Origin of the sequence: Streptomyces sp. NRRL S-87 (assembly GCF_000719335.1) — a bacterium.
GTDB lineage: Bacteria > Actinomycetota > Actinomycetes > Streptomycetales > Streptomycetaceae > Streptomyces.
The window spans coordinates 57,432-113,213 of sequence record NZ_JOGB01000017.1; the positions used below are offsets into that span (position 1 = coordinate 57,432).

The following is a 55,782-nucleotide window of genomic DNA, read 5'->3' on the forward strand; positions in this document are numbered from 1 at the left end:
TGAAATGAGCCCCCGGGCTGAAACGAACCCCCGGGCCACCCCCTAGGGAAGCTCCCAGACGAGCAGCTCCCCCGCGGACTCCGCCACGATCTCCAGGCCCTTCCCGCCGGTGATCCGCGCGGAGTCCCCGGGGCCGAGCGGCTCACCGCCCAGCCGGTGCTCCCCGCGCACCACGTGCACGTAGGCGCGCGGGGCGTCCGGCACCGCCGTGCGCTCGCCCGCCGCGGGCCGCCGCACGTGCAGCACCGCCCCCGCCGCCGGCACGGGGTACGGCGTCCCCTCCGCGAGGCCGCGCTCGACCGCGTACGAGGGCTCGCCGCCCGGTACCTCGGGGGCGAGCCACATCTGCACGAAGACCAGCGGAGATTCACCGTCGTTGCGCTCGACGTGCCGCACACCCGCGGCCGAGCCCAGCCGCTGCACGTCGCCCGGGCGCACCTCGGTGGCGTGCCCGGCACTGTCACGGTGCGTGAGCACGCCCTCGACCACCCACGTCACGATCTCGGTGTGGCTGTGCGGGTGCTCGTCGAACCCGGCGCCCGGCGCCAGCCGCTCCTCGTTGCAGGCCATCAGGGGGCCGAAGCGGAGGTTGTCCGGGTCGTAGAAGCCTCCGAAGGAGAAGGCGTGCCGGGTGTCGATCCCGGCCTCCCGGTCCCCGCCCGGATACCGTTCCGCACCACGTCGCACATCAATCATGGGAGCACCGTAGACCCCGGGGCTCCGCCCAGGCGTCCGGATAAGGCAGTCTTGTCCCGTGCCAGAACCCGAGCGTGAGCATCTCCCCGCGCACCCCGCCCATCCCCACGCCGCGACGCTGCGACGGCTCGAGAAGTCGTCCGGCCGCCTCGCCGCGAACGCGATCGCCCGCATGGACGAGACGCTGCCGTGGTACAGGGCCATGCCGCCGGAGAACCGCTCGTGGATCGGTCTGGTCGCCCAGGCCGGCATCGCGGCCTTCACCGAGTGGTTCCGGCACCCCGAGACCCCGCAGGCCATCTCCACCGACGTCTTCGGCACGGCTCCGCGCGAGCTGACCCGGGCCATCACGCTGCGCCAGACCGTGGAGATGGTCCGTACGACGATCGAGGTCATGGAGGCCGCGATCGAGGAGGTCGCCGCCCCCGGGGACGAGTCGGTCCTGCGCGAGGCCCTGCTGGTGTACGCCCGCGAGATCGCCTTCGCCACCGCCCAGGTGTACGCGCAGGCCGCCGAGGCACGCGGCGCCTGGGACGCGCGGCTGGAGTCGCTGGTGGTCAACGCGGTGCTGTCCGGCGAGGCCGACGAGGGCGCGCTGTCCCGGGCCGCCGCACTGGGCTGGAACTCGCCCGAACACGTCTGCGTGGTGCTGGGCACGGCGCCCGACGGGGACAGCGAGCTGACCGTCGAGGCGATCCGGCGGGCCTCCCGGCACGCCAAGCTCCAGGTGCTCACGGGCGTGCTGGGCGACCGGCTGGTGGTCATCGCGGGCGGCAGCGACAACCCGCTGCAGGTGGCGAAGTCCCTGATCGGCCCGTTCGCGGCCGGTCCCGTGGTGGCCGGCATGGTGGTGCCGGACCTGCTGACGGCCACCCGCTCCGCGCAGGCCGCGGCCGCGGGCCTCAAGGCCTGCTCGGCGTGGCAGGACGCGCCCCGGCCGGTGTTGGCGGACGATCTGCTGCCGGAGCGCGCGATCGCCGGAGACCCCTCCGCGCGGGAGCAGCTGGTGGAGGAGATCTACAGACCGCTGGAGGAGGCCGGGTCCGCGCTGCTGGAGACCCTGAGCGTGTACCTGGAGCAGGCGAGCAGTCTGGAGGGAGCCGCGCGGATGCTGTTCGTGCATCCGAACACCGTGCGCTACCGGCTCCGACGTGTGACGGACGTCACCGGGTGGTCGCCGTCCGATGTACGTTCGGCGTTCACGCTGCGGATCGCCCTGATCCTCGGGCGTCTGGCCGAGGGCGACGCCCAACCCTAGACTTTTGTTGAACATCAACAATTAGCCCATCGGTTCTTCGTCCCTGTCCCCACGGGCGGCGGGGACCGTCGACAAGAGAGAGTGTGAGAGTGCTCGTACTCGTCGCTCCCGGCCAAGGCGCTCAGACGCCCGGCTTCCTGACCCCCTGGCTCGAACTGCCCGGCGCCGCCGACCGGCTCGCCGCGTGGTCCGAGGCCATCGGGCTGGACCTCGCCCACTTCGGCACGAAGGCCGACGCGGACGAGATCCGCGACACCGCCGTGGCCCAGCCGCTGCTCGTGGCGGCCGGCCTGCTCTCGGCCTCCGCCCTGGGCACCCTCCAGCCGGGCGCGGTCGCCGGCCACAGCGTCGGCGAGATCACCGCGGCCGCTTACGCGGGCGTCCTCGACGACACCACCGCCCTGCGCCTGGTCCGCACCCGCGGTCTGGCCATGGCCGAGGCGGCCGCCGTCACCGAGACGGGCATGGCCGCGCTGCTCGGCGGCGAGCCCGAGGTCGTGCTCCCGCACCTGGAGAAGCTGGGTCTGACCCCGGCGAACGTCAACGGCGCGGGCCAGATCGTGGCCGCCGGCACGGCGGAGCAGCTCGCCGCGCTCGCCGAGGACAAGCCGGAGGGCACCCGCAAGGTCGTCGCCCTCAAGGTCGCGGGCGCCTTCCACACGCACCACATGGAGCCCGCGGTGGCCGCGCTCGACGCCGCCGCCAAGGAGTTGGCCCCGGCCGACCCGCGGTTCACGTACGTGTCGAACAAGGACGGCCAGGTCGTGGCCACGGGCGCCGAGGTCGTCGCCCGGCTGGTCGGCCAGGTCGCCAACCCCGTCCGCTGGGACCTGTGCATGGACACGTTCAAGGAGCTCGGTGTCACCGGTCTCCTGGAGGTCTGCCCCGGTGGCACCCTGACGGGTCTGGCCAAGCGCGCCCTGCCGGGCGTCGCGACGCTGGCGCTGAAGACCCCCGACGACCTCGAGAAGGCCGCCGCGTTCGTCGCCGAGCACACGGCCTGAGACAAGGAGCCCTCACCGCATGTCGAAGATCAAGCCTGCCAAGGGCTCCCCGTACGCCCGCATCCTCGGTGTCGGCGGCTACCGACCGACCCGTGTGGTGTCCAACGACGTCATCCTCGAGAAGATCGACTCGTCCGACGAGTGGATCCGCTCGCGCTCCGGCATCGCGACCCGGCACTGGGCCTCCCCGGAGGAGACCGTCGCGGCGATGTCGGTGGAGGCCTCCGGCAAGGCCCTGGCGGACGCCGGCGTCTCGGCGGACCAGATCGGCGCCGTCATCGTCTCGACCGTCTCGCACTTCCGGCAGACCCCGGCCGTCGCCACGGAGATCGCCGACCGGATCGGCGCCCACAAGCCGGCCGCCTTCGACATCTCCGCCGGCTGCGCCGGCTTCGGCTACGGCCTGACGCTGGCCAAGGGCATGGTCGTCGAGGGCTCGGCGGAGTACGTACTCGTCATCGGCGTGGAGCGGCTCTCCGACCTGACCGACCTCGAGGACCGCGCGACGGCCTTCCTGTTCGGTGACGGCGCGGGCGCCGTGGTCGTCGGCCCCTCGAACGAGCCTGCCATAGGCCCGACCGTCTGGGGTTCCGAGGGCGACAAGTCCGAGACCATCAAGCAGACCGTCCCGTGGGACCAGTACAAGACGGGCGACCGCTTCCCGGCCATCACGCAGGAGGGCCAGGCGGTGTTCCGCTGGGCCGTCTTCGAGATGGCCAAGGTGGCCCAGCAGGCACTGGACGCGGCCGGTCTCACCCCGGACGACCTGGACGTCTTCATCCCGCACCAGGCAAACATGCGGATCATCGACTCGATGGTGAAGACTCTGAAGCTGCCGGAGCACGTCACGGTCGCCCGTGACGTGGAGACCACCGGCAACACCTCGGCCGCCTCGATCCCGCTCGCGATGGAGCGGCTCCTGGCGACCGGAAAGGCGAAGAGCGGGGACACTGCTCTCGTCATCGGCTTCGGGGCGGGTCTCGTGTACGCCGCCACGGTCGTTACTCTCCCCTAGGCACTCCGGATCTTCCGGACTCACGCCACCGCACCACCCTTTTCACACCAGCTAATTCGAAGGAGCGCCAAATGGCCTTCACCCAGGACGAGATCGTCGAGGGTCTCGCCGAGATCGTGAACGAGATCGCCGGCATCCCGACCGAGGACGTCGCCCTCGAGAAGTCCTTCACGGACGACCTGGACGTCGACTCGCTGTCCATGGTCGAGGTCGTCGTGGCCGCCGAGGAGCGCTTCGACGTCAAGATCCCCGACGAGGACGTCAAGAACCTGCGCACCGTCGGCGACGCCGCGGACTACATCCTCAAGCACCAGGCCTGATCGAGCGCGCTCGTCGCCACCCGGCGGTGACGCCGGGACAATTCAGCACCCCAATACACGTGGAGAAAGAATTCCTGTGAGTCCGACCAATCGCACCGTGGTCGTCACCGGTATCGGCGCAACCACTCCGCTGGGTGGCGACAGCGCGTCGACCTGGGAAGGCCTGCTCGCCGGCCGTTCCGGGGTCAAGCCCCTGGAGGGCGAGCGCTTCGCCGACCTGCCGGTCCGCATCGCGGCGCCGGTGGCCGTCGACCCGGGCGAGGTTCTGCCCCGCCCCGTGGCCCGCAAGCTGGACCGCTCGGCGCAGTTCGCGCTGATCGCGGCCAAGGAAGCCTGGGCCGACGCCGGTTTCACCGCCCCCGCGGGCGAGGACCCGGCCGTGGTCCCCGAGCGTCTGGGCACCGTCATCGCCTCCGGCATCGGCGGCGTGACCACCCTGCTCGACCAGTACGACGTACTGAAGGAAAAGGGTGTGCGCCGGGTCTCCCCGCACACCGTCCCCATGCTCATGCCGAACGGCCCGTCCGCGAACGTCGGCCTGGAGGTGAACGCCCAGGCGGGCGTGCACACCCCGGTCAGCGCCTGCGCGTCCGGCGCCGAGGCCATCGGCTACGCCGTCGAGATGATCCGCACCGGCCGGGCCGACGTGGTCGTCGCCGGCGGCACCGAGGCGGCCATCCACCCGCTGCCCATCGCCGCGTTCGCCAACATGATGGCGATGTCCAAGAGCAACGACGAGCCGGAGAAGGCCTCGCGCCCGTACGACAAGGGCCGTGACGGCTTCGTCCTCGGCGAGGGCGCCGGTGTCGTGGTCCTGGAGTCCGCGGAGCACGCGGCCCGCCGCGGTGCCCGCGTCTACTGCGAGGTGCTCGGCCAGGGCCTGTCGGCCGACAGCCACCACATCGCGCAGCCCGAGCCCACCGGCCGCGGTGTCGCCGCCGCCGTGCAGAACCTGCTCGACAACACCGGTCTGAAGCCGTCCGAGGTGGTCCACCTCAACGCGCACGCGACCTCCACCCCGCAGGGCGACATCGCCGAGATCAAGGCCCTGCGCAAGGTCTTCGGCGACGACCTCGACCACGTCGCGATCTCGGCGACGAAGTCGATGACCGGCCACCTGCTGGGCGGCGCCGGCGGCATCGAGACCGTCGCGACCGTGCTCGCGCTGCACCACCGCCTCGCCCCGCCGACCATCAACGTCGACGACATCGACGAGGACATCGACGCCGACGTCGTCACGGGTGAGCCGCGCAAGCTCCCCGAGGGCCAGATCGCCGCGATCAACAACTCGTTCGGCTTCGGCGGCCACAACGTGGTCCTCGCCTTCCGCACGGTCTGATCCGCGTCCACACGCGCAGAAGGGGCCCCGTCCGGCACTCGCCGGGCGGGGCCCCTTCGCACGTCGTGGGGCCCGGGCGGGTCAGACCACCTGGTGCAGCCAGCGCACCGGGGCCCCCTCGCCCGCGTACCGGAAGGGCTCCAGCTCGTCGTCCCACGGCTTGCCCAGCAGCCGGGAGATCTCCGCCTCCAGGACGGTCTCGCCGCCGGCCGCCCGGACGAGGGCGGCGCGCAGCCGGTCCTCGGGGATCAGGATGTCCCCGTGGATGCCCGTGACGGCGTGGAAGATGCCGAGGTCGGGCGTGGAGCTGTAGCGCTCGCCCTCCGCGGTGGCGCAGGGCTCCGCCGTCACCTCGAAGCGCAGCATGTGCCAGCCGCGCAGGGCGGAGGCCAGCTTGGCCGCCGTACCCGGTTCGGCCTCCCAGGAGAACTCGGCCCGCCAGGTGCCCGGCGAGGCGGGCTGTCTGATCCAGTCGAGGTTCACCCGCACCCCGAGCACGCCCGCAACCGCCCATTCCACGTGCGGGCAGAGCGCGCGCGGAGCGGAGTGCACGTACAGAACTCCACGTGTCGTCACCGGGACCTCCAGTGTGGGACGAGGTTCGCCTTCCCCAGCGGCCTCGTGCCGGTGCCGCTCCCGAGGTCACCCATAGTAAACAGCATCGGGAGTGAATCTCCTGAAAACGGACAGTATGTGACGTGATGTAATTTACGGAACCGCTCGGGCGTCGCGCCACTGGAAGCTGCGGCGGACTCGCCACTGGGGAAAAGCTACCGTGCGCCGGGCACCCAGGTGTGACGTACGGTCGGTCCAGGAGCCCGGAAACACCGAGCTTTCACTCAGCAGGACGCCCGCGGAACGCCGTACGCCGGCGGGGGAGGGGAGCACCGCATGCGCAGTCCCGAACGGACCCGGAACGCCCGGAGCGCTCTCGGCAGAGCCGCCGCGGGGGCGCTCGTGCTGGTCGCGGCGGTGTCGGGCTGCTCCGTGCCGGGGGACGGGGACGGTTCGGGGGCCGGTGGCAGGAGCGCCGCGCGGCCCAGGCCGAAGGCCACCCCTGAGTGGAAGGCGAATCCTTCCTCCATCGCCGCTGTGGGTGACTCCATCACCCGGGGGTTCGATGCGTGTTCGGTGCTGGCGGACTGCCCCGAGGCCTCGTGGGCCACCGGGAACGACCCGTTGGTGCACAGTCTCGCCAGCCGGCTGCTGGGGGACGCCCGTGCGGCGGGCCGCAGCTGGAACTTCGCCCGGACCGGCGCCCGGATGGCTGACCTGCCGGGCCAGATGGAGGAGGCCGCCCAGCAGCGCCCGGAGCTGGTGACGGTGATGGCCGGCTCCAACGACGCCTGCCGGGCGACCGCGGGGGCGATGACGCCGGTGTCCGATTTCCGGACCGGGTTCGAGCGGGCGCTCAAGGAGCTGCGCGCCCGGTCGCCCAGGACCCAGGTGTACGTCTCCAGCGTGCCCGACCTGCTGCGGCTGTGGGAGCAGGGGCGGGGCAGCGCGCTGGGGCGGCGGATCTGGAGCCTCGGGGTGTGCCCGTCGATGCTGGCCGATCCCCAGGCGCTGGACGCGCCGGCGGTGACGCGGCGCCAGAGGGTGCGCGAGCGGGTGGTGGCGTACAACGACGTGCTGCGGGACGTGTGCGGGAAGGACCCGCTGTGCCGGTACGACGGCGGAGCGGTCTTCCGGTACCCGTTCACGGCGGAGCAGCTCAGCCGCTGGGACTGGTTCCATCCGGGCAAGGACGGGCAGGCGCGGCTGGCGGAGCTGGCGCACCGGCAGGTGACGGCGGCCGCGCCGCCGAAGCCGTAGCGGGGAAGCCGGGGCGGGTGTCAGGGCCCGCCCCGGCTTCCGGTCTCGGGGGTCGGCTACGCGATGTCGATGCGGGCGGTCAGGCGGGCGTCCGCGAGGGAGTGGGCGGCCTGGATCTCGTACGCCCCGGGGATGCGGGTCCAGGCGTACGCCTCCTCGTCCCAGATCTCGAACGTCCGGGCCGGCAGCGGGATCTCCACCTCGGCGCTCTCGCCTGGCCCGGCCTCGACCCCGGCGAAGGCGGCCAGCCAGCGCGCCGGGCGCTCGACCGGGTCTCCGACGGGCGCGGCGTACAACTGGACCACCTCGCGGCCGGGGCGGCTGCCGGTGTTGCGGATGCGGACCCGGACCGCCGTGGCGGTGACCTCCAGGGACTCGTACGCCCAGGCCGTGTAGCCCAGTCCGTGCCCGAAGGGGTACGCGGGCGCGGTGCCGGTGCGGTCCCAGGCGCGGTAGCCGATGAAGAGGCCCTCGGCGTAGTCGAGCCGGCCGCCGGTGGGGACGGCCCCGGTGACGGGCGCGTCGGCGAGCGCCACCGGCCAGGTGGTGGGCAGCCGGCCGCCGGGCTCGGCGTCCCCGAGGAGCACGTCGGCCAGCGCGGCCCCGCCCTCCTGCCCGGGGAACCAGCTCAGCAGCACCGCCGCGACGTCCTCGCGCCAGGGCAGTTCGACCGGGGAGCCGGCGTTGACGACCACGACGGTGTTCGGGTTCGCGGCGGCCACGGCACGCACCAGGTCGTCCTGGCGGCCCGGCAGGCGCAGGTCGGTCCGGTCGAAGCCCTCGGACTCGACGCGCTCGGTGGTGGCGACGACCACGACGGCGGTGTCGGCGGCCCGGGCGGCGGCCACGGCCTCGGCGATCAGGGTGTCGGGGTCCTGGCGCGGGCCGAGGTGCAGCAGGGAGAACATGAGGGCCTTGAGCGGGGCTCCGGACAGGTCGGGGGCCTGGTAGCGCAGCGAGACCTCGACGGGCTCGCCGGCGGTGAGGTGCAGCCGGGCACGCTCGCTGGGGGCGCCGAAGAAGGCCTCGAAGGGGTCGGCCTCGTCGCCCATGAGCTGGACGCCGTCCCACAGTTCGGTGCCGTCGACGGTCAGGGTGAAGGCGCCGAGCCCGCGGGTGCCGAAGGCGTGCTCGCCGCTCTCGCGGGGCACGAAGGTGCCGGTGACCTCGATCTCGGCGAGGGTGGCGTACGAGACGCCGGCCGGCAGGTCGTCGCCGATCCACTGGACCTGGCCGCTGGGCAGGGAGTCCTCGCCGAGCACGTTCCCGGCGGCGTCGCGGCAGACCGCGCGCAGTTCGAAGCCCTGGTCGGCGGGGGCGAGCTCGTCGCTGGGGTCGGCGCCGACGGCGAAGGTCAGGGCCCCGTCGGGCAGGGCGGCGGTGAGTCCGTCGAGCGGGGAGACCACGCGCGCGGGGAAGACCGTGGCGGAGCCGCCGCCGAGGACGCGGGCGTCGCGGGCGGCGGCGCCGAGCAGCGCGACCGTACCGCCGGGGGCCAGCGGGAGGGCCTCGCCCTCGTTCCGTACCAGGACGAAGGAGCGGGCGGCCAGTTCGCGGGCCAGGGCCTCGCCGTCGAGGGCGGCGGGCGGCTCGGCGACCACCGGTGGGGCGCCTTCCAGGGCCCCGACGCGGGCGGCCAGCCGCAGGACGTTGCGGACGGCGGCGTCGACCTCGGCCTCGTCGGCCTCGCCGGCGCGGACGGCGGCGGCGAGCGCGGGACCGTAGACCGTCTGCGGGCCGGGCATGGCCACGTCGAGGCCGCCGGCGAGGCCGCCGGTGGTGGAGCGGGCGGCCATCCAGTCGGAGACGTTGAAGCCGTCGAAGCCCCACTCGCCGCGCAGGACCTCGTTCACGAGGTGGCGGTGCTCGGTCATCGTGGTGCCGTTGACCTTGTTGTAGGCCGTCATGATGCCCCAGGGGTGGGCGTTCTCGACGATGGCCTCGAACGGGGCGAGGTAGAGCTCGCGCAGCGGGCGCGGGGCGATGGCGTTGTCGACGGTGAAGCGGTCGGTCTCGGCGTCGTTGCCGACGAAGTGCTTGACCGTGGTGCCGACCCCGCCCTCCTGGACGCCGCGGACGTAGCCGGTGCCGATCAGGCCGGTGAGGTACGGGTCCTCGGAGTAGCACTCGAAGTGGCGGCCGCCGAGCGGGGTGCGGTGCAGGTTGACGGTGGGGGCGAGCAGGACGTGCACGCCCTTGCGGCGGGCCTCCTGGGCGAGCAGCCGGCCGGCGCGGCGGGCGAGCTCGGGGTCCCAGGTGGCGGCCAGGGCGGTCGGGGAGGGCAGGGCGACGGAGGGGTCGTCGGCGGTCCAGCGCACGCCGCGGACGCCGATGGGGCCGTCGGACATGACGACGGAGGCGAGCCCGATCTCGGGGAGGGCGGGCAGGCTCCACATGTCCTGGCCGGCGAGCAGCCGGGCCTTGGAGTCGAGGTCGAGCTCGGCGAGGGCCGCTTCGACGGCGTCGGTGCGGGCCTGATCGGCCGCGGCCTGCGCGGCTGCAGGGGTCGTGGGGTGTGCGGTGCCGGCCACGGGTCGTACCTCCTCGTTGGCGTCCTGGTGGTGGCCCCCATGGTGCAGCGATTACCTGTAGACCGGTAGGTGACGTCATCATTCCGTGATCTTCGGGATGCCGTACGGTCCTCCGTGACGGACGGACGGACGACGGGAGCGGGGACGATGGCCAGGGCCAGGAGCGAGGAGCGGCGCGGGGAGATCCTGCACGCCGCCGTCGAGGTGATCGCCGAGCGCGGGTACCGGGGCGCGTCGCTCGGTGCCGTGGCCGAGCGGGTAGGGCTGACGCAGCAGGGCGTGCTGCACTACTTCCCGACCAAGGAGGCGCTGCTGGTGGCGGTCCTGGAGGAGCGCGACCGCTGGGACACCGGCGGCGGTACCCGGTCCGCGGGCGCGTGGCGACTGGACCTGCTGGCCTCGCTGGTGGACTACAACGCGATGCGGCCGGGGATCGTGCAGACCTTCTCGGCGCTCCTCGGCGAGAGCGTGACGGAGGACCACCCGGCCCGGGAGTTCTTCACCGAGCGGTACGGGCAGGTGCGGGCCGAGATGGCGACGGTGCTGCGCGCCGAGTTCGGCCCCCGGCTGCCGTCCGGCCTCACCCCCGAGCAGGCCGCCCCGCTGCTGGTGGCGGTGATGGACGGCCTGCAGTACCAGTGGCTGCTGGACCCGGAGTCGGTGGACATGCCGGGGGCGTTCCGCAGCTTCCTGGTACTGCTGCACGGGGGCGGGGCGGGGGCGGGCTGACCGCCGGGGACGGCGGTGCGGGGGGACGGCGGGGGCGGGCGTCGCGGACCCGGCGCGACGTCAACCGGGCAGGCTGAATGAGAGCTCGAACTTCCCCTCGTGGCCCGGGATCTTGCTGCGGAAGACGGCCGTCTGCGGGATCGTCGATTCGTTGTGCAGGACGGCGAGCTTCAAGGCGTCGTGGAACTCGATGTGGAACGGGTCCACGATCTCCTCGTACAGGAAGTTGCGGAACGGGCCGGTGGGGTTTCCCAGGCCGTCGATGTCGCTGGTCCCCAGCTCGACCTTCATGGTCACGATCGGCATCCTCACGTCGACCTCGAGGGTTTCGCCCGGCCCGATGTTCCCGTTGAAGATCACTTCCTCTTCCACGCGGAGGACGATCGGTTCGAACACGGCGGCCATGCCGGGACAGTGCACGCTCCAGAACTTGATGTGAGTCATCTCGGTTCTCCTGCGCCCTAGAACTCCGCCGGATGGAGTGGAGCGTGGATCCTGAAGCATGCGGACTGGAGGTCGGAAATCGTCACCAGCGGCTCGGCGAAGAGCTGGAAGCCCCTGTGCCGGATGAAACGGTCCGGGAACTTGACGGACCGGAACGAGGCCTGGTTCGGGTCGATCTCCGCCGCTTCGAAGGTGAAGGTCGACTCCTCGATGACCTGCGCCTTGACCTGGGGGTCCGTGATCCCGGTGAAGAACTTGGTCTCGATGCGGAAGTCCTCGAACGTCGCGATGCGCAGACAGAACCCCGGCGGGGCCACCGCCCGCACCAGCATCCCGGTTCCGCCGAAGGTCGCCAGACTGGGGCCGGTCCACTGGAACGTGGCGTCACGGCGGTCCTGTTCGGTCTCGATCTTGGCGATGTCGGCGAAGCCGTCGCGGTCGATGATGAAGAAATCGGGGAGGTCGTTCGAGAACAGCGAAAGCTTGAGAACGGCCACGATTCCGCCCTTCCGTGATGCGTCCGCCTGCGTGCCCGAGGGGGTGCACCACTCGATCCAGCATCAACCACCCCATGCGGGGGACGGGCGCGAGAGCCGGGAAGGGCCGTCGCGTTTCAGCGTCCATGGCGGTGGGAGCACTTACGTCCATCATGCGCCGCCGGACGGGTGGCTGCCACTGCTCCCCGGCGGTTACGGCTTCAACCACACGACGGCGTCGGGGTGTTGTGCGGATGCCGGCGCTACGGGCGGACGGCGATCGCGCTCGGAAGGCGCGGACATGCCATGCGACAAGCGGATGTCTAGCATGGCGGCCATGCCCGAACCGCATGCACCGCACGGCCTGTACGAGGTCTTCCTGCGCGTGGCCCAGGACGGCTCCTTCACCGCGGCCGGCCGGTCCCTCGGCTACACCCAGTCCGCCGTCTCCCGGCAGATCCAGACGCTGGAGGACGAGTGGGGCTCGACGCTCTTCGACCGGCTGCCGCGCGGGGTGCGGCTGACGGCCGCGGGCCGGGCCCTGCTGCCGCACGCCGAGGCCGTGCGGGACCGGATGCGGGCCGCCCGGGCGGAGCTGGACGCGCTGCGCTCGCTGGGCGGGGGCGTGCTGCGGGTCGGGGCGTTCGCCGCGGCGGACATGACGCTCGTACCGCGGGCGGTGGCGCAGTTCCGGGAGCGCCATCCGGACGTCTGCGTGCAGCACACCGAGGGGCCGACGGCCCGGCACGTGGCGCTGCTCGCGGAGGGTCGGCTCGACGTCGCCGTGGTCAGCGCCCCGGCCGGCGGGCCGCTGTCGGGGCCCGAGCTGCACCCGCTGCTGGAGGAGCCGATGTACGTGGCCCTGCCGCGCGGGCACCGGTTCGCCGGGCGGCGGGCGCCCCTGCGGCTGGCGGAGTTGGCCGACGAACGGTGGATCGAGGGCGACGTACGGCCCGAGCAGACCCTCCTGGCCCCGGCGCTGGCCGCCGGTTTCCGCCCCGCGGTGGCCTTCCGGGTCAACGACTGGACGGCCAAGCAGGGGTTCGTGGCCGCGGGGCTCGGCATCACGGTGCTGCCCGCGCTGGCCGCCGCGGCCGTGCGGCCGGACCTGGCACTGGTACGGGTCTCGCGCCGCGACCTGCCCTGCCGCCACGTGTATGCCGCCACCCCGCGCGGCCCCTCCCCCACCCCGGCCGCGGAGGCCCTGCTGGGCATGCTCCGGGAGGCAGCTGCCGCGCTGGTGCCGTAGGGCGGCCGTCGCGCAGGACGGGGCCGCGCCGGCGGAGCACGGCGGGGCGCAGCACGGCAGGGCACGGCAGGGCAGGGCAGGGCAGGGCACGGCACGGCACGGATCATGACGCGAAGACGCCTGTCGCCGCGGCCCGGCGCTCGTTACGCTCGGGGCGGGCGGCCCGCCGACCTCGGGGTCCGCCGCACGAGGGGGATGGCATGACGGAGATGATCGTGTTCTGGGGAGTCCTGGCGGCCGTGTCCGGGGCGGCCGCCGCGGTCCTGCTGCGCCGACGGAACGGGCGCACGCGCAACGCGGACGGCCTGCTGGTCGAGCGCGCCGCGCGGGACGCGGCGGTGGACTACCGCTCCGCCGACAACGGCCTCGCGGTGCACCGGGTCACGCCGCCCATGGGCGACGGCTTCCGCGGCTGAGCGGCCGACCGCCCCGGGGAGACCTACTTGCGGCCGGCCGGGTCGAAGGAGGCCGGCGGCGGACCGAAGGCGGACGGGGGCGGGCCGAAGCCGGCGGCCGGGCCCGCGTGCCCGGCCGGGGCGGGGGCCCCGGCATCGCCGGCGGCGGCGTCGCTGTCGGAATCGGCGTCGGAACCGGTGTCCGCGTCCGGATCGGCCGTGAGGTCGCGGACCATCAGCGTCGCGCCGGCGACGGCTCCCGGCATCAGGAACACGGCGACGAGCGGGACCAGGAACGCGAGGACCAGCGGCACGCCGAAGCCCAGCGCGAGCATCCGGTGCCGGCGCATCAGGGCGAGCTGCTCGGTGAGGCCCGTGCGGCGGCGCTGGAGCGCGACCGCGGTCAACTCCTGGGTGAGGAAGTACCCCGACACGCAGAAGCCGATCGCCGGCACCACGGTCTGCCCGATCACCGGTACGAACCCGAGGGCGAAGAGCAGGATCCCGTACAGCGCCACCCGCGCCAGGATCCGCAGGCTGTCCCGGGCCGAGATCCACAGCTCGCGCCACAGCGGCAGGCCGGACTCCGGCACCTCGCCGCCCTCGGCACGGTCGACCTGCTCGGAGAGCGACTCGTAGAAGGGCTGCCCGATGAGCAGGGTGACCGCGGTGAAGGTGATCACGGCCAGGAACAGGCCGAGGGCGATCACCAGGAAGGTCATGAAGCCGCGGAAGAGCCCGATCCAGGGCGAGGACCAGTCGTCGGCGAACGGCGTGGCCCAGGCGACCAGGTCGTCGGCGCCGAAGCCGAGGCCGGTCAGCGCGCCCGCGTACACCGCGAGCGATACCAGTCCGGGCAGCAGCCCGAAGCCCAGCCACCGGCCGTGGCCGACGACCCAGCGCTGTCCGGCCGCCAGGTACCGGAGTCCCCCCACAAGATCTCGCATGGGCCCAGGGTAGCGAGGGGGTGGGACAGGCCGGCGACCGAGGGCGGCGTCCCGGAGGGGCGGACGACCGGGGGCCGCACCCCCTGGACGGGGTGCGGCCCTCGGATGGGACGCGGGGATCAGACCGCGAGCTCGACCGTGATGTTGCCGCGGGTCGCCTTGGAGTACGGGCAGACCTGGTGGGCCTTCTCGATGAGCTCCTTGGCCTTGGCCTCGTCCACGTTCGGGATGGTGGCCGAGATCTTGACGATCAGGCCGAAGCCGTCGTCGTTCTTGCCGATGCCCACCTCGGCGGTGACGGTGGAGCCGGAGATGTCGGCGTTCTCGTTGCGGGCGACCACGCCGAGGGCGCCCTGGAAGCAGGCGCTGTAGCCGGCCGCGAAGAGCTGCTCCGGGTTGGTGCCGGCGCCGTTGCCTCCGAGGGCCTTGGGCGGGTTGACGACGACGTCGAGCTGGCCGTCGTCGGTGGCGACGCGACCGTCGCGGCCGTTCTCGGCGGTGGCGACGGCGGTGTAGAGAACGTCGGACTGCTGGATGGACATGAAGCCGTGATCCTTCTGGTCGGCGCCGCGACTCGCGCCCACGATTCGCGACGGTCTGCGGTGAGCCTACCGGGTGAAGGAAACGATCATCTTTCCGGTGTTCTCGCCGCGCAGCATGCCCAGGAACGCGTCGACGGCGTTGTCCACGCCCTCGACGACCGTCTCGTCGTACGACAGCTCGCCCGAGCGAAGCCAGCCGGAGACGTCCTTCACGAACTGCTGCTGGAGTCCGAAGTACTCGCTGACGCGCATGCCCTGCAGGCGCAGCAGCTTCACGATCGCGAGCGCGAGGTTGCGCGGGCCGGGGGCCGGGGTGGTGTCGTTGTACTGGGAGATCGCGCCGCAGAGGGTGGCGCGGCCGTGCACGTTCAGCGCGCCGATCGCGGCCTCCAGGTGCTCGCCGCCGACGTTGTCGAAGTAGACGTCGATGCCGTCGGGGGCGGCTTCCTTGAGCTGCGGGGCCACCGGGCCGTTCTTGTAGTTGAAGGCGGCGTCGAAGCCGTACTTGCCGGTGAGCGTCTTGACCTTGTCCTCGGAGCCGGCCGAGCCGATCACCCGGGAGGCGCCCTTGATGCGCGCGAACTGGCCGACGAGGCTGCCGACGGCACCGGCGGCGCCCGAGACGAAGACCGCGTCGCCCTCCTTGAAGGAGGCCGTCTCGAAGAGGCCCGCGTACGCCGTCAGGCCCGGCATGCCGAGGACGCCGAGGTAGTACGAGAGCGGAGCGAGGGAGCCGTCGACCTTGGTGGCGCCCTTGGCGTCGAGCTCGGCGTACTCCCGCCAGCCCAGACCGTGCAGGACGTGGTCGCCCACCTCGAAGCCCTCGGCGGTGGAGGCCACGACCTCGCCGACCGCGCCGCCGTCCATCGGGCGGTCGAGCTGGAACGGCGGGATGTAGGACTTCACGTCGTTCATGCGGCCGCGCATGTAGGGGTCCACGGACATGTGGAGGTTGCGGACCAGGATCCGGCCGGGCTCGGTCGGGGCGGCGAGGGGCACCTCGCGCAGGGCGAAGTCCTCGGCGGTCGGCCAGCCCTGCGGGCGGCGGACCAGGTGCCATTCGCGGCTGACGGCGGGGAGGGCGACGGTCTCGGTCATGATTATTTCATCCTCTGAATGGTTTCCGGATGAATGGTTTCCGGTCTGAAACAACCATGCGCCTAGATATTTCAGGTTGTCAAGTAAACCGGTACGCTGGGTGCCATGGCCAGTTCCACAGACCCCCTCACCCTCGAGGTCGTCGAGCTCATCGGCTCCGTCGTGGCCCGCTACCACGACGAGTACGAGCACGCCGCCGCGAACCACCAGCTGACCGGCGCCCAGGCGCGGGTCCTCGGGCTGCTCGCCCGCGATCCGATGCCGATGCGGCACATCGCGCAGAAGCTCAAGTGCGAGCCCTCGAACGTCACCGGGATCATCGACCGCCTCGAGGGCCGCGGCCTCGTCGAGCGGCGCCCGGACCCGGCGGACCGTCGCGTCAAGCTCGCGGCCGCCACGGAGGAGGGCGCCCGGACGGCGACCCTGCTCCGCGAGTCCCTCGACTTCGCGCGCGAGCCGCTGGCGGCCCTCACGACGGAGGAGCGCACGACGCTGCGGGACCTGCTGCAGAGGATGGTGGGCTAGCCGCAGGACGCCGCCGCCCTTCCGGGGCCCCGTGCACCGGAAGAGCCGTGCCCGGGCCGGGGCCTGCGCAGAGCAGGCCCGGACGGTCCGGTCTCGGAGGGGGTGCGCGCGCGGGCGCGCCGGGACAGTCGCGTCCGGACGGCCTACCGGCCGCGGAGGCGACCGCCGCGGGGCGCCGTCAGAAGCACCAGAACAGGAAGCAGTCCTCCGTCGGCGACGGGTCGGGGCTCGGGCTGGGCGAGGGGCCCCCGGTCCCGCCGCCGCTCGACGGTCCGTCGCTCGGCCCGGGGGTGGCCGGGCGGCGGGTCGAGCGGGGCTTCTTGCCGGTGTGCCGGGGCGCGGGGGCCGTGGCGTCCGGGGCCACCGTGTCCGTGGGACCGGGGTCCGGCTCCTCCGTCGTGGGGTCCGCGTCCGCGGGGGTGGGGTCGCCCGTGGCCGCGGGACCGCCGGAAGCCTGCGGCTCGCCCTCGCCCGCACCCTGGGCGGAGCCGCCTCCCGAGCCGGACGCGCGGCTGGGCAGGGCCGACGGGGCGGCAGCGCCCTGCGTGTCGTCGGTGACGGGCTGGTCGGCGCCCAGGTCCTGCTGCTGGACCACCGTGGAGGCGCGGGCGGCGGGGCGGTCGTCGGAGGTCAGGCGGGCCAGGACGAAGGTGCCGGCGATCGCGCAGAGGAGGCCCGCGCCGGCCACCAGGGCGGTACGGCGGCGCCTGCGGTCGACGGACCTGCGGCGCCTGGCGGCGCGCGCCTGGTGGTCGCCGAAGGAGTACGCGCCCAGCTCCGGCGCGTCCGGGTCGGTGGCGGGAGCGGACGCGCCGGGGCCGTACTCGTCAGGGGCGTACCCGTCCCGGCCGTACCCGCCCGGGCCATACCCGGCCCGGCCGTACCCGTCCGGGCCGGATCCGTCCCGACCGGACCCGTCCGCGGAGAGGTCGGCGGCCGGGCTGCCGCCGGGGCGCATGAAGGCGGCGGCGGGCACCTGGGGGGCGTCCGTGTCGGAGGCGGCGGCCGCCCCGGGGCCGGGCCAGGCCGTGGAGGCGTACGGGGTCCCGTGGGCGGGGGCGGTGCCCGGGCGCATGAACGCTTCCGCACCGGGCGGCGCGAACGCTTCCGCGCCCGGCCGCATGAACGTTTCCCCGCCGGGTGGCGCGTAGGCCTCCGACCCGGCGGGCGGGGGTGCGTACCCGGCCGGGGACCCGGTCGCGTACGCGCCGGACGGTCCAGGGCCGTACACCCCGGTGGACGACGGCTGCGCCTGGGCCTGCGGGGGCGGCTGCGCGGCGCGGTCCGCAGGGCTGGGGGTGAGGTGCTCGGCGGGGGTCCCGCAGCCGGCGCACGCCAGTGCGCCGTTGAGGTGTCGTCGGCAGGCGTTGCAGTAGTCCATGGCTGCCGCAGGCTATGCCGCCCGCGGCAACATCGGAGTCCCGGACCTGTAAGGATCCTGTGTGGAATTGCCTGCTCCGGGTCGGCGCGGGCGCTCGGCGGCGTGGCGGCCCGTCCGGTGCGGATGGCAGCCTGTCCGGCATGAGTGGCATGACCCCGTTCGGCCCCGCCGCGTTCCAACTCGTCCTGCTCCGCCGCATGGCGGACTTCCAGCCCGAGCTCGTCGAGGAGGCGCGGCGGGCCCTCGGCGCGTCGCTCGCCGACCAGCGCGAGGCCAACAAGCGCTGGCAGGCCATGGTCCGGTCGCCGCGGGCGCGCGGGGCCCTGGCGCGGTACCGGTCGGTGCTGGGACCGCCGGAGTCGACCGGCCGGCGACGGATCGGGGACCTGGAGTGCGAGGCCCTGCTGTGGCCGGTGCCGCTGTGGCCGACGCTGCGGTTCGAGGTGCTGGCCGCGCCGGACGGGGCGGTGTGGAACGAGTGGCTGGTACGGGCGCCCGGCGAGGCGGGCCCGGAACTCGACGGCCTGGCGGACCTCACCCCCTGGTCGTGCACCGTGGACGAGGTGGCGCGGGCGTTCGCGCCGGTCCGCCCCCTGGAGGGGACGGCGCCGACGCGGTGGCGGCTGGACTTCCGCGGCCGGGACGCGGCGGGGGCGGAGCGGCGCTGCGTGGCGGAGTTCACGTGGGGGCTGCTGCAGCGCCTCTCCTTCCCGGACACCGCCTAGCCAGGCAGCGCCCCGCCTTCCCGGACACCACTTAGCCGGCCAGGCAGCGCCCCGTCTTCCCGGCCACCGCCTAGGACGCCAGGAACTCCTGGACGCCGCGGGCGACCGACGCATCGCCCAGCAGGTCGTTGTGCTTGAGGCAGCCGACCGCGACGTTCGTCGCGCCCGTGAGCGCGACGCTGCCGTCCGGGTTGACGACCTCGTCGCAGTCGGACCAGAAGGTGGCGTACGCGACCGCGCCCGGGGTCTCGTCGCCCTCGGCGAGGTGGCCGACCACCCATGACCCCGGGGTCATGTCACGGCACGCCTGGTCCCACAGGGCGCAGGCCCACGCCGTGGAGGTGCCGTGGTTGGGGCCGGCGAGGGAGACCCAGTGGCCGACCGTGGCCGTGCCGCCGCCGAACTTCGCGTACCAGCGCGCAACCAGGGACCCGAAGGAGTGGGACACCAGGTCGACGCGGGCGGCGCCGGTCTGCCGGCGGACCTGGTCGACGTACGAGGAGAGGCGGCCGGAGAGGACCTCGTTGACCGACTGGTGCGTGTCGTAGCCCCACGAGAAGAGCTCGGCGTCGGTGTAGCCGGCGGTCTTGAGGCGGCCGCGCAGCGTGCCCCAGACGCCGGGGTCGGCGTTGTAGCCGTGCACGAAGACCACCGGATTTCGGGATACGGCCTGGTCAGCGGCGTGCGCCGGGGCGGGCGCGAGGAGCTCGGCCAGCACGGCGACCGGGGCGAGGAGGGCTGCCAGTTTCTGGCGGGCCGTCAGCATGGGGGACCCCCTTACCTTGTTACGCGCGAGTAGTGGGGGCATGGTGCGGCCCGACACGGCAGAAGACCACCCTTGTGCAGCACCCCCCGACGGCTCAGCCAGAGATGGCGGATGTCTTAAATGCCCGAGAAAGTATGAATTGTGACCGACACTCGGCCGGTCACCTTGCGCCAGCGCACTCGGGAGGACCTGCCGTGACCGTCAGTCTTGAGCAGTTGCGTCGCTGCCACGTCGCCGTCGATCTGGGGGCGGCCCGGACGCGCGTCTACGTGAAGGGGCAGGGCCTCGTCGTCGACGAGCCCAGCGTCGCCGCCGTGAACACCCGGACCGGTGCCCTGATCGCCGTCGGCTCGTTCGCCGAGCGGATGACGGGCCGCACGCCCGACTACATCAGGGTCGTCCGCCCCGTCACCGGCGGCACCGTGGTCGACATCGAGATGGCCCAGCGCATGCTGCGCCACCTGCTCGGCGAGAAGCTGCGGCGCGCACTGCGCCGCAAGCCCCGGCTGCGCGCGGCGGCCTGCACCCCGCACGACGCCGACCCGCTGGCCCAGCGGGCGGCGGTGGAGACCATGGTCGGACTCGGCGCCCGGCGGGTGGAGCTCGTCGACACCCTGATCGCCGCGGCCGTCGGCTGCGGACTTCCGGTCGAGCAGCCGACCGCGACGATGATCATGGTGTGCGGGGCCGCGGCCACCCAGGTCGCCGTGCTCTCGCTGGGCTCGATCGTCACCGCCGAACGGGTGGCGGTGGGCGGCGACGCGGTGGACCACGCCATCGTCCAGCACCTGCGCCACCAGCACGAGCTGATGCTGCCGAGCCAGGCCGTGCGCCCGCTCCAGCTGGCGCTGCACGGCAACGGCATCACCGCGAACGGCCCGGCCGTCACCGAGATCCACGGCCGCGACGTCGCCACCGGCCTCGCCCGCTCGGTCCGGGTGGACACGGCCGCGGTGCGCAACGCCATCCACACCCCCCTGACCGCCGTGCTCGACGCGATCGGCAAGGTGCTGCGCGAGTGCCCGCCCGACCTGGTCGCGGACCTGACGGACCGGGGGATCATGATGGTGGGAGGCAGCGCCCTGCTGCCGGGGCTGGACCAGATGCTGCGGGACGCCACCGGGATGCCCGTCGCCATCGCGGAACGGCCCGACGTGTGCGCCGTGATGGGTCTCGGCGCCATGCTGGAAGGGAAGATCGCCCCGATGGTCCTCAACCCGCTGTCCGAGTGAACCCCGCCCCGGGCGGCGCGGAAGCCGGCGGCACCGAGGAGGTGCCCCAGCTCCCCGCGCTGCTCGAAGCGGTCCTCAGCGTCGGCTCCGAGCCCGAGCTGCACGCCACCCTCCAGCACATCGTGGACTCCGCCACCGAACTGTGCGACGCCCGCTACGGCGCCCTCGGCGTCATCGACCCCGACCGCGAACACGGCAGCCGGGTCACCGACCTGTTCACCGCCGGCCTGACCGACGAGGAGCGCGCCCGCATCCCGTACCTGCCCGACGGCCGGTCCGGCGTGCTGGGCGCGCTCCTCAGCGACCCCCGCCCGGTGGTCCTCGACGACCTGGCGCAGGACCCGCGCTCGGCCGGCTTCCCGCCCGGCCACCCGCCGATGAAGAACTTCCTCGGCGTCCCCATCCGGGTCCACACCGAGATCTTCGGCAACCTCTACCTCACCGAGAAGCGCGGCGGCCCGTTCACCGACGAGGACCTCGCGCTGCTGCGGGTGCTGGGCTCGCAGGCCGGGATAGCGATCGGCAACGCCCGGCTGTACGAGACCGCGCGCCGCCGGGAGCGCTGGATCGAGGGCGCGGCCGCGGTGACCACCACCCTGCTGGCCGGCCGCCCGGCCGCCGACGCGCTCATGTGCGTGGCCGAACGCGCCCGGCTGCTCGCCGACGCCGCCGCCGGCGTCGTCCTCCAGCCCACCCCCGAGGGCGGCATGGAGATCGTCGCGGCCTCCACCCGCGACGACCCCGGCGATCTCGTCGGTACGACGATCGCACCGGGCAGTGCCGTTCTGGAGCAGCTGCTCGGCGGCGAGCCGGTGTTCATCGAGGACTCGGCCACCGACCCGCGCATGACCACGCACGTGCGCAAGCGCTTCGGGCCCAGCATGATGCTGCCGCTGCAGAGCGGCGGCCAGCTGATCGGTACCCTCGCGCTGCCGCGGCACCGCGGCGGCCGCCCGTACGACGCCGTGGACCGGCTGCTGGCAGGCCAGTTCGCCTCGCAGGCAGCGCTGGCCCTGGTGCTGGCGGACGCTCAGCACGACCGCGAGCAGCTCGCGGTGTACGAGGACCGCGACCGCATCGCGCGCGACCTGCACGACCTGGTCGTCCAACGGCTGTTCGCCACCGAGATGATGCTGGACGCCACGCGGCGGCGGTCGGCGGCGGCCGCCGTGCCGGACACCGTCGGCGACGAGCTGGGCCGGGCCGTGGACGAACTGGACTCCACCATCCAGGAGGTCCGCACCGCGATCTTCGCCCTCCAGCAGCCGCCGACCGACGCCCCGGCCACCTTCCGCGGCCGGGTGCTGCGCGAGACTGGCGGTGCGGCGGTGCTGCTCGGCTTCCAGCCCTCGGTGCAGTTCGCGGGGGCGGTGGACGCGCTGGTGCCGGAGGACGTGGCGGGCGAGCTGCTGGCGGCGCTGCGCGGCGCGCTGGCCGCGGCGTACCGGCGTACGGAGGTGGGCGCGATCGAGGTGGAGGTGGACGCGCGGGCGGACGAGGGCCTGGTCCGGCTCACCGTCACGGACGACGGCCGGACGGCGGCCGGCGACCGCGGTACGACGGTGACGTGGGAGTCGCCGCTGTAGCCGCGGCCGGGGCGGTCGCCCGGCCGCGGCCCGCGACCGTCAGACCGGCGCCGTGCACGCCTTCGCCGCGGCCCGGTCGCAGCCGGGCGCGGCGACGGAGCGGTACGCGCCCCAGCCGGAGTCCACCGTGCGCTTCCGGGCCGCGAACGGGGTCGCGCCCGCGCCCGGGTGCAGCCACGGGACGCCGGAGGCGTCGCGCCGGCGCTTGACGGCGGGGCGCTCGGGGTCGCCGGTGCCGTCCGGCTCCACGGGCCGGCCCGACCGGTCGCGCGCGTACGGCCGGTGCCGGTCGCGGACCTTGCGGAGGCTGTCCACCCGGAAGGAGGCCACGGCTGTGGGGTTGCCGTCGCCGGTCGTCCATACCTGGTACTCGGCCCGGGCGTCCAGGTGCCAGGCCTGCAGGTCACGGTGGCCGGTCACGGTGTAGGCGAGGGTGTAGTCGCCGGGCCGCTCCACGTCGCACGCCAGGCCCGGTCCCCGGACCGAGTGGAGTTCGCAGGACAGTCCCGGGTCGGTCTCGGTGTCGCCGACCGAGTAGCGGAGTTCGAGGAACTCGGCGCGCCGCTCGGTGGCGGGCAGGGCGGACTGGCCGATGTCGACCAGCAGCCGCCCCGGGTCCCCGGCGTGCAGGGTGACGGTGTGCTTCACCGCGGCCCCGGCCTTCACCCGGGGCGCCGAGAGGGCGACACGGCTGCGCGCGCCGTGCTCGGGCGTGCGCACGGTGACGGTGCGGGCGGCGTGGCGGGTGTCCGCGGGGCGCGACCCGGCGGTCCGCGCCTCCCGCACGGCCTCGTCCACGTCGCCCCCCGGCGGTACGTGGACCACGGCGTAGTGGACGGCGGCGCCGTCGGCGGTGTCCGCGGCCGCCGCCAGCCGCGGCGACGGGACGTAGCCCAGACCCTTGCCCGAGCACACGACGACGTCGGTGCTCCGGGGCGGGCGGGTGCAGTCCATGAAGGTGTCCGGCGACACGGACAGCCCGGCGGGCAGTGCGGTGGTCCCGCCCTGCGGGTCGGTGAGCGGTGCGCCGCTCAGGGCGTAGACGAAGGTGCCGTCGCTCTCGCCGCCGAGCCGCGTCTCGGGCGAGAGCCAGGTGGCGCCGCCGGGCTTGATGGCGAGGTCGGCCACCCGCTCGAACTCGAGCGGCCACCCCGCGGCGCCCGCGGGGCCCGGGGTGGCGGTGGCGATGGCTGCGGTCAGCGTGCCGGTGGCGAGCAGGGCCACGGACGTGCCGAGCGCGGTGAGGATGCGCGTACGCATGGTCGGTTTCAGTTCCCCCAGAATGAACGGCCTGGTCAGGGCCGGAAGTTCAGGACGCCGCCGTCCCCCGTCGGCGCCGTTTCGGAACCTACACGACAGTCCGGGCGATCAGGACTTCAGGGGCGCCGAGGTGGCATCAGGGGCACCGGCCCTACGGCTGGGTGGGCGGCCGGGTCGCGGCGCGCAGGGCGATGCGGGTGTTGGAGTGCGCGACCCCGGCCTCCCTCTTGAGGCGGCGCAACAGGGCGTCCAGGGCGGCCGGGTCCGCCGCCCGCGCCCGCACCAGGTAGTCGTGCTCACCGGTCACGTGCACCACCTCGGTGATGCCGGGGAGCCGGGCGACGGCGGCCTCGAACTCCTCGTTGGTGGTGTCGAGGCGGAGGGTCACGTCGATGAAGACCACCAGCCCGGCGCCGGAGTCCGCGGCCGGGTCGACCAGGACCGTGAAGGCCCGGATCACCCCGTCGCGACGCAGCCGGCGCACCCGGTCGGCGGCCGCGTTGGCGCTCAGCCCGACCCGCACACCCAGGTCGCGGTACGAGATCCGCGCATCCCGCTGCAGGATGCCGAGGATTTCCCTGTCGAGCCGGTCCATGCCGCGATTATCGCGGTCGCGGCCGGTATCCGCTGCCGGTGCGGGGCGCGGGCGGGCGAGAGTCCCGTCCATGAGCGAAATGCTGACGACGGCCGTATCGGGTGCGGCGGCGGGCCTGGGCGTGGCCATGCCGGTCGGGGCCATCGGCGTACTGCTGCTCCAGGAGAGCATGCGGGCCCGACGCCCCGCGATCGCCGCGGCGGCGGCCGTCGCGACGGTCGACCTCGGCTACGCCGCCCTGGCCACGGCCCTCGGCCCCCTGGTCGCCACCGCCCTGACCCCGGTCGAGGCCTGGGTCCGCCTCGTCGCGTCCCTGATCCTCCTCACCCTCGCCGCCCACGGCCTGTGGCGCTCGAGACCTTCGACTTCCCGGGCGGGAGACCACATTCCGGCCCCGCTGGCGCTTGCGGGCCACACTCCAGCCCCGCCGGCGCTTGAGGCGCGGGGCCACACTCCAGCCCCGCCGGCGTTTGAGGCGCGGGGTCCGGGGCGGAGCCCCGGGAAGGCCGGCGCGGAGCGCCCGGCGGGGGTCCGGGGCGCAGCCCAGGGAAACGGTGAAAGGGCGGGGAGGGGACCGGCCCCGCAGGGCAACGGCCCGCACCCGGCGGACGGCGGCCCCACCCGCACAACACCTGCACCCGCACCCGCACCGGCACCGGCATCCGCACCGGCACCCCGCCCGACCAACACCACCCCCACCACCCCCACCCGCACATTCCTCCGCTTCGCCGCCCTCACCGCCGTGAACCCCGCCACCGCCCTGTACTTCGCCGCCCTCACCACCGCCCAGGGCCGCACCCTCGCCCACGGCACGACCGGCGCCGTGTTCGTGGCCGCGGCCGGCCTCGCGAGCCTCGCCTGGCAGCAACTCCTGGTGTTCGCAGGCTCCTTCGCCGGCTCGCGCATCTCGGACACGGCCCGCGCCTGGACGTTCCGAGCCGGCTACGGACTGGTCGCGCTCTACGCCGTGAAGATCGCCCTGCCCCTCCCGTGAGCCCGTAGGGTACGCGCGTGGCCACCCTCTTCCCCGCGCTGGAAGCGCCCTCCGACCGCACCGCCGCGCGCAGCGGCGACCGCACCCTCAGCTACCGCGAACTCGCCGCCGCAGCAGGCGGGCTGGCGGCCCGCGTCAAGGACGCCGGACGGGTCGCCCTGTGGGCCACCCCCACCCTCGAGACCGCTGTCGGGGCGGTCGCCTGCCTCCTGGCGGGCGTACCCGTCGTACCGCTGAACCCGAAGACCGGCCGGCAGGAACTCGCGCACATCCTGACCGACAGCACACCCTCGCTCGTACTCGCGGAGAGCGACGCTCGACTCCCGCTCGAACTGGCCGCGCTGCCCCGCATCGACGTGACGGCCGACGCCCGGCCCCCCGCGGAACCCCACCCGCACCCGCACCCGCACGCCGACCCCGACATCCCCGACGAGGCCCCGGCCCTCGTCATCTACACCTCCGGCACGACGGGCCCCCCGAAGGGCGCCGTCCTCCCCCGCCGCGCCGTCGCCGCCACCCTCGACGCGCTCGCCGACGCCTGGGGCTGGACCGCCGCCGACACCGTCGTGCACGCGCTCCCCCTCTTCCACGTCCACGGCCTGGTCCTGGGCACCCTCGGCCCGCTCCGCCACGGCGGCGCCTTCCACCACCTGGGCCGGTTCTCGGCCGAGGCGGTGGCCCGCGCCCTCGGCGAGCCGGCCGTGCCCGGCGGTACGACGATGCTGTTCGGCGTGCCGACGATGTACCACCGGCTCGCGGAGGCCGTGGCCGCCGACCCGGCCCTGGCCAAGGCCCTGGCCGGCGCCCGGCTGCTGGTCTCCGGATCCGCCGGGCTGCCGCTCCACGACCACGAGCGGCTCGCCGCCGCCACCGGCCGCCGCGTCATCGAGCGCTACGGCATGACCGAGACCCTGATGAACACCAGCGTGCGCGCCGACGACACCACCACCGCGCCCGGCACGGTCGGCGTCCCGGTGCGCGGCGTGGAGCTCCGCCTGGTCGACGAGTCCGGCGCCGAGATCACGGGCCCGGCGGCGTACGACGGCGAGACGATCGGCGAGATCCAGGTGCGCGGGGCGAACCTGTTCACGGAGTACCTGAACCGCCCCGGAGCCACGGCCGACGCTCACACGCCGGACGGCTGGTTCCGCACCGGCGACATGGCCACCCGCGACGCGACCGGCCAGGTGCGGATCGTGGGCCGCAAGGCGACCGACCTGATCAAGAGCGGCGGATTCAAGATCGGCGCGGGCGAGATCGAGAACGCGCTCCTCGACCACCCCGGGGTGCGTGAGGCCGCCGTCACCGGCGAGCCCGATCCCGACCTCGGGGAGCGGATCGTGGCGTGGATCGTGGCCGCCGACGAGCAGGCGCCGCCCGCCGCCGAGGAACTGGCCGACCACGTCGCCCGCCGACTGGCCCCGCACAAGCGGCCGCGCGAGGTCCGCTTCCTGGCCGCCCTCCCGCGCAACGACCTCGGCAAGATCATGAAGCGCGCCCTGACCGGCGCCACCGCCGACCGCACCGAACCCACCGCCGCACCCACGCCCGCGCCCACCCCCACAGCCGCGCCCCGAGCCGAACCCGCCGCAGCCACGGCCGGAGCCGGACCCGATGCGGCACCCGCACACCCCCTCGCCCCCGCACCCCCCACCCGCCTCACCGCCCGCGAGGCCGTCGCCGCCGTCGCCGACCCCGACAGCTTCGCCGAACTCCCCGTTCCCGCCCGGACCGTACGCCCCGACGGCCCCCTCGCCTGGCAGGGCTACGACGACGCGCACGCCCGCGCCGCCCGCCGGACCGGCGAGGCCGAGTCCGTCGTGTGCGGCACCGCGCGCGTGCGTGGCCGCGAAGCCGTCCTGATCTCCTTCGAGTTCGGCTTCCTCGGCGGTTCCCTCGGCGAACGCACCGGCGACCGGCTGGAGGCGGCGTACGCGTACGCGCGCGAGCACCGCCTCCCGCTGGTCTCCCTGATCGCCACCGGCGGCTCGCGCATGCAGGAGGGCATGCTCGCACTGACCCAACTGCAGCGCGTGGCACGCCAGTCGGCGCTCACCCGGGCCGCCGGGCTGCCGCAGCTGGCCGTGCTGCGCGATCCGACCACGGGCGGCGGCTGGGCCACGCTCGGCGCCGGTGCCGACGTGGTGCTGGCCCTCCCGGGCGCCCAGGTCGGCTTCGCCGGCTCCCGGGTCCGCCCCGCCGACGCCGATCCCGCCGCGTACACGGCGGAGGGTCAGTTCGCGGCCGGTCACGTGGACGCGGTGGTGCCGGCGCCGGAGCTCCCGGAGGTCCTCGGCGGCTGGCTGCACCTGCTGTCCGGCGTACCCGCCGCCGCAGGAACCACAGGGACCGCAGGAACCGCAGGAACCGCAGGAACCGCAGGAACCCCAGTAACAGCAGGCACCGCAGAAACCACAGAGACCGCACCCGCCCCATCCGCCCCACACCCCGACACGGCGCCCACCCCCGCCGACGCCCTGCCGGCCGGCCGGGATACGGACGCCCCGGCACCCGTGGCCCCCGCCGAACCCCCGGCCGCCCTGGCCGCCGCCGACCCCGCGCCCACCGGCTGGGACGCGGTACGGCGGGCCCGCGACCCGCGCCGGCCGCGCGCGGCCGCCTACCTGGACGCGTACTTCGACCTCCGCCTGCCGCTCTCCGGCGACCGGGCCGGCGGCACCGACCCCGGCATGCTCTGCGGCTTCGGGCTCCGCGGGGGCCGGACCATCGCGTACGCCGCCCAGTGCGGCACCGCCACCCGCCCCGCCGGCTACCGCACCGCCGCCCGGCTGGTCCGGCTCGCGGACCGGCTCGGCGTCCCGGTGCTGACCCTGGTGGACACGCCGGGGGCCGCGAACGACGCCGCCGCGGAGCGGGCCGGCGCGGGGGCCGCCATCGCGGAGACCTTCGCCGCCGTCGCCGACGCGACCGTACCCGTGACGACGCTCGTGGTGGGCGAGGGCGGCTCGGGCGGCGCGCTGGCCCTGGCGGCGCCGGACAACACGTGGGTGACGCCCGACAGCTACTTCTCCGTCATCGCCCCCGAGCTGGCGGCGGCCATCCTCAAGCGCCCCGCGGACCAGGCCCCCGCCACCGCCGACCAGCTCCGGCTGCGCCCGCAGGACCTGGTGGACCTGGGCGTGGCCCGCGGCATCGTCCGCCCGGCGGCCGACCGGGGCTGATCGCGGAACCGCGATCCCCCGCCGGACACCGTCCCGCCCCGCACGCGCCGAGCGCCCGTACCGCTGATCGCGGTACGGGCGCTCAAGCGCTCAAGCCGTCGGCCGGCCCTCAGGCCCCCAAACCCTCAAGCCTCGGAGCGGATCAGCCCTCCGACCCGCCGAACCGGGTGCGGTAGCCCTCCAGGTCCTCGTCGGCGATCTTCGCGAAGAGCACCGGCGGAACCGTGAACGGCGTGCCCGCCGGCACCGCGTCCAGGGCCTTGGCCTGCTCGGCCGTGACCCAGCTCGCGGTGTCGTCCGCCAGCGTGAAGGCACCGCGCATGGCGGCGGCCGTCGCCGGGATGAACGGCTCGGAGACCACCGCGTACAGGTGGATGAGGTTCATCGCCGTGCGCAGGGTCAGGGCCGCCCCCTCCTGGTCGGTCTTGATCTCCAGCCAGGGGGCCTTCTCCTCCAGGTACGAGTTGCCCGCCGACCACAGCGCGCGCAGCGCGGCCGCGGCCTTGCGGAACTGGAGCGCGTCCATGTGCTCCTCGTACTCGGCGAGCAGGCGGGCGATCTCCTCGCCCAGGCGCGCCTCGGCCTCGCCGGCGGGGTTGCCGGCCGGGACCTCGTCGCCGAACCGCTTGCGGGAGAAGGACAGCACGCGGTTGACGAAGTTGCCCAGCGTGTCGGCGAGGTCCTTGTTGACCGTGGCGGTGAAGTGCTCCCACGTGAAGGACGAGTCGTCGGACTCGGGGGCGTTGGCGATCAGGAAGTAGCGCCAGTAGTCGGCGGGAAGGGTCTCCAGCGCCTGGTCGGTGAAGACGCCGCGCTTCTGGGAGGTGGAGAACTTGCCGCCGTAGTACGTCAGCCAGTTGAAGCCCTTGACGACGTCGACCTTCTTCCACGGCTCGCGCACGCCCAGCTCGGTGGCCGGGAACATGACGGTGTGGAACGGGACGTTGTCCTTGGCCATGAACTGGGTGTAGCGGACCGCGTCGTCGGCCTCGTACCACCAGGACTTCCAGTCGCGGGTCTCGCCGTCGGCGGCGGCGTCGGCCCACTCCTTCGTCGCGCCGATGTACTCGATGGGCGCGTCGAACCAGACGTAGAAGACCTTGCCCTCGGCGGCGAGCTCCGGCCAGGTGTCGGCCGGGACCGGGACGCCCCAGTCGAGGTCGCGGGTGATCGCGCGGTCGTGCAGGCCCTCGGTCAGCCACTTGCGGGCGATGGAGGAGGACAGCTGCGGCCACTGGTCCTCGTGGCGGGAGACCCACTCCTCGACCTCGTGCTGCAGCTTGGACTGCAGGAGGAAGAGGTGCTTGGTCTCCCGGACCTCGAGGTCGGTCGACCCGCTGATGGCGCTGCGCGGGTCGATCAGGTCGGTCGGGTCGAGCACGCGGGTGCAGTTCTCGCACTGGTCGCCGCGGGCCTTGTCGTAGCCGCAGTGGGGGCAGGTGCCCTCGACGTAGCGGTCCGGCAGGAAGCGGCCGTCGACCGGCGAGTAGACCTGGCGGATCGCCCGCTCCTCGATGAACCCGTTGGCGTGCAGCTGGCGGGCGAAGTGCTGGGTGATCTCGCGGTTCTGCTGCGAGGAGCTGCGGCCGAAGTGGTCGAAGGACAGCTCGAAGCCGTCGTAGATCGCCTTCTGGGCGTCGTGCGCCTGCGCGCAGAACTCGGCCACGGACAGGCCGGCCTCCTTGGCGGCGAGCTCGGCCGGGGTGCCGTGCTCGTCCGTCGCGCAGATGTAGAGGACGTCGTGGCCGGTCTGGCGCAGGTACCGGGCGTACACGTCCGCCGGGAGCATGGACCCGACCATGTTGCCCAGGTGCTTGATCCCGTTGATGTAGGGAAGCGCGCTGGTTACCAGGTGTCGAGCCATCCTTGGATGCTCCATTTCGTACGTTCGGCGCCGATGGCGGTGCCACGGCGGGCCAAGTTCGATGAGGCCGCAGCCGGTCTCCCGCCCGTCGCTCACGGTGACGGGCCGGGGACTGCGGACCGCCGTTCATCGTAGCGAACAGCACCCCCTCCCCCGCGATCCGTTTCCCCCCTCGGACACCGACCCCCTGCACTCTCCACCCGAGCCCCCCGGGCCGAGCCCCCGACGAGCCCCCGCCCGCGGCCCACGCAACCCCCCGCCCGGGCGCATCCCGCCCCACCACGAGCGCCCCGTGGTCAACAGCCTCCCCCGGATCACCGGGTCGGGCCGACCTGCCTGCGCACCGATAACCGACCGCGGCACGACCCGGTCGTCAAAGGGACAGGAACTGCTCATCGGAAGGTCGGAACATGACCATGCGACGCGTCTTACGCTTCGGAACGGCCCCCGCCGCGGCCTGCGGCCTGACGCTGGCGGGCGCCACGCAGGCCGCCGCCGGCGCCATCGGCTCGACGCCTGTACAGAGCTTCGAGTACAGCGTGGGCGGGGCGACGGTGAAGATCCCCACCGGCTGCATGTTCACGCACGCCATCCGGGGCGAGGGCAAGCGGATCACGTACCAGAACGCAGGAGTGGACTGCGCCTTCCTGGGGGCGCTGAGCACCGGCTTCTGCAACTGGCGGATCGACTTCACGTACGCCGACACCGAGAACCGGACGTACCGCACCTCGCGCGGCGCCACGCACAACGAGTGCGAGATCCACCCGATGCGGAACAACGCTCCCCAGACTTTGCCCCGTTACGGAAAGGCCTGCGCGCACCTGCATGTGAACGGGGTGCGGCGGGTCAGTCAGTGCCACAGCATCACCAGGTGAGGGGCGGCATGGACGAGCAGGAACCGTCGGTGGCGGCGGCCGCGCGGGTGCGCCGGGAGGAATCGCGGCCTTCGTCGGCGGTGTAGTAGTCACCCTCGCGTTCTTCGGGTACTGGCCCGGGCTGCCGCACGTCATCGACTGGGGGGCCGTCCTCGTGGCGCTGGGGGTGGGGGCGATGGCCCGCTGGTCCTGGCGCGCCTGGGCGTCTCGGCATACGAGCGGCTAGCCGTACGACCGGCCCGGGTCGGCCCGGGTCGGGGCTGCCCCCGCGCCCCCGCTCGGGCGCGCCGCCGTCTGCGACGGCTGACCCCGGCCGGGAGCAGCGCCGACCCGGGCGGCGTCCAAGGATCCGTCCTGGGCCGGGCCGGTCAGGGGCCGCCTCCGACGGGAAGGCGAGCCCGGACCGGCCCGGTCGGGTCGACGGGCCCGGCCCCGGACAGGGGCGAACCGGGGCGGATCAAGGAACCCGGAGCAAGGGATCCGGCCCAAGGAATCCGGCCCCAAGGGATCCGGAGCAGGGGAGCCGGATCCGGGCCCGGTGGGGTCACGGGGTCGGGGTGCGGGAGTCGTAGCGGGCGAAGGCGGGCCAGCGGAGGGCCAGGAGGGCTACGGCGGCGACGCAGGCGAGGCCGCCGCCGGTGATGGCGAGGGCCGGGGAGGTCAGGTCGGCGACGGTACCGGCGAGGAAGTCGCCGGCCCGCGGGCCGCCCGCGACCACCACGATGAAGACGCCCTGGAGCCGCCCCCGCATGTCGTCCGGCGTCGCTGTCTGCAGCATCGTCGTGCGGAAGATCATCGATACCGTGTCCGAGGCTCCGGCCAGGGCGAGGAAGAGCAACCCGAGCCACAGGTTGCGGGTCAGGCCGAAGACGGCGACCGCCGTCCCCCAGGAGGCCACGGACAGGAGTACCGCCAGCCCGTGCCGGCGGATCCGGCCGAGCCAGCCCGAGAAGAGCCCGCCCAGCAGCGCCCCCACGGCCGGGGCCGCCACCAGCAGGCCGACCGTCTTCGCGTCGCCGCCGAACCACAGCCCCGCCACCGCCGGGAACAGCGCCCGCGGATGGGCGAGCACCATCGCGCACATGTCGGTGAAGAACGTCATGCGGACGTTCGGCGTGGTGGCCAGGAACCTGAACCCGTCCACCACCGGGGCCCGCCCCCGCTTGCCCTCGTCCCGCTCGGGACGCATCGCCGGCAGCCGCCACATCGCGTACAGCGCGGCGCCGAAGGTGACCACGTCGATCAGGTACGCCGCCTGGTAGCCCCACAGCCCGACGAAGAACCCGCCCAGCATGGGGCCGACCATCGCGCCGGAGGTGTTGGTCATGGAGGTCAGGGCGTTGGCGGCGGGCAGGTGCTCGGCCGGCAGCAGCTTGGGGATCATGGCCGAGCGGGCCGGCGAGTTCAGCGCGAAGCAGACGGCCTGGAGGGCCACGACGGCGTACAGGAACCAGACCCGGTGGTAGCCGGCGAAGGCCGCCGCCGCCAGCGCCACCGACAGCAGGCACGCGCCGACCGAGCTGTAGAGACCGAGCTTGCGGCGGTCGACGGTGTCCGCGATGGCACCGCCGTACAGGCCGAAGAGGACGAGGGGTACGAGCGAGAACACCCCCACGAGGCCCACCGAGAAGCTGGAGCCGGTGATGTCGTAGACCTGGAGGGAGATCGCGAGGGCGGTCATGGCCTGACCGAGCCAGGAGATGGTGCTGCCGAACCACAGCCGCCGGTAGTCGGCGGAGATCCGCAGCGGGGTCAGGTCCGCGAAGATCCGCCGTTTGGCAGGGGGATCACCGGGGGCCACGCCCTCCCGGTCCGGTTGCTCGTGCTGCGCTTGCGAGGCTGTTCGGGTCACACGGGATGCTAAATCGTTTCTCGTTGTACCGACCACGGATTTCGTCTGGCGGACACGGCCGGATACCACCGCCCGCCCCCGGATCCCCGCGGCGCGCGGGACCGGCGGGCGCACGCGGCGGCACGCCGCGGCACGGGGCCGCGCACGGTGGCACGGGGCGGCACGCGGCGCCCCGCGGCCGCACCTGCCCAGGCACTGCCGGACACCCGTGCCCCGGGCGCCCCACGGGGGCGCCGGGCAGGGGCGAGTACCCGCCACGCCCGGCCCGTTCACCCGCGATTGACCGAAAGGACGTTCGCCACGCCCCCGCGGGTCGGCCCACCATGAAGGCGACTCGTATGTCCGGGGAGGCGTAGTGATCGAACCTGGCAAGAGCACTTCGGGCACATCGCGCACGTGGTCCCCCGCGCCGGACGACGGCGACCGGGGCACCGTTCCGGGACCCCTGCTCACCCTCGGAGTCGAGGAGGAGTTCCTGCTGGTCGACGCTCGTACGTGGCGGGTCGTCCCGGCCGCCCCGCAGGTGCTGTCGGCCGTCGCCACCCGGCCGCAGGTGCACGCGGAGGGCACCCGCTACCAGGTGGAGATCGCGACTCCGGTGGCCGACACGGCCGACCGGCTGCGCGACGAGCTGGCCGCGCTGCGCCGCATGCTGGCCAAGGAGGCGCGGGCCCAGGGCTGCCGGCTGCTGGCCAGCCCCTCACCCGTCCTGCCGGTCCGGACGCCACCGCACCTGAACGACGACGAACCGCGCCAGCGCGAGCAGTTCCGGCGGTTCGGCGCCCTGACCGACAACCTCGTGGGCTGCGGGCGGCACGTGCACGTCGGCACCCTCGACACGGACACCGCGGTGGCCGTGGCCAACCGGGTGCGGCCCTGGCTGCCGACCCTCATCGCCATCGGGGCCAACTCGCCCTTCTGGAACGGCCGGGACACCGGGCACGCCAGCTGGCGCGCGATGGCGTGGGGCACCTGGCCGTCCGCCGGGCTGCCGCCGCACTTCGCGTCGACCGCGCACTACCGGAACGCGGTCGAGCTGCTGCTCACCTCCGGCGCCGCGCTCGACACGAAGATGGTCTATTGGGACATGCGGCCCTCGGGGACGTGGCCGACGCTCGAGATCCGGGCGCCCGACATGTCCCCGGAGCTGGACGTGGCGGTGCTCCAGGCGGCGCTCGGACGCGCCCTGGTCGCCGCCTCGCTGCACGCCCTGGCGGCCGGCGAACCGGCCCCGCAGGTCTCCGACGACGTGCTGCGCCTGGCCCGCTGGCGCGCCGCGCACGACGGCCTGGAGGGCTACGCGATCGACCCGTTCACCGGTACGGAGCTCCCGGCGGCCACCCTCGCCGAGACCCTGCTGGACCTGCTGGCCCCCGAACTCGCGGCGGCCGGCGACCTGGAGCACACGTCGGCCACCCTGACAGCCCTGTTCCGCGACGGCTCGGGCGCGCATCGCCAACGCGCGATCTTCGCCCGCCGCGAGAACCTCTCGGACGTCCTCCACCACCTGGCGGACGCCACCGAGTCCGTCTGACGCCCCGACCCGGCCCGGCCCCAGAGCTGCCCCGCCGAAGCCGCAGGTGCACCACCCCCGCGCCTGCGGCCGCGGCAGCGCCGGTCAGCGCCGTGCCAGGTACGCGCGCAGCCCGGCGTCGTCCGTTCCCTCCAGCTCGGCGAGCCGGCCCAGCCCGGCGAGGAAGCCGACGAACTCCGTCAGGTACCGGCGGTCGTCCAGGACGCAGAGCGCTTCGGCGAACCGCCGTGACCGCCATCACACCACGCCTTCGGGCACGGTGCCCCGGAAACAAAAAGGTGCCCGGCCCGTCAACTCCGGGCGGGGCACCGAGTGGGCTGGTCGCATCGTTTCTGCGTGCCAGCCCTGCGGTGGGGCGGGTGGGACTCGAACCCACGGCCGACGGATTATGAGTCCGCTGCTCTAACCGGCTGAGCTACCGCCCCCAACGGCGCGTCGCGCACATTTGTGCGCGCCGTCTGCCGCAGCATAGCCGCTCATACGATCTCCTGCTCCGGATGCCTCGCGTGATCGGCTTCGCTCGTTCATGGAGACCGCGCCGCACGCTGCCCGGTTCCCGATGACGCCCGCGAACACGCGAAAGAGGACCCACCTGGGGTCCTCTCTCGTCTGGCTCCCCCGGCTGGACTCGAACCAGCAACCCTCCGGTTAACAGCCGAATGCTCTGCCAATTGAGCTACAGGGGATCGCGCTCCCCCGACTGGACTCGAACCAGTAACCTGCCGGTTAACAGCCGGCTGCTCTGCCAATTGAGCTACAGGGGATTGCTGCGTTGCACCGAACAGTCTCACCACCGGCCTTGCCAGGGGGCGACCGCCCGTTGCGAGACATACATTAGCGCAAGCAGGGGGGTGCTCCGCCAATCGGTATCGCCCCGGGTGCTCCCGGCCCCCCAGGCGGCCGGCAAGGCACCGACGCAGCAGGCAGACAGCGACGCGGCACCGCGACGCAGAGCGATGCAGAAGGGTGGCAGGGATGCGCTACAGGATCACGTTCTTCGCCGGACTGGCCATCGGTTACGTCCTGGGCACGGCCGCCGGGCGGGAGCGCTACGAGCAGCTGAAGAAGTCCGCCAACCGGGTCGCCCAGAACCCGGCGGTGCGCAACGCCGCCGAGTCGGCCGCGCAGCACGGGCGGCAGTACGCGGGCAAGGCGTTCGTGGCGGTGGGCGACCACCTGCCCGAGCGCCTGCACCGGGTCATGGGCAACGGGAAGGGCTCCGCCTCCGCGGAGGACGACTGGGGCACCAGCAACACCTGAGGGACGCCCGTACGCCACGCGCCGTTCGCCCGGCGCCCGCCCGTCCCGTGACCTGGCCGCATGTGCGGCAGAATCGTTCCCATGGGGATAGTCGCCGGGCTGGACAGCTCTTCCGCCTTCACTCGCATCGTCGTCTGCGACACCGACACCGGTGCCGTACTGCGCCAGGGGTACGCGGCCCATCCGCAGCCCGCGGGCGAGGCGAAGCCGACCGAGACCGACCCGCAGTCCTGGCTGCTCTCGCTGGGCGAGGCGGCCGGGGGCGGGCTGCTGGAGGGCGTCCAGGCGATCGGCGTCTCCGCCCAGCAGCACGGCCTGCTCCCGCTCGACGCGCAGGGCGCCCTGGTGCGCCCCGCGCTGCTGGGCAGCAAGCGCGCCCAGGTGGCCGCGGCCGAGCTGATCGACGAGCTCGGCGGCCGGCAGGCCTGGGCCGAGGCGGTGGGCTGCGTACCGCAGTCCGCCCAGCCGGTCGCGAAGCTGCGCTGGCTGGCGAAGAACGAGCCCGAGGCCGCCCGCCGCACCGCCGCGCTCATGCAGCCGCACGACTGGCTGGTCTGGCAGCTGCTGGGCCGCCCCGCCCGCCGCACCACCGACCGCGGCGCGGCCTCCGGCACCGGCTACTGGTCGGCGGCAACCGGATCCTGGCGCCCGGACCTCGTCGAGCTGGCGCTGGGCCACGGCGCCGCGCTGCCCGAGGTGCTGGGCCCGGCCGACGCCGCGGGCACCACGCCCGAGGGGCTGCTGATCTCCGCCGGCACGGGCGAGACCCAGGCGGCCGCGCTCGGCCTCGGGCTGGGCCCGGGCGACGCCGTGGTCTCCCTGGGCGCCTCCGGGTCGGTGATGGCGGTCCACCACGAGGCCCTGTCCGAGCCGAACGGCCTGATCACCTCCCTCGCCGACGCCGCCGGCATGCACCTTCCGGTCGTGTACACGTCGAACGCGGTACGGACCCTGCGCGGCACCGCCGAGCTCCTCGGCACCGACCTCGAAGGCCTGAACGACCTGGCCCTGAAGTCCACCCCCGGCGCCCACGGCCTGGTGCTGCTGCCCTACCTGGAGGGCGAGCGGACCCCCGCGCTGCCGAACGCCGCCGGCACCCTCACCGGCCTGCGCCGCGACTCGATGAAGCCCGAGCACCTGGCGCGGGCGGCGTTCGAGGGCATGCTGTGCGGGCTCGCGGACGCGCTGGACGTGCTGCGCGGCCGCGGTGCCGAGATCCGGCGGATCTTCCTGCTGGGTGCGGCCGCCGAGCTGCCCGCCGTGCAGGCGGCGGCCCCGGCGCTGTTCGGCACGCAGGTCGTCGTCCCGCAGCCGGCCGACTACGCGGCGCTGGGCGCGGCCCGGCAGGCCGCCTGGGCCCTGGGGGTCCAGCAGGGCACGCTCGCCCCGCACACCCCGCCGGCCTGGCAGGGCGCCGTGGCGCAGGTCTTCGAGCCGGGCGACGATCTCGCGGCCGGCCGGGCGGTGCGCCAGCAGTACGTCGCCACGCGGGAGCAGGTCCACCCCGGCGCCTTCTGAGGCGCCCGGGAAGGGCGCCTGCGGACGCCGGCGGACGCCGGCGGGTGGCGGTGGAGGTCGGTTGCGGCGGGTCCTAGGACCATCGGCGACCGACCTCCGGCTTTTGAAGCGCTTTTACGAAAACCGGTGGGGATCACCCCATGCGGTGACGCAAGATGATGGGTCGACCCCCCCGATCTTGCGACCCGGAGCCTGCGCGTGCTCATAAGACTTCTACGGACCCACCTCGGCCCGTACCGGAAACCCATCGCCCTGCTGGTGCTGCTCACGCTCCTGCAGACCAGCGCGACCCTGTACCTGCCGACCCTCAACGCCGACATCATCGACAACGGTGTCGTCAACGGGGACACCGGCTACATCCTGACCTTCGGCGCCCTCATGCTGGGGATCAGCCTCGTCCAGCTGGTGTGCAACATCGGCGCGGTGTACTTCGGCGCGCGCACCGCGGCATCCCTGGGCCGGGACGTCCGGGCCGCCGTCTTCGCGCGCGTGCAGAGCTTCTCCGCGCGCGAACTCGGCCAGTTCGGGGCGCCCTCGCTGATCACCCGGACGACGAACGACGTCCAGCAGGTCCAGATGCTGGCGCTGATGGCCTTCACCCTGATGGTGTCCGCGCCGATCATGTGCGTGGGCGGCATCATCATGGCGCTCTCCCTGGACCTGCAGCTCTCGCTGGTCCTCGTCGCGGTGGTCCCGGTGCTGGGCCTGGCCGTGGGGGCGATCGTCTGGAAGACGCGGCCGCTGTTCCGGTCGATGCAGACCCGCCTCGACACCGTGAACCGGGTGCTGCGCGAGCAGATCTCCGGCAACCGCGTGATCCGCGCCTTCACCCGCGACGCGTACGAGCAGAAGCGTTTCGGCCGGTCCAACACGGAGCTGACCGAGGTCTCGCTGTCCGCCGGGCGCCTGATGGCGCTGATGTTCCCGACCGTGCTCGTGGTCATCAACGTCTCGAGCGTGGCGGTCATCTGGTTCGGCGCGATCCGCATCGACAGCGGTGGCATGGAGATCGGTGCGCTGACCGCGTTCCTCGCCTACCTGATGCAGATCGTGATGTCCGTGATGATGGCCACCTTCATGTTCATGATGGTGCCGCGCGCCGAGGTCTGCGCCGAGCGGATCCAGGAGGTGCTCGGCACCGAGTCCTCGCTCACGCCGCCGGCCGCGCCGGTGCGCGAGCTGGCCGGCCGCGGCTCGCTGGAGCTGCGCGGCACCGACTTCCGCTACCCCGGCGCCGAGGCGCCCGTACTCCACGGCGTGGACCTGGTGGCCCGCCCGGGCGAGACCACCGCCGTCATCGGCTCCACGGGCAGCGGCAAGTCGACCCTGCTCGGGCTCGTGCCCCGGCTGTTCGACGTGACCGGCGGCGAGGTGCTGGTCAACGGGGCGGACGTGCGCCGCATCGACGAGGCGCTGCTGGCCCGCACGGTCGGCCTGGTGCCGCAGAAGCCGTACCTGTTCTCCGGGACCGTGGCGACGAACCTGAGGTACGGGCGCCCCGACGCGACCGACGAGGACCTGTGGCGGGCTCTGGAGGTGGCCCAGGCGAAGGAGTTCGTCTCCGCGCTGGAGGGCGGCCTGAACGCGCCGATCACCCAGGGCGGCACGAACGTCTCCGGCGGCCAGCGCCAGCGCCTGGCGATCGCCCGCACGCTCGTCCAGCGCCCCGAGATCTACCTGTTCGACGACTCGTTCTCGGCCCTGGACTACGCGACCGACGCGGCGCTGCGCTCGGCGCTGTCCCGGGAGACCGAGGACGCGACGGTCGTCATCGTCGCCCAGCGCGTGTCGACCATCCGCGACGCCGACCGGATCGTGGTCCTGGACGAGGGCCGGGTCGTGGGCGTCGGCCGCCACCACGAGCTGATGGCGGACAACGAGACCTACCGGGAGATCGTCCTCTCCCAGCTGACGGAGGCGGAAGCCGCATGAGCGGGCCCGGCGGACGGATGATGATGGGACCGACCCAGCGGTCCATGGACTTCAAGGGGTCCGGGAAGCGGCTGCTGGGGCAGCTGGCCGCGGACCGGCCCCGGCTGTGGGGCATGGTCGCCGCGGTCGTGGGCAGCGTCGCGGCCAGCGTCCTCGGCCCGAAGATCCTCGGGCAGGCCACCGACCTGGTCTTCGCGGGCATCGTGGGCCGCAGGATGCCGGCCGGGCTCACCAAGGAGCAGGCCCTGGAGGGCCTGCGCGCACGGGGCCAGGGCGGCACGGCCGACATGCTGGCGGGCACCGACTTCACCCCGGGGCAGGGCATCGACTTCGCCGCGGTGGGCCGGGTCGCACTGCTGGCGCTGGCGGTGTTCGCGGCGGCGGCCCTGCTGATGCTGGTCGCCACGCGGCTGTCGAACCGCGTGATGAACGGCATGGTCTTCCGGCTGCGCGAGGAGCTGCAGGCGAAGCTGTCGCGGCTGCCGCTGTCGTACTTCGACCAGCAGAAGCGCGGCGAGGTGCTGAGCCGGGCGACGAACGACATCGACAACATCGGGCAGACGCTCCAGCAGACCATGGGGCAGCTGCTGAACTCCCTGCTGACGATCGTCGGCGTGCTGGTGATGATGTTCTGGATCTCGCCGCTGCTGGCGCTGGTCGCGCTGGTGACCGTGCCGCTGTCGGTGGTGGTCGCGACGAAGATCGGCAAGCGGTCGCAGCCGCAGTTCGTGGCGCAGTGGAAGTCCACGGGCGCGCTGAACGCGCACGTGGAGGAGATGTACTCGGGCCACACGCTGGTGAAGGTCTTCGGTCGCCAGAAGGAGTCCGCGGACCTCTTCGCCGAGCAGAACGAGGCGCTGTACAGGGCCACGTTCAGGGCGCAGTTCGTCAGCGGCCTGATGCAGCCGGTGATGCTCTTCATCTCGAACATCAACTACGTGCTGGTGGCGGTGGTCGGCGGCCTGCGCGTGGCCTCCGGCACCCTGTCGATCGGCGACGTGCAGGCCTTCATCCAGTACTCGCGCCAGTTCTCGATGCCGCTGACGCAGGTGGCGTCGATGGCGAACCTGGTGCAGTCCGGCGTGGCCTCCGCGGAGCGGGTGTACGAGCTGCTGGACGCGCCCGAGCAGGAGGCGGAGCCGGCGGTGCCGGAGCGGCCCGAGGAGCTGCGCGGGCAGGTCACGTTCGAGAAGGTGGCGTTCCGGTACGACGCGGACAAGCCGCTGATCGAGGACCTGTCGCTGGCCGTCGAGCCGGGCAACACGGTCGCGATCGTGGGTCCGACCGGCGCCGGCAAGACCACGCTGGTCAACCTGCTCATGCGGTTCTACGAGGTGACCGGCGGGCGGATCGCGCTCGACGGGGTGGACATCGCGAAGATGACGCGCGAGGAGCTGCGTTCGGGCATCGGCATGGTGCTCCAGGACACCTGGCTGTTCGGCGGCACGATCGCGGAGAACATCGCGTACGGCGCCGCGCGCGAGGTGACCCGGGCCGAGATCGAGGCGGCGGCGCGGGCCGCGCACGCCGACCGGTTCATCCGGACCCTGCCGGACGGCTACGACACGGTGCTGGACGACGAGGGCCAGGGCGTGAGCGCGGGCGAGAAGCAGCTCGTCACGATCGCCCGGGCGTTCCTGTCGGACCCGGTGATCCTGGTGCTGGACGAGGCGACGAGCTCCGTCGACACCCGTACCGAAGTGCTCATCCAGAAAGCCATGGCGCGGCTGGCGGCCGGCCGGACCTCGTTCGTGATCGCGCACCGGCTGTCCACGATCCGCGACGCGGACGTGATCCTGGTGATGGAGAGCGGCGCGATCGTGGAGCAGGGCACGCACGAGGAGCTGCTGGCGGCGGACGGCGCGTACGCGCGCCTGTACGCGGCCCAGTTCGCGCAGGCGGTCGCCGAGGTCGACTGAGCCGGGCGGCAGGCAGGAGGGCCGCGGCGCGGACTCCCCGGGAGGGAGGCCGGTGCCGCGGCCCTTCGCGTTCCGTCGGTCGTGTCCCGGTGGCCGTGGCCGCCTTCGGGCGGTCGCCTTCGCGGTGGCCGTGTTCGGGTGGTCGCCTTCGCGGTGGCCGTGTTCGGGTGGTCGCCTTCGCGGTGGCCCTGTTCGGGTGGTCGTGTCCCGTCAGTCGAGGTAGCCGCGCAGCTGGTCGGCGAAGGCGTGGTCGCGGAGCTTGTTGAGGGTCTTGGACTCGATCTGGCGGATCCGCTCGCGCGTCACGCCGAAGATGCGGCCGATCTCCTCCAGGGTGCGCGGCCGCCCGTCCATCAACCCGTACCGCAGTTGGACGACCTTGCGCTCGCGCTCGCCGAGGGTGGACAGCACCGCCTCCAGGTGCTCGCGCAGCAGGAAGAAGGCGGCGGACTCCACGGGCGAGGCGGCGTCCCCGTCCTCGATGAGGTCGCCGAGGGCGACGTCGTCCTCCTCGCCGACGGGCGCGTGCAGGGACACCGGTTCCTGGGCGAGCCGGAGCACCTCGCTGACCCGCTCGGGAGGCAGTTCCAGGTGGCCGGCGACCTCCTCGGCGGTGGGCTCGTAGCCGCGCTCCTGGAGCATCCGGCGCTGCACGCGGATGACGCGGTTGATCAGCTCCACGACGTGGACGGGGACGCGTATGGTGCGGGCCTGGTCGGCGAGGGCGCGGGACATGGCCTGCCGGATCCACCAGGTGGCGTAGGTGGAGAACTTGAAGCCGCGGGCGTAGTCGAACTTCTCCACGGCCCGGATCAGGCCCAGGTTGCCCTCCTGGACCAGGTCGAGCATGGTCAGGCCGCGGCCCACGTACCGTTTGGCGACGGAGACCACCAGCCGCAGGTTGGCCTCGATGAGGCGGCGCTTGGCCATCCGGCCCATGACGACCAGCCGGTCGAGGTCGTGGGCGAGCTGGCTGTCGAGGTCGGGGGTGCTGCCGAGCTTCTCCTCGGCGAACAGGCCCGCCTCGACGCGGCGCGCGAGCTCCACCTCCTCCTCGGCGGTGAGCAGGGGTATCCGGCCTATTTCGCGCAGGTACTGGCGGAACAGGTCCGAGCCGGGCCCGCTGCCGTCACCGCCGCCACTGGCGCGCTGCACGGGGAGGGCGGCCTCGCCGTAGGGTGCGTCGGGTCCGTCGAGAGCCCCGCTTCCGGCCGGCCCGTCGGGCCCGCCCGGCTCCTCGGCACCGCCGGGTCCGTCCGGCTCGCCCGCCTCGTCGTACACCGCTGCGCCGGGCTCGTCGCCCGGCGTCCCGGGACCCGCTTCGTGGTGCTCCTCGGCCCGGCTCTGCGGGGACACGGCTTCACTCAGGGTCTGGGTCTGCACGGGGGCGACCTCCACGGCTCCGAATCCTCAGGCACCGCGACTCAGTGTGGGGTACGACACATCACCGCCACGAGGGGCGTGCGAGCACTTTTTGAGTCCGGTGCGTGACCGGATGGTTACCCCCCGCCGGAGTGGGCGAAGCAGATCGCACGCATGTCCGGCCGCGGAGGGGCCCTTCAGAGCGCCGCGGCGCCGTTGTTGCGCAGGGACTGGCGGTACTGCTGGAGGACCCACAGCTCCTGCTCCACCGCCGCGATCCGGTCCGGCGGGGCGTGGCCGCCCATGCGGGCCATCGAGCCCTGGACCTCGTGGATGCGGCGGTCGACCGCGCGCAGCCGGACCTGGACGAGCTGGATGCCCGCGTAGGTCTCGTCCACGGTCTTGGCGCGGATGGCCTCCACGGCCAGCTCGGTGACCAGGGCGCGGACGGTGTCGTCGGGCGCGGCGTCGCGGACCTTCGCGAGGTAGTCGTCCCCGCCCTGGGCGGCGCCGCCCGCGTCGGAGATGGCCTGGCGGACGGTCGCGTAGGGCGGGGCCGTGAACTCGTCGACCCCGTACGCGTCGAAGGTCGGCGAGACCAGCTCCGGCCGCTGGAGGGCGAGTTTGAGCAGTTCGCGCTCGGTCAGGTGGACCGGGTTGCGCAGGTTCAGCGCGGGTCCCGGGGTGCGTACGGCCGGCGCGGGCACGTTCTCGTACGCGGCCTGCGCGTTCCGCGGGGCGGACTGCGGCTTCGTGCCGCGCTCGCGCGCCCAGCGGGCCAGCTGGGCGACCCGCTTGACCACGAACTGGGTGTCGAGGATGCCGAGCATGCCGGCGAGCTGGACCGCGGACTCGTGCTGGATGGCGATGTTCTTGATGTTCGCGACGACCGGGGCGGCCTCGTCCAGGGCCGCGGCCCGGCCGGCCGGAGTCTCCAGGTTGTGCCGCTGCACGATGTGCCGGAGGGCGAACTCGAAGAGCGGGGTACGGGACTCCACGAGGGCGCTGACGGCCGTGTCGCCCTCGGCGAGGCGCAGCTCGCACGGGTCCATGCCGCCCGGGGTGATGGCGATGGAGGTCTCGGCGGCGAACTTCTGGTCGTCCTCGAAGGCCCGCAGGGCGGCCTTCTGGCCGGCCGCGTCGCCGTCGAAGGTGAAGACCACCTCGGCGCTCGCGTTGTCCATCAGGAGGCGGCGGAGGATCTTGATGTGCTCGCCGCCGAAGGCGGTGCCGCAGGTGGCGATCGCGGTGGTCACCCCGGCCAGGTGGCAGGCCATGACGTCGGTGTAGCCCTCGACGACCACGGCCCGGGAGGTCTTGGCGATCTCCTTCTTGGCCAGGTCGATGCCGTACAGCACCTGGGACTTCTTGTAGATCGCCGTTTCGGGGGTGTTGAGGTACTTCGGGCCGTTGTCGTCCTCGCGCAGCTTGCGCGCGCCGAAGCCGACGACCTCGCCGCTGATGTCGCGGATGGGCCACATCAGGCGGCCGCGGAAGCGGTCGATGGGCTTGCCGCTGCGGCTGTCCTGGGCCAGTCCGGAGAGCAGCACCTCCTTGTCGGAGAAGCCGCGGCCGCGCAGGAAGCGGGTGAGGTGGTCCCAGCCGGCCGGGCTGTAGCCGACGCCGAAGTGGGCCGCCGCGGCCTGGTCGAAGCCGCGCTCGGCGAGGAAGCGGCGGGCGATCTCCGCCTCGGGGCTCTCCAGCTGCTCGACGTAGTACTGGGCGGCGGCCTTGTGCGCCTCGACCAGCCGGATGCGCTCGCCGCGCCCGCTCTGGCCGGGGGTGTAGCCGCCCTCCTCGTAGCGCAGGGTGATGCCGGCGAGGCCGGCGAGCCGCTCGACCGCCTCCGCGAAGGAGAGGTGGTCGATCTTCATGACGAAGTCGAGGGTGTCGCCACCCGCCTGGCAGCCGAAGCAGTGGTAGAGGCCCTTGCTCGGGCTGACCTGGAAGGAGGGGGACTTCTCGTCGTGGAAGGGGCACAGGCCCTTGAGGTTGCCGCCGCCGGCGTTGCGCAGCTGGAGGTACTCGGACACCACGGCGTCGATCGGGACCGCGTCCCGGACCGCCTTCACGTCGTCGTCGTTGATCCTGCCTGCCACGCGTGAAGTCTACGGCCGGGGTCGGACGATCCCCGCAGCGGTGGCACCCGTCCGGATCCTTCCCGGCGCGGGCGGGGACGGATCCGGACGGGACGGCCTACGCGACGCGGTGACGCCGGGGGCGCCGGGGGCGCCGGGGGCGCCGGGGGCGCCGGGGGCGCCGGGGGCGCCGGGGGCGCCGGTGACGCCGGGGGCGACGAACCGCCGGTGCAGGGGTGGAAGGCGCTCTCCGGCCGGCCGGACAGCCGGGCCTTCCGCGGGCCTCTGCCGTCCTCCCGAGCGCTCGCCTAGCCCTCGGTCGGCGGGACCAGCGAGGTCAGCGGTACGGACGGGTCGGCCAGGGCGGTGCGGTCGGGCCGGGCGCCGGTCCTGATCAGGGTCTGGATCGGCTCGACGACGTCCCACACGTTCATGTTCAGGCCCGCGATCACCCGGCCCCCGGCGAGCCAGAAGGCGACGAACTCGCGCTTGGCCGCGTCGCCGCGGATCAGCACCTCGTCGTAGGAGCCGGGCGGGGCGTACCCGGAGTACTCCATGCCCATGTCGTACTGGTCGGAGAAGAAGTACGGCACCCGGTCGTACGAGACGTCCTGCCCGAGCATCGCGCGGGCGGCGGCCGGGCCGCCGTTGAGGGCGTTGGCCCAGTGCTCCACGCGCAGCGGGTGCCCGAGCAGCGGGTGGTGGGCGGCCGCCACGTCGCCGGCCGCGTGGATGTCGGGGTCGGAGGTGCGCAGGCCCGCGTCGACCGCGATGCCGCCGCCGTGGCCGCGCTCGGCGAGGGCGAGGCCGGCCGCCTCGGCGAGGGCGGTGCGCGGGACGGCGCCGATGGCGGCCAGGACGGCGTGCGCCGGGTGCTCGTCGCCGTCGGCGGTCCGGGCGGCCAGCACCATGCCGTCCTGGCCGACGATCTCCGCGAGCTGCGCGCCGAACCGGAACCGCACGCCGTGCTCGGCGTGCAGGTCGGCGAAGACCTGGCCCAGCTCGGGGCCGAGGACGGCGTACAGCGGGGTGGGCTGGGGCTCGATGACGGTGACCTCGGCGCCGTACCCGCGGGCGGCCGCGGCCACCTCCAGGCCGATCCAGCCCGCACCGGCGATCACCAGGTGGCCGTTCTCGCGGCCGAGGCCCGTCAGCACCCGGCGCAGCCGCTCGGCGTGCGCGAGGCGGCGCAGGTGGTGGACGCCGGCCAGGTCGGTGCCGGGGATGTCGAGGCGGCGCGGTTCGGCGCCGGTGGCCAGCAGCAGCTTGTCGTAGTGGACGACCGTGCCGTCGCCGAGCCGGACGGCCTTGCCGGCCCGGTCGATGTGGACGGCCGGCTGGCCGAGGTGCAGCTCGACGTCGGCCTGCGCGTACCAGGCGGGCTCGTGGACGAAGACGCTGTCGCGCTCCTCCTTGCCGGTGAGGAAGCCCTTGGACAGCGGTGGCCGTTCGTAGGGATGGTCGCGCTCGTCGCAGATGAGGATCACGCGCCCGGTGAAGCCCTCGGACCTGAGAGTCTCGGCCGCCTTGGCCCCGGCCAGCCCTCCGCCGACGATGACGAACGTCCGGTGTGCGTCGACCACCTGATGCCTCCTCATTACCTCTGCGCCATGTGCGGCCTCCTGCGAGCCTCCCGCACCGAGCCGGGCTCGGGAAGAGGGAGTGGCCCGATCAGCCCACCCGGCAGGATGCGCCGACCGCCCGCACGCCGGGGGCTTTTCGGCCACTTTCGTCCGGCGGGTGGGCGGGTCCGGGCGTTCCCCTCCGCTCCTGCCCGGTCGGCACGGTTTCAGACGGCCCGGCCGCCCGCCCCGCGGCGCATCGTGAGCCGGGCGTGCAGCGACAGGGCGGAGGCGTCGGTGAGCGACGCGATCTGGTCGATCACCGCGCGCTTGCGGGCCCGGTCGTCGGGGGCCGCGTCGAACAGGGCGCGGAACTGCGGGTCGAGGCCCTCGGGTGCCCGGGCCAGCAGCGCCCCGGCGAGCTCGGCCAGCAGGACGCGCTGCTCGGCGCGCAGCCGCTCCTGCGCGGCGCGCCGCATCACGTAGAGGTCGGCCACGGCCTTGAGGACGGCGCATTCGTTGCGGGTGGCGCGCGGGACCACGAGCTCGGCCGCGTACCGGGTCAGCCGGTCGGGCCCGTACGCCTCGCGGGTGGCCGTCTCTGCGGCCAGGCAGAACCGGCCGATGAGCTGGCTGGTGGCGTCCTTCAGGCGGGCCTGGGCCACGGCGGAGCCGTCGTACCCGTGCGGCCACCAGTCCTCCTCCATCAGGCGGTCGAGGGCCTCGCGCAGCTCCTCGGGGTCGGTGCCGGCGGGCACGTACCGGCCGACGGCGACGGCGAAGATGTCCCGGCGCTCGGGCTCGGCGAACAGGAGGTTGGGGTCGAGGTGGCCGGCGTGCAGGCCGTCCTCGAAGTCGTGGACGGAGTACGCCACGTCGTCGGACCAGTCCATGACCTGGGCCTCGAAGCACTTGCGCTCGGCGGGGGCGCCCCGGCGCAGCCACGCGAAGACGGGCAGGTCGTCGTCGTAGACGCCGAACTTGACCGAGTGGGGGTCGGTGGGGTGCCGGCCGCGCGGCCAGGGGTACTTGGTGGCGGCGTCCAGGGCGGCCCGGGTGAGGTTGAGGCCGACGCTGACGGGGGCGCCGCCGGCCGGGTCGGCCACGAAGCGCTTGGGTTCGAGGCGGGCGAGCAGGCGCAGGGACTGGGCGTTGCCCTCGAACCCGCCGCAGTCGGCGGCGAAGTCGTTGAGCACCTCCTCGCCGTTGTGGCCGAACGGCGGGTGGCCCATGTCGTGGGCGAGGCAGGCGGTCTCGACCAGGTCGGGATCGCAGCCGAGGGCGGCGCCGAGCTCGCGGCCGACCTGGGCGCACTCGAGGGAGTGGGTCAGGCGGGTGCGGGGGCTGGCGTCCCAGTCCTGGGAGCTGCTCCCGGGGGTGACGACCTGGGTCTTCCCGGCGAGTCGGCGCAGCGCGGCCGAGTGCAGCACGCGCGCCCGGTCGCGTTGGAAGGCGGTGCGGCCGGGGCGCTTGTCGGGCTCGGCCGCCCAGCGTTCGGTGGCGGAGGGGTCGTACGTGTCGTGCGCGGTGCCTTCCATGCCTCGACGTTAACCGGACAGACCGACAATCCGGGATCAGGCGGACCGACAATCCGAGTTCTGTCCGGGACGGGTGGGCCGCGGCGGGCGGGGCGGGACCGGCACGGGGGCGACCGGCGGAAGGGCGGGTCGGGCGAAGGTGGGGCGGTGCAGGGGCCGGGGCGAGGGCCGGCGCCGGTGTGCGGTCAGGCGGTGGCGAGTTCCGGCCGGGGGGTCGGGCAGGGGCGCGCCAGGGCCTGGTCGTAGCGGTGCAGGACGAGCCGGGCCAGCGCCGGGTGGTCGCCCAGCGGCTCGGCGGCGATCCCCGGTGCGTCCGCCGCGCTCTGCGCGGCGAACCGGCCGGGAGCGGTGAAGTACGAGGCCACGGCGGCCCGGTGGTGCCCGCGCGCGGCGAGGGCGCGGGCCGCCTCGGGCACGGTGGGGGCGGCGGCGGAGGCGTACGCGGGGACCACCGGGACCCCGCCGAGCCGCTCGGCGAGCGCGGCGGCGGTACGGCGGGTGTCGGCGGTGGAGCGGTGGTCGAGGGAGCCGGCCGCCGCCAGCACGACGGCCGTGCCCGGGGTCCAGCCGGCCTCGTCGAGCCGGTCGTACAGGGCCTCGACGAGCAGCGGGTGCGGGCCGAGCGGGTCGGCGGTGTGCACCTGCAGGTGGGCGGCGGCGACCGCGGCCCGCGGCAGGTCGTGCGTGACGTGGTAGCCGCGCCCGAGCAGCAGCGGTACGAGCACGGCCGCGCCGCCGGCCGGCAGCCCGGCGAGGACGGGGTCGAGCAGCGGCTCGCTCAGCTCGAGGTGGGCGAGGCGGGCGTCGAGGCGGGGGCGCAGCTCGCGGACGCGTCGGAGGAGGGCTTCGGCGGTGCGGCGGGCGCGCGGGTCCCGGCTGCCGTGGGCCACGAGGACGAGGGTGGGCATGGGCGTGCTCCGGAAGGCCGGGCCCTCGGCGGACGCAGGCCGCTGAGCCGGGTGCCGAGCTGCGCGGTGATGGTGCCGAACAGGTCGGCCGCGGTGCCGAGGGGCGGGGAGGGGGGTGGCGGGGCGGGGAGGGCGCCGGGAAGGGCACCGCGGGAGGCGTCGGGAAGGGCGCGGGCAAGCGTCTGAGGAAGGACGCGGGGGAGGACGTCGGGGAGGGGCAGGGTCTCGGGAGGGTGCACCGGCTCCGTCATGGACCGATCCTGACGGGCGTACGTTGCCGGGCCGTTGCGCGGCGGTGACGGCTGTTTTCCAGCCGCTCACCCCGGGGCGTCACCCGCACGTCAGGGGCGGAGGGGGAACCTCCGGACCGGCTCCGCGCGTCTGATCTTGCGTTCGAACGGTCACGGCGGCGGCGGACGCGGCCACGACGAGCACGGCGGCGGGGGAAGGGGACGGCATGCGCACGTGGCGGCGGATGACCCAGCGGGGGCGGCGGCGGGCCGTACAGCTCCTGATGGCGCTGTGCGTGGTGGCGCTGCTGCCCGCGACGTGGACGCACGCGGCGTCCGCCGGGCGGCTGCGCGACACGGCCGACGCGCCGCCCTCGGACGTGGCGGTGGTCTTCGGCGCGGGCCTGTGGAAGGGCCGCCCCACCCCGTACCTGGCCCGCCGGCTGGAGGCGGCCGCGGAGCTGTACCGGACCGGCAAGGTGAAGGCCGTGCTGGTCACGGGGGACAACAGCCGTGTCGAGTACGACGAGCCGAACGCGATGCGCGCGTACCTGGCCCGGCAGGGCGTACCGGACCACCGGATCGTCAGCGACTACGCCGGCTTCGACACCTGGGACTCCTGCGCCCGGGCCCGCCGGATCTTCGACGTCCGGCGGGCGGTCCTGGTCACGCAGGGCTTCCACATCCACCGCGCGGTGGCGCTGTGCGAGGCGGCCGGCATCGACGCGTACGGCGTCGGGGTCGACGACGTGCACGACGCCACCTGGTACTACGGCGGCGTCCGCGAGGTCTTCGCGGCGGGCAAGGCGGCGGTGGACGCCGTGCTGCGGCCGGACCCGCACTTCCTGGGGCCGAAGGAGCAGGGCGTCACCACGATCCTCGCGCATTCCTGAGCCGGTTCCGGGCCGGCGGACGTCCCGCCCCTGACGGGATATGACGATCAGCCGTATCGCCGGTAGCGGTGGAGAGTAGGCGCCGCCCCCGAGAGCCTCACCGTGCCCGCCCCCGGGCTGGGAGGTCGGCGTACCCGGGGCGTAACCCGGGGCCGCGACCAGGCGTAACAGCCCCGCCGCAGGCTGGACGGCATGCACCCCGCGACGGCGACCCCGACCCACTGCCCGTACTGCGCCCTGCAGTGCGGCATGAACCTGGCCCCCGGCCGGGGCGAGAGCCCGCTCGCCGTCGAGGAGCGGGCCGACTTCCCCGTCAACCGCGGGGCGCTGTGCGGCAAGGGCCGCACCGCACCCGCCCTGCTCTCCTCCCGGGTCCGCCTCACCGAGCCCCTGATCCGATCCCACGCCACGGGCAGGCTCGAACCGGCCACCTGGGAGGAGGCCCTCGACACCGTCGCCGAGGGCCTGGACCGGAACCGCCGCGCCCACGGCGCGGACGCCGTCGCGGTGTTCGGCGGCGGCGGGCTGACGAACGAGAAGGCGTACGCGCTGGGCAAGTTCGCCCGGGTCGCGCTCGGCACGAGCCAGATCGACTACAACGGCCGCTTCTGCATGTCCTCGGCGGCCGCCGCCCACCAGCGGGCCTTCGGCCTCGACCGCGGCCTGCCGTTCCCGCTCGCCGACGTCCCCAGGACCGGCTGCGTGATCCTCGTGGGCTCCAACCTCGCCGAGACCATGCCCCCGGCCCTGCGCTACCTCACCGAACTCAAGGAGAACGGCGGCACCCTGATCGTCGTCGACCCCCGTCGCACCCGGACCGCCGAACAGGCCGACCTGCACCTCGCCCCGCGCCCCGGCACCGACCTGGCGCTGGCCCTCGGCCTGCTGCACCTGGTCGTCGCGGAGGGGCGCACGGACGAGGAGTTCATCGCCGGGCGCACCACCGGCTGGCCGGCCGCCCGCGCCGCCGCCATGGCCCACTGGCCCGAGCACGTCGAGCGCGTCACCGGGATCCCCGTGCCCAAGCTCCGCGAGGCGGTACGGATGTTCTGCGCGCCCGAGTCGGCCATGGTGCTCACCGCCCGCGGCCCCGAGCAGCAGTCCAAGGGCACCGACACGGTGGGGGCGTGGATCAACCTGTGCCTGGCCACCGGCCGGGCCGGCCGCCCGCTGTCCGGATACGGCTGCCTCACCGGCCAGGGCAACGGCCAGGGCGGCCGCGAGCACGGCCAGAAGGCCGACCAGCTGCCCGGCTACCGCAAGCTCACCGACCCCGCCGCCCGCGCGCACGTCGCCGAGGTGTGGGGGGTGGACCCGGACACCCTGCCCGGGCCGGGCCGCAGCGCGTACGAGCTCCTCGACGCCCTCGGTACGGACACCGGGCCGCGCGCCCTGCTGCTGATGGGCTCCAACCCGGTCGTCTCCGCCCCGCGGGCCGGCCACGTCGAGGAGCGGCTGCGCGCCCTGGACTTCCTCGCGGTCGCCGACGTCGTCCTCTCCGAGACCGCGGCCATGGCGGACGTGGTGCTCCCGGTGACCCAGTGGGCGGAGGAGACCGGCACCACCACCAACCTGGAGGGCAGGGTGCTGCTGCGCCGCCGGGCGCTGACGCCCCCGCCGGGGGTGCGCAGCGACCTGGACGTGCTGCACGGCCTCGCCGCCCGGCTCGGGCCGGGACAGGGCCACCCGGACCTGGAGAAGAAGTTCCCCACCGACCCGGCGGAGGTCTTCGCCGAGCTGGGCCGCGCCTCGGCGGGCGGCCCGGCCGACTACGCGGGCATCGACTACGGGCGCATCGCCCGCGAGGACGGGGTGTTCTGGCCCTGCCCGACCCCCGGGCACCCGGGGACGCCCCGGCTGTTCCTGGACCGGTTCGCCACCGAGGACGGCCGGGCCCGGTTCGTGCCCGTCGAGCACCGGGCGGCCGGGGAGGAGGCGGACGCCGCGTACCCGCTGCTGCTCACCACGGGGCGGGTGGTCGCGCAGTACCAGTCCGGGGCCCAGACCCGTCGGGTCGACGAGCTCAACGCGGCCGCGCCCGGGCCGTTCGTGGAAGTGCACCCGCGGCTCGCCGAGTCGCTGGGCGCCGTGGAGGGGCAGCCGCTCGCGGTGGTCTCGCGGCGCGGGCGGGCGGTGGCACCGGCCCGGATCACGGACACGATCCGGGCGGACACGGTGTTCATGCCCTTCCACTGGCCCGGCGAGGGGCGCGCCAACACCTTGACGAACCCCGCGCTCGACCCGGTGTCGCGGATGCCGGAGTTCAAGGTGTGCGCGGTGCGGGTGGAGACGGTGGACGCGGCGGGGCGGGACACCACGCCGTCGACGGGCGCCGAGACGGCGGACGCCGCCGCCTGAGCGACCGGTGCCTCAGCGACCGGCGCGCGAGCAGCCGGCGGGCGAGCAGCCGGCACGCGGGCGACCGGCGCCCGAGCAGCCGTGTCAACAACGCTCGTGGTCAATAGAGCTAGCGGTCCAGCCAGTCCCCGCTGGCTATCAGCCGCCCGGAGGCCCGCAGCCGCCGGGCGAGCGGCTCCGCGGCGAGGTACACCCACGCCTGTGCCGTCGTGCCGTCGGCGCGCACCGCCGGCCGGGGCAGCCGGTCGTACACGTTCTGCGGACGGCCCGGCCCGTAGTAGTCCTCCAGCCGGTCCAGTACGTCGAGCAGCTCGCCGTACAGCCCCGCCGCGGGCGTGATCAGCGCGCCCACCACCACCGGCCCCGCCGGGTCGTCGGCCGCCGCCTCGACGGCGTACGGCCAGCCCGGACCCTCGTACAGGACGGCGCCCGGCAGCCGGGCCGGCACCTCGGCGGCGGTGCGGCCGGCCAGGTAGCGGTCGTGGTTGTACTCGCCCGGGCGCAGCGTCCCGTAGACGAAGAAGGGCAGCTCCGTTCCGGTCACTCGCCCCGGACCTCCGCCGCCGCCCAGGCCCGGTAGCCGGCCGCGGCCCGCACCACGGGGGTGGCGATGACCTCGGGGGTGTCGTACGGGTGCGCGGCCAGCAGGTGCGCCTCCAGCGCCGGGTACGCGTCCTCGGTCGTCTTGAACACGACCTGCCACTCCTGGGCGGTCTGCACCTCGCCCTCCCACTGGTAGACGGAGGTCACCGGCGCGCCGATCTGGGCGCAGGCGGCGAGGCGCGCCCCGACCGCGCCCCGGGCCAGTTCCTGTGCGACCTCCGCCGAATCGACGGTGGTGAGCACGGTCAGGATGGGCCGTTCGACCGGTGTCACGGGGTGCCTCCCTCGGTTGTGGTGCGGCAGTGGCGCGTCCGCGGAGTCCGCGGGCGCGCGGAAGCCGGTGCCCCTCGATTGTCGCGGTCGCCCACCCGGACCCGGCACCGGGATCCGCCCCCGCGCCCGGCACGAGGATCCGGCTCCCGGACCGCGGCTGCCTCGACGACTCCGCGGCCCCCGGCCCACCGCCGGGGGGGCCGCCCGACGCTCCGTCACCCGCCCGGGCGGGGCGCACCGGTCGCCGTCACCCGGTTGGGGCGGGCCTCCCCGGGTTGGCGGAACGGGACGTCGGGAAGCCTCTGACGTGCAGGTATGCGGCGAGGGGCGCGCGACACGCCGAGGTCACGCGACACGGTCGGCCCGGCTCGGCGGGCACGGACGCTCCGGCCGTCCTTTCCTCGGAGGTGACCCACCGCGGCCCCGAGGAGCGACATGCGCAGCCCCCGCCTCATCACCGGCACCCTCATCGCCTTCGCCCTGCTCGGCCCCGCCGGCGCCGCGGCCGCGGGGGAGTTCGCCGATCTGGAGATCAGCCCCCGGTCCGCCGAGCCCGGCGCGACCGTCACCGTCAACACCACGGCCTGCGGCCCGGGCGGGACGGCGGACGGGGACGCCACCACGGTCGGCGGCGGCCGGTTCCGGCTGGCCGCGACCACGCACAAGGAGGACGTGGTCGGCCAGTTCAAGGTCGGCCGCGACACCCCGCCGGGCACCTACCCCATCGGAGCCACCTGCACGAACGGCAAGTTCGCCACCGGCGACCTGGTCGTCACGGCGGCCAGCCGCGACCCGCAGGGCCACAACCAAGGGCAGGGCCACAACCAGGGCCACGACCAAGGCCAGGGCCACGACCAGGGCCAGGGACGCGACCAGGGCCAGGGCGGTCACGACCAAGGCCAGGGCCGTGACGAGGGCGGCGGCCGCCTCCCGCACGGCCACGTCGAGACCGGTGTCGGCGGGGGCACCACCACGGAGACCGACCCCGCCAAGATCGCGGCAGGCGCGGCCCTTCTGGCCGCGGCCGCCGTCGGCGGTGCCTGGGTCCTGCGTCGCCGGGCGAGCGGCACGCGGACCTGACGCGGCGGAGCGGCACCGGACCCGCGCGGCCCGGCCGGACCCGGCACGGCCGTCCCTGCCCCAGGACAGGGACCGCCCCGCCCCCGGCCCGGCCCGCGGCCCCACGGACCGCTCCCCCGGCACCGTCCCCCGCCGCCCCGCTCCCGTGCGCGTCCCCGCCGCGGGGGCCGGGCGGCGGCCCAACCCGCCCACCTCATCGAGGCCTCACCGAGGGGGTAGGCCCCATGCACCGCGATCCACGCACCGCGCGCCGCGGCGGGCTCCTCGCCATCGCCGCGTGCACCGGGCTCTGGCTGATCAGCAGCGGCTCCGCCGAGACCGTGTCCCCGCCCCAGCCCGCGCCCGCCGAGGCCCGCGGCTCCGACCCGGCCGCGGCGGCATACGGCCGGACCGTCGCCCCGCTGCCCGCCTCCCCGCCGCTGCGCATCCGGATCCCGGCCATCCGGGTGGACGCCGCGCTGACCGGGCTAGGGCTGCGGCCCGACGGCCGCCTCGAAGTACCCCCGCCGGAGCGCCGCGACCTGGCCGGCTGGTACCGGGACGGGACGGCGCCCGGGGCGGCGGGCGCCGCGATCGTGGCCGGCCACGTGGACGACGCGCGCGGGCGGTCGGTCTTCTACGACCTGGGCGCACTGCGCCGCGGCGCGGCGGTCGAGGTGCCGCGCCGGGACGGGCGTACCGCGGTGTTCACGGTCTACGCCGTCGAGGTGTACGACGCCTCCGCCTTCCCGGACGCGCGCGTGTACGGGCCGGTCCCGCGCGCCGAGCTGCGCGTGATCACCTGCGGCGGCGGCTTCTCCCCGCGCACCGGCTACCGCGGGAACGTGGTGGTCTTCGCCCGGCTGACGGGCACGTACTGACGCACCGACGGCCGCGTCAGCGCCCCGGCACACCCCCGGCGACCTCCGCCGGCTGCCATGCGACCCACTGGTCGTGCCCCAGCTTGACCACCAGGACGCACACCACCGTCAGCAGCACGACCCGCACGAACCCGCTGCCCTTCTTGAGGGCCATCCGCGCCCCCAGCATCCCGCCGCCCAGGTTGAACACCGCCATGAGGGCGGCCAGCTTCCACAGCACCACACCCTGGTACGAGAACATCGCCAGGGCGCCGAGGTTGGTGCAGACGTTGACGATCTTCGTGGTCGCGGAGGCGGTCACGAGGTCGAGGTGCAGCAGGGCGGTCAGCGCGAGCACCAGGAACGTCCCGGTACCCGGCCCGAACAGCCCGTCGTAGAACCCGATCCCGCAGCCCGCGAGCAGGATCGCCAGCAGGATCCGCCGCCGCGTCACCGGCCCGCTCGCCGGGGCGGTCCCGAAGGCCGGCTTGAAGATCACGAACCCGGCGACCAGCACGAGCACCACCATCACCGCGGGTCTCAGCACGTCCTTGCTGATCCCACCCGCGAGCAGCGCCCCGGCCGCCGACCCGAGCAGCGCCGCACCCCCGATGCGCACGGCGAGCCGGACGTCGACCGGCGCCTTCCGCACGTACGTGATCGCCGCCCCCGTCGTCCCGACGACGCTGACGGCCTTGTTGGTGGCCAGGGCGTAGGTCGGCGCCAGGTTCCCGGGCAGCCCCACCATCAGCGCGGGCAACTGGATCAACCCGCCCCCGCCGACGACGGCATCGACCCAGCCGGCTCCCGCGGAAGCCAGGCACAACAACACGATCACGCTCAGCGATATGTCGGGCATGACGCGACCCTAGGAAGCAGATGCGTGCACGGTCCATCGATTTGCGCGAGTCTTGAGCTTCGCCGCCGCCACCCACGTCACCCCCATCCTTGGCGGTGCCGGTGAGTCCCGCGGTGTGCGTCCGCTCCCACCCCCGGCCACGTGTATGTCCGCCTCCACCACCGTCCCCGAGGCGTGTGTCCGCCCCTACCACCGTCACCGCGGCGTCCGTCACCCAGGTCACCACATCCTTGGCGTTGCCGGGTGGGTCCCGTGGTGTGTGGGGGAGGCGCTTGACAGGGGTGGCAGGCTGGCTCGGAGGCAGGCCCGGGCCGAGGGTGGCCGCAGGCCAGGGCGAAGCC

47 protein-coding genes, 3 tRNA genes and 2 pseudogenes (1 of these 52 cut by a window edge) are annotated in these 55,782 nt (G+C 74.1%); 27 read left to right on the forward strand and 25 right to left on the reverse strand.

The genetic code is table 11. From position 1 onward, the window contains the following. Positions 1-8: the 3' portion of a peptidoglycan recognition protein gene (locus tag IF43_RS0113110; RefSeq protein ID WP_078910125.1), read on the forward strand. The gene continues 2,275 nt to the left of window position 1, outside the view; 8 of the gene's 2,283 nt are visible here — the last part of the coding sequence; its start codon lies beyond the left edge, outside the window; its stop codon occupies positions 6-8. A 34-nt stretch (positions 9-42) separates the two neighbouring features. On the opposite strand, the gene IF43_RS0113115 is transcribed toward IF43_RS0113110, so the two are convergent. After that, entirely contained in the window at positions 43-696 is a 654-nt protein-coding gene (locus IF43_RS0113115) for a pirin family protein (RefSeq protein ID WP_030198792.1), read from the reverse strand. A gap of 58 nt (positions 697-754) precedes the next feature. Between IF43_RS0113115 and IF43_RS0113120 the strand changes: the two genes are divergently transcribed. From IF43_RS0113120 to fabF, 5 genes are all read left to right on the forward strand, one after another. Continuing rightward, positions 755-1,954 (forward strand): CdaR family transcriptional regulator, encoded by a 1,200-nt coding sequence (locus IF43_RS0113120; protein WP_030198801.1) that lies wholly within the window; start codon positions 755-757, stop codon positions 1,952-1,954. A gap of 89 nt (positions 1,955-2,043) precedes the next feature. Beyond that, complete coding sequence (locus IF43_RS0113125; RefSeq protein WP_030198806.1) at positions 2,044-2,958, forward strand: ACP S-malonyltransferase; 915 nt, start codon at positions 2,044-2,046, stop codon at positions 2,956-2,958. A 19-nt stretch (positions 2,959-2,977) separates the two neighbouring features. Continuing rightward, entirely contained in the window at positions 2,978-3,973 is a 996-nt protein-coding gene (locus IF43_RS0113130; RefSeq protein ID WP_030198809.1) for a ketoacyl-ACP synthase III, read from the forward strand. 71 nt (positions 3,974-4,044) lie between these two features. Continuing rightward, positions 4,045-4,293 (forward strand): acyl carrier protein, encoded by a 249-nt coding sequence (locus IF43_RS0113135; protein ID WP_030198813.1) that lies wholly within the window; start codon positions 4,045-4,047, stop codon positions 4,291-4,293. 76 nt (positions 4,294-4,369) lie between these two features. After that, positions 4,370-5,632: a beta-ketoacyl-ACP synthase II gene (gene fabF, locus IF43_RS0113140; protein ID WP_030198820.1), complete on the forward strand. Its 1,263-nt coding sequence runs from the start codon at positions 4,370-4,372 to the stop codon at positions 5,630-5,632. Between the two features lie 81 nt (positions 5,633-5,713). Here the strand turns inward: fabF and IF43_RS0113145 are convergent, their stop codons facing one another. Further along, the gene (locus IF43_RS0113145) at positions 5,714-6,208 is read right to left on the reverse strand and encodes a DUF3145 domain-containing protein (protein ID WP_030198822.1); all 495 of its coding nucleotides are present in this window, start codon (positions 6,206-6,208) and stop codon (positions 5,714-5,716) included. 315 nt (positions 6,209-6,523) lie between these two features. Between IF43_RS0113145 and IF43_RS0113150 the strand changes: the two genes are divergently transcribed. Further along, entirely contained in the window at positions 6,524-7,447 is a 924-nt protein-coding gene (locus IF43_RS0113150) for a GDSL-type esterase/lipase family protein (protein ID WP_030198825.1), read from the forward strand. 56 nt (positions 7,448-7,503) lie between these two features. Here IF43_RS0113150 and IF43_RS0113155 read toward each other — a convergent pair whose 3' ends face one another. Next, positions 7,504-9,978: a glycoside hydrolase family 3 protein gene (locus IF43_RS0113155; RefSeq protein ID WP_030198828.1), complete on the reverse strand. Its 2,475-nt coding sequence runs from the start codon at positions 9,976-9,978 to the stop codon at positions 7,504-7,506. Between the two features lie 147 nt (positions 9,979-10,125). Here IF43_RS0113155 and IF43_RS0113160 point away from each other — a divergent pair, with 147 nt between their 5' ends. After that, complete coding sequence (locus IF43_RS0113160) at positions 10,126-10,707, forward strand: TetR/AcrR family transcriptional regulator (protein ID WP_030198830.1); 582 nt, start codon at positions 10,126-10,128, stop codon at positions 10,705-10,707. Positions 10,708-10,767: 60 nt separating this feature from the next. On the opposite strand, the gene IF43_RS0113165 is transcribed toward IF43_RS0113160, so the two are convergent. Together IF43_RS0113165 and IF43_RS0113170 are read right to left on the reverse strand one after the other, a co-directional pair. Next, positions 10,768-11,151 carry a hypothetical protein gene (locus IF43_RS0113165; RefSeq protein ID WP_030198833.1) on the reverse strand — a complete coding sequence of 128 codons (384 nt, stop codon included), beginning with the start codon at positions 11,149-11,151 and terminating at the stop codon, positions 10,768-10,770. Between the two features lie 17 nt (positions 11,152-11,168). Next, complete coding sequence (locus IF43_RS0113170) at positions 11,169-11,648, reverse strand: AbfB domain-containing protein (RefSeq protein WP_030198836.1); 480 nt, start codon at positions 11,646-11,648, stop codon at positions 11,169-11,171. Between the two features lie 316 nt (positions 11,649-11,964). On the opposite strand from IF43_RS0113170, the gene IF43_RS0113175 reads away from it, so the two are divergent. Next, positions 11,965-12,876 carry a LysR substrate-binding domain-containing protein gene (locus IF43_RS0113175; RefSeq protein WP_030198838.1) on the forward strand — a complete coding sequence of 304 codons (912 nt, stop codon included), beginning with the start codon at positions 11,965-11,967 and terminating at the stop codon, positions 12,874-12,876. Between the two features lie 200 nt (positions 12,877-13,076). Then, on the forward strand, positions 13,077-13,292 hold the full coding sequence (locus IF43_RS0113180) for a hypothetical protein (protein ID WP_030198846.1): 216 nt from the start codon (positions 13,077-13,079) through the stop codon (positions 13,290-13,292). Positions 13,293-13,315: 23 nt separating this feature from the next. Here the strand turns inward: IF43_RS0113180 and IF43_RS0113185 are convergent, their stop codons facing one another. The 3 genes from IF43_RS0113185 to IF43_RS0113195 all read right to left on the reverse strand — a co-directional run bounded on the left by IF43_RS0113185 (position 13,316) and on the right by IF43_RS0113195 (position 15,858). Continuing rightward, positions 13,316-14,218 carry an EI24 domain-containing protein gene (locus IF43_RS0113185; protein ID WP_078910126.1) on the reverse strand — a complete coding sequence of 301 codons (903 nt, stop codon included), beginning with the start codon at positions 14,216-14,218 and terminating at the stop codon, positions 13,316-13,318. 119 nt (positions 14,219-14,337) lie between these two features. Beyond that, a complete protein-coding gene (locus IF43_RS0113190; RefSeq protein ID WP_030198848.1) occupies positions 14,338-14,760 on the reverse strand; it encodes an organic hydroperoxide resistance protein in 423 nt (140 codons plus the stop codon). A 66-nt stretch (positions 14,761-14,826) separates the two neighbouring features. Next, positions 14,827-15,858 carry an NADP-dependent oxidoreductase gene (locus IF43_RS0113195; RefSeq protein ID WP_030198858.1) on the reverse strand — a complete coding sequence of 344 codons (1,032 nt, stop codon included), beginning with the start codon at positions 15,856-15,858 and terminating at the stop codon, positions 14,827-14,829. A gap of 105 nt (positions 15,859-15,963) precedes the next feature. Here IF43_RS0113195 and IF43_RS0113200 point away from each other — a divergent pair, with 105 nt between their 5' ends. After that, positions 15,964-16,383 (forward strand): MarR family winged helix-turn-helix transcriptional regulator, encoded by a 420-nt coding sequence (locus tag IF43_RS0113200; protein WP_030198859.1) that lies wholly within the window; start codon positions 15,964-15,966, stop codon positions 16,381-16,383. A gap of 178 nt (positions 16,384-16,561) precedes the next feature. On the opposite strand, the gene IF43_RS0113205 is transcribed toward IF43_RS0113200, so the two are convergent. Further along, complete coding sequence (locus IF43_RS0113205; protein ID WP_030198861.1) at positions 16,562-17,764, reverse strand: hypothetical protein; 1,203 nt, start codon at positions 17,762-17,764, stop codon at positions 16,562-16,564. Positions 17,765-17,904: 140 nt separating this feature from the next. Between IF43_RS0113205 and IF43_RS0113210 the strand changes: the two genes are divergently transcribed. Further along, entirely contained in the window at positions 17,905-18,489 is a 585-nt protein-coding gene (locus IF43_RS0113210) for a hypothetical protein (protein ID WP_078910127.1), read from the forward strand. Positions 18,490-18,559: 70 nt separating this feature from the next. Here the strand turns inward: IF43_RS0113210 and IF43_RS0113215 are convergent, their stop codons facing one another. Further along, the gene (locus IF43_RS0113215) at positions 18,560-19,255 is read right to left on the reverse strand and encodes a triacylglycerol lipase (RefSeq protein WP_030198864.1); all 696 of its coding nucleotides are present in this window, start codon (positions 19,253-19,255) and stop codon (positions 18,560-18,562) included. Between the two features lie 194 nt (positions 19,256-19,449). Between IF43_RS0113215 and IF43_RS0113220 the strand changes: the two genes are divergently transcribed. Then, positions 19,450-20,487 carry a rod shape-determining protein gene (locus IF43_RS0113220; protein ID WP_030198866.1) on the forward strand — a complete coding sequence of 346 codons (1,038 nt, stop codon included), beginning with the start codon at positions 19,450-19,452 and terminating at the stop codon, positions 20,485-20,487. Continuing rightward, the gene (locus IF43_RS0113225; protein ID WP_078910128.1) at positions 20,484-22,073 is read left to right on the forward strand and encodes a GAF domain-containing protein; all 1,590 of its coding nucleotides are present in this window, start codon (positions 20,484-20,486) and stop codon (positions 22,071-22,073) included. The genes IF43_RS0113220 and IF43_RS0113225 overlap by 4 nt, the downstream gene beginning before the upstream one ends. A 39-nt stretch (positions 22,074-22,112) precedes the next feature. Here IF43_RS0113225 and IF43_RS0113230 read toward each other — a convergent pair whose 3' ends face one another. Both IF43_RS0113230 and IF43_RS0113235 read right to left on the reverse strand, forming a co-directional pair. Further along, a complete protein-coding gene (locus IF43_RS0113230) occupies positions 22,113-23,333 on the reverse strand; it encodes a hypothetical protein (RefSeq protein ID WP_030198869.1) in 1,221 nt (406 codons plus the stop codon). A gap of 151 nt (positions 23,334-23,484) precedes the next feature. Continuing rightward, positions 23,485-23,928 (reverse strand): Lrp/AsnC family transcriptional regulator, encoded by a 444-nt coding sequence (locus tag IF43_RS0113235; protein ID WP_030198870.1) that lies wholly within the window; start codon positions 23,926-23,928, stop codon positions 23,485-23,487. Positions 23,929-23,998: 70 nt separating this feature from the next. Between IF43_RS0113235 and IF43_RS40655 the strand changes: the two genes are divergently transcribed. From IF43_RS40655 to IF43_RS42650, 3 genes and pseudogenes are all read left to right on the forward strand, one after another. Continuing rightward, positions 23,999-24,922, forward strand: coding sequence for a hypothetical protein (locus IF43_RS40655; RefSeq protein ID WP_158939296.1), 924 nt, complete (start codon positions 23,999-24,001; stop codon positions 24,920-24,922). Positions 24,923-24,939: 17 nt separating this feature from the next. Continuing rightward, positions 24,940-26,424 (forward strand): annotated as a pseudogene (locus tag IF43_RS42645) (acyl-CoA synthetase); the annotation flags it as partial. 237 nt (positions 26,425-26,661) lie between these two features. Beyond that, positions 26,662-28,104, forward strand: a pseudogene (locus IF43_RS42650) (carboxyl transferase domain-containing protein); the annotation flags it as partial. 142 nt (positions 28,105-28,246) lie between these two features. On the opposite strand, the gene metG reads toward IF43_RS42650, so the two are convergent. Continuing rightward, positions 28,247-29,968, reverse strand: a complete 1,722-nt coding sequence (gene metG, locus IF43_RS0113250; RefSeq protein WP_030198890.1) for a methionine--tRNA ligase — start codon at positions 29,966-29,968, stop codon at positions 28,247-28,249. Between the two features lie 416 nt (positions 29,969-30,384). Between metG and IF43_RS0113255 the strand changes: the two genes are divergently transcribed. Then, positions 30,385-30,843, forward strand: a complete 459-nt coding sequence (locus tag IF43_RS0113255) for a hypothetical protein (RefSeq protein WP_078910131.1) — start codon at positions 30,385-30,387, stop codon at positions 30,841-30,843. A gap of 544 nt (positions 30,844-31,387) precedes the next feature. Here the strand turns inward: IF43_RS0113255 and IF43_RS0113260 are convergent. Next, the gene (locus IF43_RS0113260) at positions 31,388-32,644 is read right to left on the reverse strand and encodes an MFS transporter (RefSeq protein ID WP_030198894.1); all 1,257 of its coding nucleotides are present in this window, start codon (positions 32,642-32,644) and stop codon (positions 31,388-31,390) included. 406 nt (positions 32,645-33,050) lie between these two features. Between IF43_RS0113260 and IF43_RS0113265 the strand changes: the two genes are divergently transcribed. Then, positions 33,051-34,229 carry a glutamate--cysteine ligase gene (locus tag IF43_RS0113265; protein WP_051795258.1) on the forward strand — a complete coding sequence of 393 codons (1,179 nt, stop codon included), beginning with the start codon at positions 33,051-33,053 and terminating at the stop codon, positions 34,227-34,229. A gap of 351 nt (positions 34,230-34,580) precedes the next feature. Here IF43_RS0113265 and IF43_RS0113270 read toward each other — a convergent pair. From IF43_RS0113270 to IF43_RS0113280, 3 genes are all read right to left on the reverse strand, one after another. Further along, positions 34,581-34,654, reverse strand: a tRNA-Ile gene (locus IF43_RS0113270). 185 nt (positions 34,655-34,839) lie between these two features. Next, positions 34,840-34,915 (reverse strand) — tRNA-Asn (locus tag IF43_RS0113275). Between the two features lie 5 nt (positions 34,916-34,920). Then, positions 34,921-34,993 (reverse strand) — tRNA-Asn (locus IF43_RS0113280). 211 nt (positions 34,994-35,204) lie between these two features. Between IF43_RS0113280 and IF43_RS0113285 the strand changes: the two genes are divergently transcribed. The 4 genes from IF43_RS0113285 to IF43_RS0113300 all read left to right on the forward strand — a co-directional run bounded on the left by IF43_RS0113285 (position 35,205) and on the right by IF43_RS0113300 (position 40,858). Further along, complete coding sequence (locus tag IF43_RS0113285) at positions 35,205-35,489, forward strand: hypothetical protein (protein WP_030198905.1); 285 nt, start codon at positions 35,205-35,207, stop codon at positions 35,487-35,489. 81 nt (positions 35,490-35,570) lie between these two features. Continuing rightward, complete coding sequence (locus IF43_RS0113290) at positions 35,571-37,007, forward strand: FGGY family carbohydrate kinase (RefSeq protein ID WP_030198908.1); 1,437 nt, start codon at positions 35,571-35,573, stop codon at positions 37,005-37,007. A 198-nt stretch (positions 37,008-37,205) separates the two neighbouring features. Next, positions 37,206-38,939 carry an ABC transporter ATP-binding protein gene (locus tag IF43_RS0113295; RefSeq protein WP_030198911.1) on the forward strand — a complete coding sequence of 578 codons (1,734 nt, stop codon included), beginning with the start codon at positions 37,206-37,208 and terminating at the stop codon, positions 38,937-38,939. Beyond that, positions 38,936-40,858, forward strand: coding sequence for an ABC transporter ATP-binding protein (locus IF43_RS0113300; protein WP_030198913.1), 1,923 nt, complete (start codon positions 38,936-38,938; stop codon positions 40,856-40,858). Before IF43_RS0113295 ends, IF43_RS0113300 begins: the two co-directional genes overlap by 4 nt. A gap of 210 nt (positions 40,859-41,068) precedes the next feature. On the opposite strand, the gene IF43_RS0113305 is transcribed toward IF43_RS0113300, so the two are convergent. From IF43_RS0113305 to IF43_RS0113330, 5 genes are all read right to left on the reverse strand, one after another. Continuing rightward, positions 41,069-42,256 (reverse strand): RNA polymerase sigma factor, encoded by a 1,188-nt coding sequence (locus IF43_RS0113305; RefSeq protein ID WP_234332136.1) that lies wholly within the window; start codon positions 42,254-42,256, stop codon positions 41,069-41,071. 161 nt (positions 42,257-42,417) lie between these two features. Then, a complete protein-coding gene (dnaG, locus tag IF43_RS0113310) occupies positions 42,418-44,319 on the reverse strand; it encodes a DNA primase (protein ID WP_030198921.1) in 1,902 nt (633 codons plus the stop codon). Positions 44,320-44,606: 287 nt separating this feature from the next. Continuing rightward, positions 44,607-45,881, reverse strand: a complete 1,275-nt coding sequence (locus IF43_RS0113320) for an NAD(P)/FAD-dependent oxidoreductase (protein ID WP_030198924.1) — start codon at positions 45,879-45,881, stop codon at positions 44,607-44,609. Between the two features lie 206 nt (positions 45,882-46,087). Then, complete coding sequence (locus IF43_RS0113325) at positions 46,088-47,398, reverse strand: deoxyguanosinetriphosphate triphosphohydrolase (protein ID WP_030198927.1); 1,311 nt, start codon at positions 47,396-47,398, stop codon at positions 46,088-46,090. A gap of 185 nt (positions 47,399-47,583) precedes the next feature. Continuing rightward, positions 47,584-48,306: a sirohydrochlorin chelatase gene (locus IF43_RS0113330; RefSeq protein ID WP_051795260.1), complete on the reverse strand. Its 723-nt coding sequence runs from the start codon at positions 48,304-48,306 to the stop codon at positions 47,584-47,586. Between the two features lie 457 nt (positions 48,307-48,763). Between IF43_RS0113330 and IF43_RS0113335 the strand changes: the two genes are divergently transcribed. Together IF43_RS0113335 and IF43_RS0113340 are read left to right on the forward strand one after the other, a co-directional pair. Beyond that, the gene (locus tag IF43_RS0113335; protein ID WP_030198935.1) at positions 48,764-49,429 is read left to right on the forward strand and encodes a vancomycin high temperature exclusion protein; all 666 of its coding nucleotides are present in this window, start codon (positions 48,764-48,766) and stop codon (positions 49,427-49,429) included. A gap of 192 nt (positions 49,430-49,621) precedes the next feature. Beyond that, positions 49,622-51,787 carry a molybdopterin oxidoreductase family protein gene (locus IF43_RS0113340; protein WP_051795261.1) on the forward strand — a complete coding sequence of 722 codons (2,166 nt, stop codon included), beginning with the start codon at positions 49,622-49,624 and terminating at the stop codon, positions 51,785-51,787. Positions 51,788-51,896: 109 nt separating this feature from the next. Here IF43_RS0113340 and IF43_RS0113345 read toward each other — a convergent pair whose 3' ends face one another. Together IF43_RS0113345 and cutA are read right to left on the reverse strand one after the other, a co-directional pair. Then, positions 51,897-52,331, reverse strand: a complete 435-nt coding sequence (locus IF43_RS0113345) for a gamma-glutamylcyclotransferase family protein (protein WP_030198943.1) — start codon at positions 52,329-52,331, stop codon at positions 51,897-51,899. Next, positions 52,328-52,663: a divalent-cation tolerance protein CutA gene (gene cutA, locus IF43_RS0113350; RefSeq protein ID WP_030198946.1), complete on the reverse strand. Its 336-nt coding sequence runs from the start codon at positions 52,661-52,663 to the stop codon at positions 52,328-52,330. Before cutA ends, IF43_RS0113345 begins: the two co-directional genes overlap by 4 nt. A 435-nt stretch (positions 52,664-53,098) precedes the next feature. Between cutA and IF43_RS0113355 the strand changes: the two genes are divergently transcribed. Further along, positions 53,099-53,743: a hypothetical protein gene (locus tag IF43_RS0113355; RefSeq protein ID WP_030198950.1), complete on the forward strand. Its 645-nt coding sequence runs from the start codon at positions 53,099-53,101 to the stop codon at positions 53,741-53,743. Positions 53,744-53,967: 224 nt separating this feature from the next. Further along, complete coding sequence (locus tag IF43_RS0113360) at positions 53,968-54,603, forward strand: class F sortase (RefSeq protein ID WP_030198954.1); 636 nt, start codon at positions 53,968-53,970, stop codon at positions 54,601-54,603. A 16-nt stretch (positions 54,604-54,619) separates the two neighbouring features. Here IF43_RS0113360 and IF43_RS0113365 read toward each other — a convergent pair whose 3' ends face one another. After that, positions 54,620-55,441 carry a TSUP family transporter gene (locus tag IF43_RS0113365; protein ID WP_051795265.1) on the reverse strand — a complete coding sequence of 274 codons (822 nt, stop codon included), beginning with the start codon at positions 55,439-55,441 and terminating at the stop codon, positions 54,620-54,622. Positions 55,442-55,782: the final 341 nt, after the last annotated feature.

Bases quoted from the DNA above. Each gene is read 5' to 3' on its own strand.
- IF43_RS0113115 (WP_030198792.1), bottom strand. From the start codon at position 696: ATGATTGATGTGCGACGTGGTGCGGAACGGTATCCGGGCGGGGACCGG.
- IF43_RS0113130 (WP_030198809.1), top strand. From the start codon at position 2,978: ATGTCGAAGATCAAGCCTGCCAAGGGCTCCCCGTACGCCCGCATCCTC.
- IF43_RS0113135 (WP_030198813.1), top strand. From the start codon at position 4,045: ATGGCCTTCACCCAGGACGAGATCGTCGAGGGTCTCGCCGAGATCGTG.
- IF43_RS0113150 (WP_030198825.1), top strand. From the start codon at position 6,524: ATGCGCAGTCCCGAACGGACCCGGAACGCCCGGAGCGCTCTCGGCAGA.
- IF43_RS0113160 (WP_030198830.1), top strand. From the start codon at position 10,126: ATGGCCAGGGCCAGGAGCGAGGAGCGGCGCGGGGAGATCCTGCACGCC.
- IF43_RS0113165 (WP_030198833.1), bottom strand. From the start codon at position 11,151: ATGACTCACATCAAGTTCTGGAGCGTGCACTGTCCCGGCATGGCCGCC.
- IF43_RS0113175 (WP_030198838.1), top strand. From the start codon at position 11,965: ATGCCCGAACCGCATGCACCGCACGGCCTGTACGAGGTCTTCCTGCGC.
- IF43_RS0113180 (WP_030198846.1), top strand. From the start codon at position 13,077: ATGACGGAGATGATCGTGTTCTGGGGAGTCCTGGCGGCCGTGTCCGGG.
- IF43_RS0113185 (WP_078910126.1), bottom strand. From the start codon at position 14,218: ATGCGAGATCTTGTGGGGGGACTCCGGTACCTGGCGGCCGGACAGCGC.
- IF43_RS0113190 (WP_030198848.1), bottom strand. From the start codon at position 14,760: ATGTCCATCCAGCAGTCCGACGTTCTCTACACCGCCGTCGCCACCGCC.
- IF43_RS0113195 (WP_030198858.1), bottom strand. From the start codon at position 15,858: ATGACCGAGACCGTCGCCCTCCCCGCCGTCAGCCGCGAATGGCACCTG.
- IF43_RS0113200 (WP_030198859.1), top strand. From the start codon at position 15,964: ATGGCCAGTTCCACAGACCCCCTCACCCTCGAGGTCGTCGAGCTCATC.
- IF43_RS0113205 (WP_030198861.1), bottom strand. From the start codon at position 17,764: ATGGACTACTGCAACGCCTGCCGACGACACCTCAACGGCGCACTGGCG.
- IF43_RS0113210 (WP_078910127.1), top strand. From the start codon at position 17,905: ATGAGTGGCATGACCCCGTTCGGCCCCGCCGCGTTCCAACTCGTCCTG.
- IF43_RS0113215 (WP_030198864.1), bottom strand. From the start codon at position 19,255: ATGCTGACGGCCCGCCAGAAACTGGCAGCCCTCCTCGCCCCGGTCGCC.
- IF43_RS0113230 (WP_030198869.1), bottom strand. From the start codon at position 23,333: ATGCGTACGCGCATCCTCACCGCGCTCGGCACGTCCGTGGCCCTGCTC.
- IF43_RS0113235 (WP_030198870.1), bottom strand. From the start codon at position 23,928: ATGGACCGGCTCGACAGGGAAATCCTCGGCATCCTGCAGCGGGATGCG.
- IF43_RS40655 (WP_158939296.1), top strand. From the start codon at position 23,999: ATGAGCGAAATGCTGACGACGGCCGTATCGGGTGCGGCGGCGGGCCTG.
- metG (WP_030198890.1), bottom strand. From the start codon at position 29,968: ATGGCTCGACACCTGGTAACCAGCGCGCTTCCCTACATCAACGGGATC.
- IF43_RS0113255 (WP_078910131.1), top strand. From the start codon at position 30,385: ATGCGACGCGTCTTACGCTTCGGAACGGCCCCCGCCGCGGCCTGCGGC.
- IF43_RS0113285 (WP_030198905.1), top strand. From the start codon at position 35,205: ATGCGCTACAGGATCACGTTCTTCGCCGGACTGGCCATCGGTTACGTC.
- IF43_RS0113290 (WP_030198908.1), top strand. From the start codon at position 35,571: ATGGGGATAGTCGCCGGGCTGGACAGCTCTTCCGCCTTCACTCGCATC.
- IF43_RS0113300 (WP_030198913.1), top strand. From the start codon at position 38,936: ATGAGCGGGCCCGGCGGACGGATGATGATGGGACCGACCCAGCGGTCC.
- IF43_RS0113325 (WP_030198927.1), bottom strand. From the start codon at position 47,398: ATGGAAGGCACCGCGCACGACACGTACGACCCCTCCGCCACCGAACGC.
- IF43_RS0113330 (WP_051795260.1), bottom strand. From the start codon at position 48,306: ATGCCCACCCTCGTCCTCGTGGCCCACGGCAGCCGGGACCCGCGCGCC.
- IF43_RS0113335 (WP_030198935.1), top strand. From the start codon at position 48,764: ATGCGCACGTGGCGGCGGATGACCCAGCGGGGGCGGCGGCGGGCCGTA.
- IF43_RS0113340 (WP_051795261.1), top strand. From the start codon at position 49,622: ATGCACCCCGCGACGGCGACCCCGACCCACTGCCCGTACTGCGCCCTG.
- IF43_RS0113355 (WP_030198950.1), top strand. From the start codon at position 53,099: ATGCGCAGCCCCCGCCTCATCACCGGCACCCTCATCGCCTTCGCCCTG.
- IF43_RS0113360 (WP_030198954.1), top strand. From the start codon at position 53,968: ATGCACCGCGATCCACGCACCGCGCGCCGCGGCGGGCTCCTCGCCATC.
- IF43_RS0113365 (WP_051795265.1), bottom strand. From the start codon at position 55,441: ATGCCCGACATATCGCTGAGCGTGATCGTGTTGTTGTGCCTGGCTTCC.